Below are 57671 nucleotides of genomic sequence, written 5' to 3' on the forward strand. Positions count from 1 at the left end.
GGCCCCTATCGGGACACGCCCCATCGCTCCGGCGGTAGCAAGCACCGCTCCGGACAGCAGTCGACAGATCAAACTCAAGGCACGGAGCCAGTCGGGCTTCGGGTCAAACTGCGGTCCGAGGCGGCACCCGTTGATTCTCACAGTCGGTCTTGGCCCGGCCCGGCAGGTTCTTCACATCCCGCGGATTGACCAGCCACACCTCGAACTCCTCGGCCTCCAGCAGGTAGTAGACGCCCTTCCAGTACGACGAGGTCGCCTCCATCACCACCCGGGCGACTGCGTGCTCACGCAACCACTCGATCATCGACCGCAGCTGCGCGGTCGTGCTCTCATACGAGCGGACCTCCTGCAACCGCCGTCCGGCCCGCGACGGGTGCGGAATCCGCACACACGCCTCCAGCATGCTCTTGCCCAGGTCCAGCGCCGCGATCCGTTCCACGTGCAGCTCGACCTCGTCGACTTCCTCCACGCCAGCTTCTCCTCCGGCTCAAGGGGGACGGGGACGGTCGCCCGCAGGAGCCGACGGGGACGGGTAAGAATCGGACCCTCGGGCTCATGGCACCAATGCGCAGCCCCAAGACACGGCTCCCAGCGATCAAACTGACCTACGGACTCACCTGCGCCAAAGAGCAATCGACGTCGGCGGGCAACCAGCCCCGATTTTCCCGCATGCGCCGCGGCCCCGCAGGGGCCCCACGAAACTGACCTGGGATGCAAGGGATCGCTAAGCCGCGCGCCGATACTGATTGATCAAGCCTCCGACAGCACTGGTCCGTTGAACCGGCACCCTCATATCGATCACTTGGCCGGGTACGCCCAATGGCGGCATCTGATCTCGAGACTGATATGGACGATGATCGTTATAGTGCCGCTCAAATTCGGCGAGCACCCCGCGCAGATGCCGCTCACCATAGACCAGCACGTGGTCCAGACAGTCACGCCGTAGCGTCCCGGCAAATCGCTCCGCATAGCAATTCGCTTGAGGGGCCGGGGGCGGAATCTTGAGGATCCGTACGCCGGAGCTGGTGAACACCCGGTCGAAGACCCGGGAGAACTTGCCATCGCGGTCTCTGATGAGGAACTTGAACCGGCCGACACGCTCCCCCAGACCCATCAGCAGATTCCGAGTCTGCTGAGCGGTCCACGCCCCCGTCGGATAAGCGGTCACGCCCAGGATGTGGATACGCCGTGTTTCGATCTCCATCACGAAGAAGATGTACAACCGCTTGAGGAACACGGTGTCGGCATGGATGAAGTCACAGGCCAGCAGGCCAGCGGCCTGGGAGCTCAGGAATTGCCGCCAACTCGGTGACACTTTACGTGGCACCGGGCCGAGCCCGGGGTGTTGGATCAAACGACCGTAGCCTCAGTCGGCCTGCCAGCCTGGTGCATAGGAATCAGAGACTCACGCCTCAGCATGGCATCGAGAGGGGAGCATGCAGTGGATCCTGGGCCGACGTCCAGAACCCACCGCAGTTCGATGTCGTAGAGATCAGAAGTCGAATTCGCCCTTTTTGGCGCCGTCAATGAACGCGCACCAGACCGAAGACGATACGACGTATGCGGGCAGGTCGGGGCGTTCTGAGTCGCGCAGGCCCACGCGCCCGTCAGGCAAGGGCGCCACTTCGATGCAGTCGCCGCTGTCGCCAGAGCGGGTCGCCTTGCGCCATTCGGCGTTCTTGAGGAGCTCTTTGGTCAGTTCGTCCATTTCTCTGCCATCTCCCTAATCAGCTGCAGCGAGGCACGACGAGGTAGGGCCTCGTTGTGCAACATCTCGTACTTCAACCTGATTTCCCGGACCCGCCCACTGTCAGCGGTTATCTGGCCCATGGTGATCGACTCCAGATAGGCCATATCCGGCATCCCCGGCCCACCAGCGAGGATGAATGCTCCCTGCAGGCCGGTAGTCAGCCAGGAGTTTCGCGGGAGCACGCGGACGTTGATACGGGGATGTTCGTCCAGTGCGGCCAGCTGTGCCATCTGTTCGGCCATCACCGCCTCACTGCCGGTCGGTCGAGTTAGGACGCCCTCGTCCAGTATTGCCCATAGCGTAGGCCCAACTTCCCGATGCAGAACATGCTGGCGCTCCATGCGTGCAGCGACGTTCTGCTCGACCTCCTCCTCCGTGATGGCGGGCTTGCCGCGGAAGATGGCTTGCGCGTATGCCGGGGTCTGAAGCAAACCGGGAACGATCAGCGGCTGCCAGGTGCGCAGGATGTCAGCTTGCTGTTCGATCTCCGCTAGCTGAGCCAGCCAGACCGGCCAATGCGAGGCATGTTCGACGGTCTCGCGCCAGCGCGCCAGCAGTCCCCCGTCCGCCCCCAGCGCGGTGTCGGCGGCGTGGGCGAAGTCTTCGTCGGCCGGGCGTTCTCCGCGTTCGACCATGCTGATCTTCGAGACTGACCAGCCGAGCATGGCGGCGAGTTCTTTTTGCCGCTTGCCTGCCGCTATGCGGTATTCGCGAAGATATACGCCGAATTCTGCTCTGGGCGCTTTTAGCGCGGATTCTGGCTCCGTGTCTTCCAACGCAGAATGCCTCCCTCCCATTGGCACACGAGAAACGCACGCGACATGTGTATTAGCACACTTGGTTCGTGCCTGGGAAGTGCTTTGCAATACATCCCGTAGACAGGGGTTTTCTGGGATGGTCTCTTCAGGCCAGCTCGACGTATCGCAGCCAGCCACACAAAGAGATGATCGTGCGTGTACGCGCCATTCTCATTCTTCCCGTATACGGCATGGCTGATGATCTAGATAAGCGAGGCGGATGCAATGATCTACGACATTTCCCCCTCCGAACTTCAGACCATCGGGACCATCCGGCTAGCGCGCAGCGGCCGGGCCCCATATCGGGCTCGGCAAACTGTCAGCGTTTGGCTGGAGTCTGAGCATCCCGCCCGGGAGATCGCGGTCTTGGCAGCGTCGGAGCTGGTGACCAACGCGGTGAGGTACGCCGACGCCTCCAGTTCCAGCGCCGGTCCTGGTGGCAGTCCGGGGGCGATCACGCTCGAGCTGTATCAGGGGCGCGACTACCTGCGACTAGCGGTGACCGATCCCGGATCGTCCTGCTCCAAGCCGTCGCGTATCCCGCTCCAGGCGCCGAGCCTGGACGCCGAGCGGGGCCGGGGACTGGCGATCGTGGAGGCCCTGTCACGCAACCGGTGGGGTAGCTACCGAGTGCCCCCGGACGGGCTGCGCCTGGTGTGGTGCCACCTCGACCTCAACCCGACACCAGCGCAGGTCGAGGAGTTGTTCCGCTCCCCCATATAGCGATCACGGTACTCATTGGCAGGCCGAGCCCTCATCTCTGTCTAGCTCGGGCACTGCGAGCGGGTCCGCTGTCGGGTTGCTCATGGCCGGCGCCAGCTCGTCCGGGCCCCCCGAGCTTTCCTCGGTTCTGTCTCCCTCGTGAATGGAGTCTCTGGTCATGTCTCGCCAGAAGACGATCATCGTGTTGGCTGTGTTGCTGACCGCCGGCGACATCGTCTTCGCCTTACTGGCCCCTGCCAGCATGACCAAGCCGGTGTCTCTGGTCCTGGTCATTGCCCTGCTGATCGGCTACCTCTCCGCCGCTCTGCGGTCGATCTACCGCGCCAGGCGAGCCGCTGGCCGCAACCAGGCCCAGCCGGAACACCCCCAGCCGCCGTACCCACCCGCCCCGTGAACAGCAGGCCATCCCTCTCCCCACCACCTGTCCATCCCTTGGAGCCAGCCATGCCCGAGCCTGTTACCCCCGCCATAGCCGCGCAAGCCCTCACCCACCTCACCAACCTGCAGGAACTCCTGCACGACCTCGGCTTGCACGCCCGCCTGCTCACCCCGGACGAACGGCTACCGTGCCTACGGGTGATCAACCCTCAAGCCACCACCCTGTCGGAGATCATCTCCGCCGCACCGATGGACGACCAATGGCTGTTTTGGTGGTCATGGCCCGAACCCATCAACGACGTCACCGACCCCGCCACAGCCGCCAAACGCATCTGCCACGTCCTGGCCACAACACCGGCGGGCGCCGCATAACCACGGTCAGCGCCACACAACCAACCCTCACATCGACGCCCGATGCCGACCGCCCGGCGTCCCAAGGAAGCCCGTCAGTAACGGGGTCCTTTCGGGTCGTCTACGTGCCCGTCGCGATGGCCCCCGGCACCCCACGGTCATCCCTACAAGGGGGTCGAACGCATGTGGGTGGCAGCACCCCGTGACGTTTTTCGCGCTAACGCTGAGCGGTAGCGCAGTCGCGCTCACCGCATTCTTAAGACGAGTGGCAGACCCGTTCCTCAAAGGCCCCGGTCAGTCACCCCCTCGGCGACGATCATCGCGACCCGCCGTTCGCAGGAACGTCACCGGAAGGCGATTCCTCGTCTTCTGAGATCGCCGCCGCCGTACCCCTGCGACGCGACGCAACGCGATGGGCCGTCCAAAAAACGTCCGGCAGCAACGCCCCCTCTTTTGCGTGTGCTGCTGTCGGGCTCAGGCCCTGCGGGTAAGACGCGGATGCACCACATCCCTGGGGTCGCATCATCCCTCCCTTATCCGCAGGGCCCCTACCTGTGAGGAGGCCAGGTGCGGAAGATCACGGAAGCAGATCGACCGAACCAACCACGGCCGACCTGTCTCCCCGACCACGTCTACTTTCCGAGGGTCAACGTGCCTCTCCCGGACGTCACTGTGGCCGCCTTGCCGGTGGCAGGTGGATCACCGAGCCGCCAACCTTCCCAGACGTGTCGTTCGCCCTCGGCTTGTGGTCTGTTCCGGGCCGGGCGGTGCGGCGTCCCGTCGAGGCCGACGGTGGTGCCGGGGAAGGTTGCGCGGCGAGCAGTGCGGCGGTCGCTTCTGCTGCCGCGGCGGCGGCTTCGGGGTAGACGCTGGTGTAGGTGTCGCGGGTGAACGCCGACGAGGTGTGCCCGAGCGTCTCCTGCACAATCTTGATGTCCACCCCGGCGGCGAGCATGGCGGTGGCCGCTCCGTGGCGCAGGTCATGCAACCGGATCGGCGGCAGACCAGCTTCGTAGCACAGCCAGTAGAAGCGGTCGGTCACGTGCTGTGGGTGCAGCGGCCGGCCCAGCTCATCGGTGAACACGAATCCGGACTCGGCCCAGTCTCCGCCGGCCGCCAGCCGTTCCCGGGCCTGACGCTTCTTGTGCTCTTTCAGGATGGCCATCGTCTCGGCATCCACCGCGATCTCACGGTCACTGGCATCGGTCTTCGGGGTGCCCTGGATCGGGGCCCAGCCGAGCTGGGTGATCTGCCAGTGCACGCCGATCCGTGCCTTCTCGAAGATGACGTCCGGCCAGCGCACCCCGACCCCCTCACCACGCCGCAGGCCGCGTACCGCGATCAGCCGATACAACGCGAACAGCCGATCCCGGCGGGCGTATGCCAGAAACGCCGACGTCTGTTCGGGGGTCCACACCATCACCGGCGATGGACGCGGAGCACCGATGTAGGCGGCGATCGGGTCGACCCGCTTGCCTTCGCGAGCTCGCTTGAGCCGGTCGGCGTGCTTGGCGTGGTGCTCACGCCAGCCCGCCCGCCGGGCTGACTGGCAGCTGCAAGCTTGCCCATGTGCTCCCTACATCTCCAACATGAGGGCCTTTCGCTCACCTCTCGCATGACGTGCAGGGATCGGAGCTCGGCAGCCCCTGGACCGTCTGATCAGAACACGAAGTGGTCCGAGACACCGTGCGCTCGCGGCATCATTTGTTGTACGGGGGTTTAGCGGGTTACAACGGGGCTACTGCCATGGATGGGAGCATAGCGACAGATGCTTCTCAAGCGAGTTACGGTGAGTGGATTTCGGGCAAGCGCCACGAGCCCCATCGAGTGTGAATTCCCCGGGCGGTTCAGCGTCCTCGCGGGCCCCAACAACGCGGGGAAGAGCACGGTCAGCGAGGCCATCTACCTCGCGCATCGCGAGGTCTTTCCCTGGATCGGCCGGTTCCCGGGGTCTCTGCTTGGGGCCACACCCCGCCAGGTTTCCGTCACGTACGAGCAGGCGGGGTCCTCCAGCCCAGGCGCAGGTCCTCTTGACGCACTGCTGGGCGCCCAGGGCGTGGGGACGAGCGGCGCCTCGATCACCTGGTCTCGGCGACTCTTTCGTCGCATGGGACAGGTCGGCAGAGAGTTTGATCATGTTCTTCCGCAAGGAGAGAACTACATCCGGTTGGTTTACCTGCCCGCCGATCGCAACCCCGTCGACGAACTAGCGAGGCGCGAAGCGCGAGTGCTCATCGAACTCCTCCGCGCTCACCAGCAGCGAATCAGCGGACGACGCAGTCTCTACGGCTTGAGGCGCCGGGCTGAGTACCTGCTGGAGGAGCTCTCAAAGGACCCTTTGATCCAAGAAGTTGAGGACAGGATCGGGGAGTATCTCGCGGATCTGTCTGATGGGATCAACCCGCACGTTCCCTTCGTGCGTGGCCAGCAGATAGATGATGCGTACCTGGCTCGCGTGCTGGAGTTGCTGCTCGCCGCCACGGACGATCGTATGGAAGCCCACCGGCTGGAGATCAGCAGTCTGGGCTATGTGAACCTGCTCCATATCGCGGTGACGCTGGCAGCCATCCCCGATCTCACTGCTCCGTCAGGCCAGTTGGCAGCATGTGCCGGCGAGGACGGCGATCGCAAAGACACGCCCGAGGATCGAGAGGCGGAACTGGACCCCGAAGCGGAACTTCGGATCGTGGACGAAGAGCGCGAACTGGAGGAGGACGCCTTCTTCCCAACGCCCGCTTTTCACGCGACTGTGGTAATCGAGGAACCTGAGGCACATTTGCACCCCCAACTGCAACACGGGCTTGTCCGCTACCTACGCGGCATGGTTAAGACTCGTCCTGAGCTCCAGGTTATCCTGACGACCAGCGCGTCCGACATCATCTCCGCCTGTGCACCCACAGAGCTGATCATTATGCGCCAGCTCCGGAACGGCGGACGAGCAACGCGTACTGTGGCCAGTTTGCCCATCGTGGATCGCAACACGGTATTGACGAAGGCGCGCCTCCATATGGACGCGATGCGGTCATCGGCTCTATTTGCCGAGCGCCTCGTCCTTGTTGAGGGCGTCACAGATGTCACGATCCTGCGCCAGTTCGGCAGGTCATGGGCGGGCATGGATCGAAAGAAGCAGTCGTTCGTTAATGCCCTAGGAATCATTCCAATGGGTCACAAAGTCGGCTCATGGGCCGTTCGACTACTGGCGGCCCAAGGCCAGGAAATCTGCGACCGTCTCGCGATCATGCGGGACAGCGATCAGCCCATGGGGCAGGTACCCACACGCCCTAAGTGGCTCGCAGATCACTCTCCCGACGTTGTTGGATACTTCCCAAGCCATCCAACACTGGAACCCGCCATCGTCAAGGGAAACGAGATGGCCGTGGCTGAGGCACTGACCGCCATCGGTGTCCCCCACCCGGACCCCATCTCCCCCATCACGATTCACGAGCTTTTTCGCAGCGGTGTGGCAGCGAGTAGGAATAACGGAGCTGCCCTCCCACCAGGTGCCGCCGCGAAAGACAAAGGGGAGTTCGCTCTTCACCTTGCGGCAGAACTTGAGGATCGCATCAACCATGCTCCCCAATCAGTTCAAGTGCCGAAACACATGGCCGACCTCTTCGACTTCCTCTATGACCCGAATGTCGCACCAGCGACTGCGGCCAACCCTGAGCAGGACGGCGGTATCCCGCCGGAAGAGTTCGATCAGCAGCCCCTTGACGACTTCATCTGGACTGGCCTTGTCCAGGATTAGCAACACGCACCTGACTCGTGAGCAGCTCTCCGCCGTAACATCCAGGAACTCACGTCTTTACATCGAGGCGTCGCCGGGATCAGGTAAGACAGCGGTCGCTGCGGAACGCTTCGGCACGCTGCGCTACACGACACAACCCGATACGCGCGCGGTGGTCGCCCTTAGCTTCACGCGGGCAGCGGTCGCCGAGCTCAAGCAACGCATCAAGCACCGGTGGGGTGGGACCGCACTAGCCTGGCCCCACCGCGTCGACACGTTCGACGCCTTCCTGCGCGACCTAGTCACGCACCTACTTCGGCGCGGGCTCCTCCAGTGGCCTGGCGGACACCAAGTTCTAACAGTCAGCGACAAGTGGGAGATCTGGGGTATCAAGATCAATCCAAAGAAACCCATCTATCCATATCTCACGATCACCAATGGCCGGGTCAGCTACCGAGAGACCAGTATCTTCGCCGAGGCCCTTGCAGATGGACACTGCACACATGAGGAGGTTCGAGCACTTATAACCGCGATCCTTGAAGAGGGAGCGTTATCCAGGGCGATCGCGGACTACATGCTCGACGCCGTTCGGGCGCTCGTAGTCGATGAGGTCTTCGACGGTAACGAACTCGACCTTCAGATCATCCGTCTCGCCTGCAATCTGGGGATCCCAGTGACGCTCATCGGCGACCCGTGGCAGGCTCTGTATGCCTTCCGCGGCGCAACGCCTGCAGAAGTACCAAAGCTAATCGCAGACTTTGGGTTCCTCTCCCACTCGCTGACGAGATCGTTCCGCTTCCGCAGTGCCGCCACCCAAAGCTTGTCCGCCGCAATGCGGTCCGGTATACCGGCGAACGTTTCCTTTATGGAACCAGAACAGCAGGTCGATGTGATATTGGCCAGCCGGTGGGACGACCTATGGGAGACCGGGCCACACGTGCTGCCGCTTTCCTTCGGCCAACCCACGACCAATGGGATGGCCGCCGCGACATTGCTGCTAAACCACATCACACGGAAGGTCCTCAATACGTCAGCGGTCTATGTGCACGAGGCTCTAAACCGTCTCGGGCTAGCGCCAGAAACGAATCTGTCTGATGCGATGGACCAAGCGCTAAGTGTGCTGCAACGACCGAATGAAGCAACCGAGGCTGCGTCAGAAGAGATGATTGCCATACTTCGACGCAGCAACGCCCGCCTTCGTTTGCAACGCCCTCATCTTGCGGCGTACATCGAACGTATCCGGCTCCGTACGGCTGCAGATGCTCTCAGCTACATCCCAGGGCTGACGGTCCACCAAGCCAAGGGACAAGAGTGGAATGTCGTCGGCTACAAGGCGGCTGAGGACGACCATCGAGCACTCGCCAACGGCCTCCGAAACAACGTCAACGCGCACCGTCGCCTCTACGTCGCGCTCACCAGGGCAAGGTATGCAACGGTGCTAGTGCCGTGATCCTCTGGAACGAGATCTGCATCGCGATGCCGCCGATGGGAGTCCACGCGGTCCGGAGTAAGGCGAGTACTGACCGGCTTCCGAGCCCGACCAGGCCGACGGACTGACCCGGTTGTGGGGTTGACCGGAGCATCGATTCGCGCGGAGCCTGACCGGAAGGCTGGACGGCAACTGGCCGGAGAGCCTGAAGGGCAGGTGGTCGCCGCCGTGGCATGGCCGTCGAACACGGCGCCGAGCGCCACTTCGAGGCACCGGTCCGACGCCTCCGCGACCTCGCCATCCAGTAGCTGAGCGGCGAGCATCGCTTGCAAACGGCTGCTCGGTGGTTGCTCGTAGGCATTCGATCTGCTGGGAACGCGAGCTCATCACGCAAGCCCAGCCCTACGCAGCCAGGCCGAGATAGCGGACAAACAGCACATAATGCCGATGGTCAAGAACACACGGTTGCTCGGTGGTTGCTCGCGTGTACGCAATACAGCACGGCATCCATCATCACTTTCCGACACGACGGCGAGGAGAATTCCGTCTACAACGACACAAAATGTCACTCCGCGACACTGAGCAACACCGAGGGAACCGACTCATAATCCGTGGGTCGTGGGTTCAAGTCCCACCCGCCCTACTCTTCAATACCGCGTTCAACCTGGGGTTTCTCGGTTCTCGCCGGCCTTCGATCGCGTTGTTGATCATGATTGGTTGCTCGGTGGTTGCTCTTGTGTACGGACCGAGTATCGCGGTAGATCGTTTAGGCGGCCACCGTCAGACCCCAGAGATGGGCATCAGAAGATCAAGCCATAAGGCCTGCACGGCGTCGCTGGTCAGCGGTCCCCGAATGGGCGGTCAAGTCTTGTCCAAGTCGAACTCGTCTTACCCTCTGGCCGCTGGTGATCAGCAGATAAAAGATCCGCTGCTTCTCGCGGCGATCCTCTCGGCCCCTTTCACAGGACGGGCTAGGGATCGATCGGCTGCATCCCCTGCACGTCAGCGCTGAGGACAAGGACGCACCGCCGAAGAAAGCTTGGGCAGCATCCGCCGGTAGTAGCTCGAATACGAGCTCTTCAGCACCATGCGGACCCGGGCCTTTAGGCCTTGGCGTCCGCCTTGGCCTCGGCGACCAGCGCCCAAAGCGTGCTCTCCCCGCCCGGCACCGCGGGGAACACCACCTGCCGCACCGCGCTGGCACATCCCCGACCTGGGCCGGCTGAAGGCCCCCGACAACCTGCGGACGCTGCACGCCGAGGTCGCCGCCCGCTGGGGTGTCATCGACCTGCTGAACTTCCTGAAGGAGACGCATACCGCCGTTCGCCGCCGCCCCAGGCGCCCACTGAATGGCGGGCCTCCTCAGGGAGTGTGCAGCGCCAAGTTCGAGGCCGGCGGTGCCCAATGAAACACCCCCGCCCCGCATGGAGCTCTGGATGCTGCGCCTGGCACTCTGCGAGCTCTGGCTCCAGTCCCGCCAAATCATCTCAAGTAGGATAAATGGTCAGCTTTAGGGTAATCGTCGTGCTCGCCGATTGGCAGGCGTAGGCCTCGGGCGCCCGCAGTGGCTGCCGAACCGATCCATCCGCCCGCGGGGCCAGGATAGCCAGGCAAACTAGAATGGCGCCGCTGAGCAGCCACCACCTGTGGCGATGACTGGTTGTTGCCGCAGGGCGTTGACAGCGCCGGGTCTCCGCTCATAGAAGGTGCCGGCCCCGATGCGGTCGTGCCCGCTCTGGCCTTCGTGACCACGAGGAGGTACTTCTCCGGCGCTGATTCTCCGTGTCAGTGGGCCGTGCGGGCCGGCAGGATGATGGCGGAGGGATGGTCGGGTCCGTGGTGCACCTGCTGGTCCGCGATACGCATCTCGGTGGCGGTCAGGCGAGGTTTCCCGGCGCCGAGGTTGCGGTTGTAGAGCGGGAAGGCGCCGCTGGAGACCTGGATGCGGATCCGGTGACTGCGCCGGAAAAGGTAGGCGGTCGGTGTCAGGGTGACGTTGACGCAGGTGAGGTCGTCGGCATGGGTGAGTCCGGCAATGCCGTCGCAGATGTTGGTCGACCGGCCGCGGGGGTCGACATCGCACAGTCGCACGAACACATCGGCGTGGGCCAGGCTGGAGCGGAACCAGATCTGCGCGCCAACCTCTCCGATGATCTCCAGGTCCTCGGTGAGGGGTTCGCTGCTGTAGGTCAGCACGTCGGGGCGGGCTTCGAGGCGAGTGTTGTCGACGGGGCCTGCCTTGATGCCGGGGAGCAGCCGCGCTCCGCCGACGATGGGAGTGGGGTCGGCGGGATCGTAGCGGTAGCCATCCGAAGCGGGCGAGATGGGCGGGTCGATCACCAGGCAGCCACCGGGGGCCAGGTGGTAGCGGCGGGTCTGGTATCCGGGGGGCGGCCAGGAGGGCAGGTCTCGCCACTGGCCGGCGCCCATGACGAACACCCGCACCGGTGCCCGGTCTGCGGGTGTACGGCTGTGCGCGTGGGCCAGGCCGAAGTCGAGGGCTTCGTGCAGCATGGCCGAGATGACCCCGGAGGAGCTGTGCGACCAGGGGCCGACGGTGAGTCGTGGCCGGCGGCCGGCCGCTTGCAGGAGGGCATAGTCGCGCAGTTGGCCGGGCAGGAACACGTCGTACCAGCCGGCGACCAGGCTCGCTGGGACCTCGACGTGCTGGAGGTGCCCGCCACGGTCGACTCCGGACCAGAACGGGGACTCGTCGTCGTGGACGAGGAAGTTGTGAATGACATCCGAGTGGCGGCCGAGCGCGACGCGGCCGGCCTCGGCCAGCGGCAGAGTGGCCTCGGCGCGACGGCGGCGGCGCGCTGCCAGCAGGAACCGGATCGACGAGGCGGGCCGTCGCTGAAGGTCGACGAGCATGCCCCAGCCCAAGGCAGACTCCAGATTGAAGGCGTCCCTGCGCATCCAGGCCATCGCGATCGCGGACTCGGTCACCGCCGGGATGATCGCTTTGACTTGAGTGGGCAACTGGTCGGCGATCGCCCACTGGGTGTAGCCGAGGTAGCTGGGGCCGTACAGGACCAGCGCGTCGCCGAACCACGGCTGCTTGCACACCCACTCGACGGTGTCGATCCCGTCGAGCCGTTCATTGTGCGGCGGCTCGAAGGCCCCGCTCGATCCGCCGGTGCCGCGCGCGCTCTGCAGCAGCACCTGGAACCCGCGCTCGGCGAGCGGCCGTACCAACTGCGTCGCGACCGGCCCGCCCCGGCCGTACGGGCCACGCATCAGCACGGTCGGCAGCCCTTCCCCGCCGACGCGTGGCGCCCACCGGTCGGCCAGCAGCACGGCGCCGTCGCGCATCGGCACTTCCAGGTCACGGTCGATGCGCAGATCGCGGGTCGCCGGGGGCGGCAACCTCAGCATGCGCTGGATCAGCCGGCTAGCCACGGACGGTCGTCTCATGATGTCCCTCCGCTTGGGTGGTGTCGGCGGGTGCGCCAGTGAGAACGGATTGAATGCGATGCAAGCGCTCGGCGAACTCCTCCGGATCCAGCTGCGCCGGGCCGTCGACCAGCCAGCCGGTCACGGCCGTCACCGTGGCTCCGGTGAAGTAGTCCGCCACCTCGGTGGCGGCCTGGTCGTCGAGGTCACCGAAGAGTTCCCGGGCGCTGGCCATGCTGAAAGGGCGGAACAGCCCGCTCATGGTCTTGGTCGCGGCGTAGGCACACGATCCGGTCAGCAGCGCGCGATAGAACGGCCGGTGATCGGCGATGTGACTGACGATCTCCACGGTGGCGGCCTCGGTCTGCAAGGGTTGCGGAAGTCTGGGGAGCAGCTCCCGTGTCACCAGGTCTATTGCGGCCGCGATCAGCAATCCGTCGCGGTCACCGAAGTGCTGGTACAGAACCCGGCGGCTCACGTCCGCCGCTTCGGCGAGCTCTGTCACCGAGACCTCGCTCGTTCCACGTTCGGTGAGCAGGTGTACTGCTGCCAACAGCAACGCCGACCGTGATCGGCGCATCCTTCGATCCAGCACCTCGGGCACTTTGGGCAACTCGATGTCCACAAGCGCGATAGTAGTCATATGTTCCTAAATATACGAGTGTTACTTTTCTGTGCTCCTCATGATCGGCAGCAAATGGGCGGCCTGTGCGAACCTCGCCGCCCTGAGCTGCGGTTAAGCCGCGTGGTGGTATTCGCTGATCGCGCCTGCCACGACGTGTTTTCGGCGGATGGATCGCAGGTCGTTGAGGTCGGTCACGTCCCGGGTGGACTGCCTTGCGATGTCCGGGGGACGTTGGTGCGGCCGGTGCCCGTTCTAGTGGATCAGATACTCCTGGAGCACGCGGGCCAGGTGGTGTTCACTGAGGATCAGGATCCGGTCCAGGAGTTCGCGGCGCAGGGTGCCGATGACCCGCTCGCAGATGGCGTTCATCCCTGGTGTCCGCGGCAGGGTGGTGATGATCCGCAGCCCTGCAGCTTTGAAGACCTCCCGGAAGGCGGAGGTGAAGAGCGAATCGCGATCGTGGATCACGAACCGTAGCCCGGCGATGCGCCCCAGGTCCATCACCAGGATGCGGGCCTGCTGCACCATCCACGCCCCGGTCGGATGCGCGGTCACTCCGGCCAGGTGCAGTCGCCGGGCGCCGTGCTCGAAGACCAGGACGTACAGCCGTTTGAGCGACATCGTCTCAACCGCCCAGAAACTGCCGCCAGGTCGGCCCGGCCCGGCGGGGCGCCGGATCGATACCGGCGGCGTGCGGAATCTCCCACATTGTGGAGGCTGCGGTCCTGTAGCCCAGGCGGGCCGACTCGCCTTGGATCCGCCGATGGCCCCAGGTCGGATTCTTCCGCGCCATCCGCACGATCAGTGCCTTGACCGGCCGGCGGGTGCCGGGCCGTCCTGGGCCGCCTGTCAGTGAAGGTCCACTTACGTGCTGCAGCCCATTGTGCCAGCGCAAGATCGTCGCCGGGGTGCCCGGGAACACCTCCTTGGACAGATCACTGCGGACCATCCAGCACCATCAGCAGGCGGAACAAGCCCCTCACCACCCAGTGGACAACTGACAACACCACCTCGCGATGGTCGCAGCCACAGCCCTGATCACGCGGCAAAACCCCAGCTCACAGCACGAAACCGAATTTCCGAGCGGGACAGGATCTACGGCTTCGACGGCCTGACGCTCATGTACGTGACCTGGTCGAACACGGCGGTGGCCAGGACGTCCTGGCTCCCGGACGTCACGGCGAGGCCCGCGTAGTACGGGGCGTCGCCGAAGCCCGCCAAGCTGCCCTGCCCCACCGTCGTCCAGGTCTCGCCGTCGCCCGACACGGAGGCGGTGAAGACCAGGCCGGCGCGCCGCAGCCGCAGCCACAGCGGAGCTCCGGAGAACGAGGGGCCGCTCAGCGCTGCCGCGCCGCCGGCCACCTTGGCCCGCCGGATCAACTGGCACACGCCACTCCCCCCGGTGTTCACCACTGTGCCGGCCATCAGATCGAAGGGATTGAGGGACTTCGCCATCACCACCCCGACGCGCCCGGGTGCGCCGGTCGGCCGGGTCAGCCGGGCCGTGATCTCCGCGTCCCCGGTGAGCGGCACGTACGCCAGCTGGGCGCTCGCGCCCTGCCCGTTGACGTTGAGGTCGGCGCCCGCGCCGCGCACGGTGAAGACCCCGTTGTCGTGGTGGGTGATCCCTGGTGTGCGGACGGTCACCACGCCGAACGCGCCGAGGAGCCGCTCGTCGTGGACCACGTCGCCGAGATCGCGGTACGCCCAGGGGTCGGGCGGGGCGGCGGCGACGGTCAGCGCGAGTGCCGCCGTGCCCGAGCCTTTCGCGTTCTCCGCCGTCAGCCGGACGGAGTACTCCCCCGCCGTGGCCGGGGTCCCGGAGAGAAGACCGGTTCGGAGATCGAGGCTCAGCCCGTCGGGCAGCCCCGTCGCCGTGAACCGTACGGGGTCGCCCGTAGCGCGCACGACGAGGCGGAACGGCCGTGCGACGTTGCCGTACGCGGAGTTCGGGACGGACAACGTGGGCAGCACGGACGGCTGGGGCATCTGGGCGCTGACCGGGCGCGAACGCGGCCCCGTCCCTGCCACGTTCGTGCGCGCGACGACGTAGTGGTACGTGTTCCCCGGCACGCCGGTGGCGTCCCTGAACCGGGTCCTGGCTCCGAAGCCGACCGGCGCGACGCCGGTGGCCAGCACCCGGTACGGGCCGCGTTCGGTGTCGCCGCGCCACACCGTGTACCGCCCGGACAGGTCGTCGTCCCGCCACCCGAGCCGGACCGCGGAGTCGTCCCCCACCGCCTGTACATCGCGCACGCCGCTCTGCGGCTCCGAGACCGACCAGCTGGTGCCGGGGGCCTCCACCGTGACGTCGTCGAAGCACGCCGTACCGGTCTCCGCGTAGTCCTCCGCGGCCCCCAGGCACGAGGTGAAGGCGAGGCCCACCAGGGCGTGCACGCCCAGCGGCAGTTCGTCCGAACCCACCTTCGTCCACTCGTGCCCGTCCGGTGAGATCTCTCCCGTGAGGATCGCTCCCTTGCGGGTTATCCGCACCCAGTAGGGCATGCGAAGCCGGTAGCCGTCGCCCGCGGCCTCCACGTACGGGCATTCCAACGGCGTCGCCGACTCGGGCAGCGGCCCGAGCTCGGAGATCGGGAAGGCGGCGTTGACGGTGATCGACGGGCTTTGTGACGGCGGAACGGGTGTGGAGCCGGTGGCCCGCGTGGTGTCGCCGCGCTTGGCCCGTACGGTCCACACCCCGCTCCAGGCATGCAGCGGCAGCCCTTGCAACAGCATTGCCGCGTGCGGTGCGCCGGCCTCCAGCGAGCCGCGCACCATGACTCCCACCTGGGAGTACTGCGAGCTGAGCGGGAACACGACCCGGGCCGTGACGACACCGTCCCCCGGCAGCGGCAACCAGGCGAAGCGGAAGGAGTCGGCGTCCCCAGCGATTCCGGTGCCGCCCGCCTCCATGGTGATGCGTTCACCGTCGTAATCGGTCGAGCCTTTCGGCCGGGCCTCGCCGATGTCGTCGGTGCGCCATGGAGCGGGCAGCCCACGGGCGGCGACGACGGGCAGGGACCGAGGCCCGGCGCCTTGTCCGCCCGCGGCCGCGACCGTGTAAGCGTACGCACGGCCGACGGTCGTGGTGCGGTCGGTGTACGAGGTCGCGGTGAGCCCGTCCACGAGCCGTTTGTACGCGTCGTCGCCCGGCTCCTTCCGCCACACGGTGTAGGCCTGTGCCCCGACGACCGGCGGCCACACCAGGTCGATGCCCGATTTCCCGGACGCCGCCGTCACACCCACGGGAGCAGTGGGTGCCCCCGCCGGCACGCCGGAGCCGCGCTCCGTACGGGCGAAGGTGAGGGTGCCCCACGACGGGTGGTCGTCGTCGTAGCCCTCCACCATGCGTGGCCCGCCCGCACCCCGGAAGATCACCTTCTCGGTGTAGGGGGCGGGCTTGCCGAGGCGTCCCACGTAGTGCGCGTACGCCATCTCCCACAGGGGCCGGAACACCCCGCGCTGCCGGTCGGAGACGGCCGTCTTGATGTATTTGCCGGTGCGGTCGAGGTCGGCTGTGAACGGCACGGAGTCGTCGCCGAGGTTGTAGCGGGCGAAGTACTCGAAATTGGCGAGGATCCGGTCGCCGGCGAAGCCGAAGAGGTCCACGCCGTGCTGCCAGGCGACCTGGGCCGCGTCCGCGAGCAGGCCGACCGCGAGCTGCTCGTGGGGCTGGTCGCGACCGGACTCCTGGCCCTGGCCGGCGGCGGTGACGATGCGGTGGAGCACGGAGCCGTTGCCGGCCCCGGCCGTCGCGAACCGCATGGCGTCCTCGAACATCACCCGGTCGTCGCAGAACACCGCGATGGCGAGGATCGTGCGGAGCGCGGCGAGGTCCCAGTTGCCGTTGGCGTACAGGCAGTAGCCGGACACCGACGGGTACCAGACGTCGGTGAAGGAGTGGACGCAGCGCCGCACCGACGCCTCGGGCCAGCCGTCGTAGCCGCTGTGCCGGAGGATCTCGGCGGCGTTGACGAGCTTGAAGCCCTGGAGTCCGGCGCCGAGCTACCCGTCGGCGCCGGTGATCCCGGTGAGGGAGGCGGCCCAGGCATCGAGGATGTCCCTGGCCTTGTCGGCGTGGCGCACGTCTCCGATGATCGCCCACATCAGGGCGTTCTGGTACGCGGCGGCCGCGTCGGCGGCGGCCTGGTTCGCGAAGTTCGTGGGACCGCGGCCCCAGGTCGTGATCTGTCCGGTGTTCTGGACGGTGTAGGTGTGCTGGGAGCGGGCGTGAGCGGCCATCGTGGCGAAGCCCGCGGCGATCGGATCGCGTCCGGCCGCGACCGCGGACTTCATCCGGTCCAGGTCTTCGCGGGAGTGGAGCAGACCTGGGTGGGCGAAGGCGAACGCCTCGTCCGCGTCCAGGGCCCACGCGGGCGTGGCGGAAGCGGGCAACAGGCCGCTTGCCGCCACGCCCGCGAGCCCCGCCGTGCCGAGGAACGACCGTCGGCTGAGGGGATGCACGGGTGACTCCTTGCTCAGGCGGGGTGCCCGACGGTGACGGTGAGGGACTTCGTCGCCGTGCCTACGCTGTTGGTGGCCGAGACGGTCACCGTGTACGTGCCGGGGACCTGAGGCGTTCCGGAGATCAGACCGGTGTTCTGGTCGACCGTGAGGCCCTTCGGCAGGCCGTCGGCGTTGAACGACGTCGGCAGCCCCGCGGCGGTGATGAGGTGGTTGAAGACCTGACGCGCGGTGGCCGTGGCCTCGCCCGCGCTGGTGATCTCCGGCGCGACGGTGGACGCGGGCGCGGCGGAGTCCAGGAAGCGCAGGTCCTTGACGTGCTCGTTGACGAACATCGGCACGAAGTCCGTCTCCAGGAACCAGCCGGGCTTCTTCATGGTCTTCGCGATGACCGTGCCGTTGATCGTCAGGTTCTGGAAGGTGACGTTCTTGATGGCGTGGTCCGCGTCGTAGCCGACGATCAGTGACATGTTGGCGTGGGTGCCGTCGTACTTCAGGTTCCGGACGTACACGTCCTCGATGCCCCGGCCGACCGACGTGTTGTACTTGGTGTTGTACATCACCTTCATGTTGATGAGCTGGCCCCAGCGGAAGTCCTCCACGCGCACGTCCTGGATGCGGACGTTGCGGAGCAGGTTGCTGTCGCCCGGGTTGAGGGAGAAGCAGCCCTGGTAACCGATCTGCGGCTCGCGGTGGTCGAGGACGTCGATGTTGCTGAAGACCAGATTCTCGAGGACCTCCGGCTTGTCGGTGTTGCCGTGCGTGGCGATGTTCACCGGATGCGCGACATCCGCCCAGAGCGTGGAGTTGCGGACGACGACGTTCCGCACGTCGCCGTAAAAGTTCGAGCGGTGGCCGTAGATGGCGATGCAGTCGTCGGACGTCCGCAGGTAGACGCCCTCGATCAGCACGTCCTCGCTGCAGAATATGTCAATGCCGTCGCCCCACTGGCCGGCGCTGTAGTGGTGAAGGTTGCGGATGACGACCTGCTTGGACTGGCCGACCGTGACTGAGTAGCCCGCGCGCGGATTGAGCACCATGATGCCGTCGATCTCGATGTTGTGGGAGAACGCCACCAGAACGCCGGCGTAGTCCGAGTTCCACAGCACGCCCCGGCCGAGCAGCCGGGCGTTCTCGACCCCGTCGAACTCCACCCGGGCCTTCAGCACCGCGCCGCCGGCCAGGTACACCGTCTTGCCGCTGGGCACCGTCACCACGCCGCCATTGACGGTGTGGAGGCCGGGGCCGAAGTAGATGACATCGGGGTCATCGGGTTCGGGCCGCCGCCACTCGATCGGGTTGGCGTGCAGCTGCAGGTTGTCGAAGATGTCGCCGTCGATCTCGATGGAGAGGTTGCGCGATTCGGTGAGGGTGAAGGTGACGGTGTCGCCGTCCACCGTGCACTGGGTGCCGTACGACAGCGGGCGAATCCGCGCCTTGCCGATGGCGCCCTTGGCCGAGGTGACCGCGACCTCCACGGTGCCGTTGAAGTCGAAGGTGGCGACCGAGGAGTTCTTGACGACGCCGCCGCCCGTCGTCTCGTTGATGATCTTCGCCTGGGCGCGGTAGACCGGTACCGGTGTCCACTGGCCGTTCGGCGTACGGGCCTTGACGGAGAAACTCGCGTTGGTCGGCACCCCGGCCGGGATGGGGTACACCACCAGCCGGTCGGCGGCCTCCAGCCTGTCGTCCGCACTCGCGGTGCCGGTCATCGTGCCGATCAACGAGTACGCGGCGGCGGTGGCGCCCGCGGCCTGGAATAACGTGCGCCGGGTCAGTCCGGTGCCTTGTGGGTCGGTCATGGAGAGGCTCCTTCGGGGGGTGGGTCGGTCACTTGAGGCCAGGGGTGAAGCGCCCCTCGGGGTTGTCGAGCCGCTCAGGCGCGGGCCGTGTAACGACGCTTGAGCGTGCCGTTCCATGACAGGCGGAGGCGTCCGGGAATCGCTCCGCCGGCCGCGGCAAGAGGCACTCTGGTGCCGTTTTCGTCGACGAGGTTCAGGGGCGGGGTGTCGCCGGGTATCTCGATCACCACTTGTCCGGGCCGGCCGACCGTGATGTCCGCGCTCACCAATGTTCCCGCTCGCCAGGTGAGGTCGATCTGGTGCCCGCCGCGGCAGCGGACGCCTCGTACGGATCCGTTGCGCCAGCCAGAAGGAAGGGCTTTGAGCAGGCTGATGGCGCCCTCGTGGCTCTGTACGAGCAGCTCGGTCATTCCGGCGACCGCGCCCAGATTGCCGTCTATCTGGAAGATGTTGCCGCCCGGCCAGTCGTCGTGCGGGTGCAGATCGAGCAGGGACTGCGAGCTCAGCTCGCCGAGCAGGACCGCGATCGCCTGCTCGGCGAGCTCGGCGTCACGCAGGCGCGCGGCCAGGCAGAGGATCCACGCCTGGCTCCATCCGGTGTAGCCGCTGCCGTGCTCCAGCCGGTGACGCAGCGCCCGGCGTGCCGCCTCGAAGTAGGCGGGCGTGGCGGCTTCGGTGATGCGGGTGCCCGGATACAGGCCGTACAGGTGGGACAGGTGGCGATGGCCGGGCTCGCGCGGTGGCCGCTCGTCGTACCATTCGAGCAGCTCGCCGGTTGATCCGATGGCGACGTTGCGCAGGTTCGCCAGCGCTGCCCGCGCCCGCACGGCCAGCTCGGCGTCGTCCTCCTCCGAGGCGTATCGCTGAGCCAGGCTGACGTACCGCGACAGCGTCTCCCAGGCCAGCTCCTGATCCATCGCCGACCCCTCGGACACGGCCGCGTGGCCCGACGCGCCGACGAGGAAGTGGTGCTCGGGTGAGGTCGAGGGGCTCATCACGAGCTCGCCTTGCTCGTCCGGAACGAGCATGTCCAGCGCGAATCGCGCCATTGACCCGAAGACGGGCAGAGCGAACTCGACGGCGAACGCGTCGCCGGCCCCGTAGTCGAGGTGGTCCCAGAGGTGAGCCGACAACCACAGGAGCCCCGACGGCCAGTTGGCCCACTGGGGATCGCCGTGCACCGGCGTCGAGAACCGCCAGATGTCGGTGTTGTGGTGAACCACCGAACCGCCGGCCGCATAGTGCCGGGTGGCCGTCAGCGCTCCGCTCTCGACGAGCTCGCGCGTCAGCTCGAACAGCGGCTCGTGCAGTTCGGGGAGGCCGGAGGACTCCGCCGCCCAGTAGTTCATCTGAAGGTTGATGTTGGTGGTGTAGTTGCAGCTCCAGCCGGGACGGACGTCGAGGTTCCAGATGCCCTGGAGGTTGGCCGCCTGGGTGCCCGGACGGGAGCTCGAGATCAGCAGGTACCGGCCGAGGTGGAAGAAGAGCTCGGCCCCGGCCGCCTCGAGCCCCGAGGCCGACAGGTCCAGATCGGCCCGGTCGAAGTAGTCGCGGTAATCCTCGCGATGCCGCGCCCGCAGCTTCGACGTCTCGGTGGACAGGGCTCGCGCGACGTGCTCTTCGGCTTCGGCGGCGATCGACCGGCGGTCCGCGCTCGGCTGCCGGTGGAAGCCGCGGAACCCGCTTGCCGCGGCCGCGATGAGCCGAACCTCGCCGGGAGCGGCTCGGTGCACCGCTACGACGACGGCGAATCCCATGCCGGCCGGAACGCTGCCCGTCGCGCCGGGTTCATCGGCCGCGTGGACGACGGCGGGCTCCCGGTCCACGTAGTTCGGCAGCACGTGCGCGGGCGCGCGCCCGGTGGCCACCAGCCACTGGACGCCATCCGCCTCCCGCTGCGCGACCTCCACGGCCGGATGCTCGGAACGGAACGTGGGCAGCCTGACCTCGTCGCCGCCCGTGACCGACATCACGAGAACCCCGTCGGGTGCCGAGACGAAGCTCTCCATCCGCACTGGCCCGTAGGCCGTGCTCGCGACCGCCCCGGCCAGATCGAGCTCGCGGATGTAGCCCTCGACCTGCTGGTCAGGGGCGTATGTCCACTCCAGCCACCCGATCGGCTGATAGGACTGGGTGTAGCCGGGACCCTGCAGCGAGCGGGCGAGTTCGTCCGCGCGCAGGTGATCGCGCTCGCGGATCGCCTTGCGCAGATCGGGGAGCAGCCGGGCGGCCGGAGGGCCGGTCTCCGGACTCGTCGGACCGCCCGACCAGACGGTGTCGAGGTTGAGGTCGACGCGCTCAGTCCCGGCTCGCCCGTACACCGTGGCTCCCAGGCTGCCGTTCCCCAGGAGGAAGGTGTCATGAAAGGCGGTGGCGGGGGTGGCCAGCCGGATGCGGTGGCGTTCGGTCATGTCGGATCTCACTGGGCGTCGTAGGCCTGCTGCTGGATCTGCAGGTATCGCTGGAGGCCGAGGCCGTTGAGGCCCTCCAGGTAGGCGGTCCAGTCCTGGTCGCTGTCGATGTTCTTCTTGCCGGTCACGAACTCCAGGTTGGACTGGGTCACGTAGTTCTGGAGGTTGGTCTGCAGCGTCGCCGTCTCGCCGGCCACGTCGGTGCCGAGCCACAGGTTCCAGTAGGGGAAGATCTGCTCTTTCGGCTCCTTGCCCTCATACAGCTTGGTGGCCTCGAACAGCCTGCGCTCGTAGCCTTCTGGTTCATAGATGTCGGTCGGCTGGACCTGCGCCTCACGGAACGCCCTGGTGCTGTTGTACTGCGCGAGCGCACCCCAGGCGGTGTTGGACGGCGGCGCGTCCGGGGCGGCGGGGATCACCTTGAAGAGGGGCTTCAGGTTCTTGTCGAGGGCCACGTCGCCCTTCTCGGGCTTCTTCCAGTTCACGCCCTCCTTACCGAACTCCCCCTGCAGGTGGCCCTCGTCGCTGAAGATGTAGTCGAGCATCTTGATGGCGGCGATCTGGTCCTGTTCGGCGGCCTTGTTCGTCAGGACGAACGTGGCGCCGGGGGTGCTGGCCGGACGGTAGGAGGTGTAGGCGACCCCGTCGGGGCCGGTGAGCGGCGACACCGCGTTGTAGTCCTCGTCCCGCCCATCCTTCTGGCCGAGGGTGACCAGGATCGCCGGGTGCAGCATGGTCGCCGCTCCGACGATCACCTCGTCGGCGTTGTCGCCCTTGGCCTTGAGCGCGTCCCGGTTCTGGGTGAAGGCGCCCGGGTCGATGAGCCCTTCCTTGTACAGCGAGGCGACGTAGCGCAGACCCTCACGCCACTTCTCCTGCATGGGCTGGAACTGGACCTTGCCGCTGTTCAACGCCAGCGTGGGGACGGTGGCCTCGCTGCTTTCCGGGTCGTAGATGAAGGAATTCATGAAGTACGGCAGAACCATGTCCACGGTGGAGGAACTGAGCGGGATCTCGTCAGCCTTGCCGTTCCCGTTGGGATCCTTGGTCTTGAAGGCCCGCAGGACTGCGCGCATCTCCTCGGTCGTCTTCGGCATGGACAGTCCGAGCTCCTTCAGCCAGGCCGAGTTTATCCACAGCTTGCCCTGGTAGGAGCAGTGGAAGCAGTCGTTCCACTGCGGAAGGCCGTAGATCTTGCCGTCAGGCGCGGTGGCCAGGGCCTTGTAGGCGGGGTTCGTCTCCAGCGCCTTCTGGATGTTGGGCGCGTACTTGGCGATCAGATCGTTGAGCGGCAGGATCACGCCCTGCTTGGAAAGCTTGAGCAGCTCCGCCCGATTGAACTGGTCCACCCACGAAATGAGCAGATACAGGTCGGGATAGTCGCCGCTGGCCAGCGAGATCTGCCGCTTCTCCGCGGCCGGACCGGCGTCGAAGCTCGTCGTCTGGAATTTGAAATCAATCTTGAACTTTTCGCTGAGCAGCTTGGTGAAGTCGGACGCCTGCAAATCCTGATTGGCGTTCTGCGGGGCGAAGACCGTGAGCTCGGTGGCTCCTCCCCGTCCCGCCGATGCGGCCGGCTTCTCATCGGACGAGCAGGCAGCGATGGACAGGACGGCCAGCGACAGCGCGGCCAGCAGCGCCGCTTGCTTCCTGGGAAGGGTGGACATGGGTGGTGCCTTTCGTGGGATTGGGGGGTGACAGGGGCCGGCCGACGGACTATCCCTTGATCGCGCCGACCATGATGCCCTTGGTGAAATAGCGGGCAACGAACGGATAGATCAGCAGCACGGGGACCGTGGAAATGACGATGAGGGAGTATTTGAGCAGGTCGGCGAGCTGCTGACGTTCCAGCACGCTGGTGATGTTCTGTGGGCCGCTCTGCGTGTTGAGGATGACCACGTTCCGCAGCACGAGCTGGAGCGGGTAGAGGTCATCGCTCTTGAGATAGAGCAGGGCGTCGAAGTACGAGTTCCACTGCTGGATCGCGTACATCAGGGCTATGACCGCGATCATGGGCTTGGCCAGAGGCAGCACCATCGACCACAGCACCCGCAGGCTGCCCGCCCCGTCGATCTCGGCAGCCTCGTAGAGCGACTCGGGAATGCTGTGCCGCAGGTAGGCGCGGGCGATGATGACCTGCCAGACGCCGATCGCCCCCGGCACGATCAGCGCCCAGCGCGTGTCGAGCAGGCCCAGTTTCTGCACCACCAGGTACGTGGGGATGAGCCCGCCCGCGAAGATCATCGTGAAGACGATGAACCCGGTGATGACGTTGCGTCCGAAGAAATCCTTACGGGAGAGCGGATAGGCGATGGCGATCGTGAGCACGACGTTGACGATCGTTCCCGCGACGGTGTAGAAGAGCGAATTGGCGAACCCCTTCACGATCTGCGGATTGCCCAGCGCCACCTCGTAGCCCCGGATCGAGAAATCGACCGGCCACAGCCACACCCGGCCGGACGAGACGGCGTTGGGGCTGCTGAAGGAGCTGGCCACGATGTAGATCAACGGCAGGAGCACGACCGCGAGGAAGGTGACGAGCAGAAGATAGACGCACACCATGAAGAGGCGGTCGACCCCGGAGTCCCTGACCCGCTTCGGACGGCGGCGGGCTCTGTGCGCCGGACCGCTCTTCTGCGCGATCTGCAACATCGTGTCGGTCACCACAGACCACTCCCGGAAACACGCTTGGCGACGAAGTTGACCCCGATGAGCAGCAGCAGATTGATCGCCGAGTTGAACAGGCCCACTGCGGTGGCCTGGCTGAAGTCGGCGTTCAGCAACCCGACCTTGTAGACGTAGGTGGCGATGATCTCGGACTTGCCGAGGTTGAGCGGGTTCTGCAGGAGAAACGCCTTTTCGAAGCCGATCGCCATGATGTTGCCGACACCGAGGATCAGGATGATGATCGCGGTCGGCATGATGCCGGGGATGTCGACGTGGATGATCTTCTGCAGGCGCGTCGCTCCGTCGACTCGGGCCGCCTCGTACAGGCTGGGGTCGATGCCTGACAGCGCGGCCATGTAGACGACGGCTGAATATCCCGCCGTCTGCCAGATGTCACTCCACACATAGATGTGCCGGAAGTAGTCGGCATCGCCCAGCAGGTTAGGCGCGTTGACGCCGAAGAATCCGAAGGCCTTGTCCATGAGCCCGATCCGTGGCGAGAGGATCAGGATCACCATGGAGACGACGACCACGGTGGAGATGAAGTAGGGCGCATAGGTGACCATCTGGACCGTGCGTTTGAAGGAACGCAGCCGGACCTCGTTGAGCGCAAGGGCCAGGATGATCGGGATGGGAAAGCCTGCCAGGAGGAAGTACACCGACAGCAGGAAGGTGTTCTCGACCAGCTTCCAGAAAACGGGATTGGAGAAAAACGCGGAGAAGTGCTTGAGGCCGACCCATTCGCTGCCCCAGATCCCGTCGACGACGTTGTAATCCTTGAACGCGATGACGGCGTTCGTCATGGGGATGTACTTGAAGATCACGAAGTAGGCCAACGGCACCACGAGCAGCAGGTAGAGCTGCCAATAGCGGCGGAAGCTCCGTCTGGCGGCACGCCATCCCATCGCGGTTCTCCTTTCGGGATTCGTGCGTCACCGCACCTGGGCAAGGCGGACCAGGAGGGAGCAGGTGTGGGGGTACAACCGGTGGGCCGGCCATGCGTCGGGGCCGCAGGACGCCGAGCCCAGCCCGTAGTGGGCGAGGTCGAGGTTGAGCCAGAGCCGTCCGTCCGGGACCAGGTCGGTGGTGTGCCGCGCCGCGTCCAGTGCTCCGCTGGTCCAGGGCCGCAGCGTCACGTCGACGCCCGAGGGTGCGGTGACGCGCAGCCGTTCGCCCGTCGACCAGGAGATCTCCGCGAATCGGACGGCACTGCGGTTGCCGTTCTCCTGGGGGCGCAGGTAGGGGGTTTGCAGCTCGGACACGGTGGCCCGGTGGCGGGCGAGCCGGGCCGACAGCCGGCTGTCGCGGTAGTTCTCGCCCGGGCCGAGGCCGTACCAGTCGAGAGTCGCATCGCCGCCCGGAAGCCCGAGGCGTATGCCCAGGCGCGGTACGGTGCCTCGCCTCACGCGGCGGGAATCGTGGATGAGGGCGGCGAGATCGGTGTCGAACCTGCCGACCGGGCTCAGGTGAACGCGCAGCTCGAGCTCGCCGTCCGGGCACGCGGACCAGATCATTTGCGTCCGCATCCCGGCTTCCCGCCCGGCGGCCATGCTGACCGTTTCGACGACGAGTTCGTCATCGATTGCCTGCACCCGCGCGGTGCGGTGCTCCAGCCGGTCCAGGCCGAGATCACGCCAGGCTTTCGCCTGTCCCAGCCCGGCCAGGTCGTTGTCCGTGGGCGCACGCCAGAGATCCAGAAGAGGGCTGAGCACAGGCAACTCGCCCAGCATGACAAGTCGCCCGTCGGAGCGGAATTCGGCGTTCCCGAGGCGGTACCCGTCCTGGGACACCGTGACCGGAGGGCCCTCGACTCGGCTGTGCGCGTGCTGCCGGGCACCGGCCAGGATCCGTTGCGCGAAGGCGATCTCGTGGCCTGCGGGCACCCCATCGCGCTCCTTGGCCTGCGACGCATGAACGGTGAGGACGATCTCGCCTGAAGCGTCGGCGGCCGGCTCGGCGATGGCGTCGTCGAGCCGGACCCGGATCGTGCCACGCGGAGGGACGGGAGGGACCTCGACGGTGCCGTGGACCAGCTCGGCGCCGTCCTCTTCGAGCAGCCACCGGAAGACCAGGCCGGAGGTGTCAATGTGATCGAACCTGCTCCGGACGGTCAGCGTGATCCCGTCGCTGTCATCGATGGACAGGACGACCGGCGCGATCGCCGCTTTGTACTCCACCAGCCCGGGAGACGGGGTCCGGTCGGGGAAGACGAGGCCGTCCGCGATGAAGTTGCCGTCGTGCACGACCTCCCCGAAATCCCCGCCGTAGGCGTGGAACAGCTGCCCGGCGTTTGGACCTTCTGCCGCGCGCTGCAGGATGCCGTGGTCGATCCACTCCCAGACGAATCCACCGTGCAGCCGCGGGTACCGGTCGAACAGCTCCTCGTACTCCGCCAGGCCACCGGGGCCGTTGCCCATGGCATGGGCGTACTCGCAGAGGATGACCGGAAGCGCGCGACGATGGGCATCGGCCCCGGCATCCACCGTGCGCTCGTCGGCACCCAAGCCGATCAGTTCGAGTTCATTCAGCTCCACATACATCCTGCTGTAGACGTCGGCGTAGGAGCTGTCGTAGTCGCCCTCGTAGTGAATGAGCCGAGTGCTGTCACGGCGGCGCGCCCATTCGGCCATCGCGCGGAGGTTGTCGCCGACGCCGCACTCGTTGCCCATCGACCACATGATCACGGAAGGGTGATTCTTGTCGCGCTCGACCATGCGCGCGACCCGGTCCAGGTAGGCAGATCGCCAACGTGGGTCCGCCGAAGGGTTGCGATCCCAGCCGACCTGACCGAACCCGTGGGTCTCGAGATCGCACTCGTCGATCACCCACAGGCCGTACTCGTCGCACAGGTCGAGGAAACGGCTGTCCGGCGGATAGTGGCTGGTCCGCACCGCGTTGACGTTGTGCTGCTTCATCAGCAGGACATCGGCCAGCATCGTCTCCGGGTCCAGCGTGCGGCCTGTCTCCGGGTGCCACTCGTGCCGGTTGACGCCGCGGAAGCGCACCGGCGAACCGTTGACGGTGACGAGCCCGTCCACGACCCGAACGGTCCGGAACCCGATCCGGAGCTCGATGGACTCCCCCTCGCTCCTGAGCACTCCCGTGTACAACCTCGGTGTCTCGGCGCTCCATGGGCTGACCCCGGGTATGCGGAGGCTCTCGCCCACCGGCAGGTCAGTGATGCCCAGCTCCGGGATGTCGACGACGGCCAGGACGTCGGTCTCGACCCGGAGGATGCCCTCGCCTGTCTCGTGATCGAAGTCGGCGTTCACGAAGTGGTCACCGATGGCGCCGGCCGGTCGTTCGGCCAGGGAGACCGAGCGAAAGATCCCGGAGATCCACCACATGTCCTGGTCTTCCAGGTAGCTCGCCGCCGACCACTGATGCACCCGGACGGCCAGGAGATTCGGTCCCTCCCGCAGGGCGTGCGTCACGTCGAATTCGGTCGGCAGCCTGCTGCCGGTGCCCCAGCCGAGCTCCACCCCGTTGAGCCACACCGTGAAGTGGGAGTCCACACCTTCGAACCGCAACACCCAGCTCGCGACTCCAAGCCTGTCCATTTTGAAGGCCCGGCGGTACTCCCCCGTCGGGTTGGCGTCCGGAGGGTGAGGCGGGTCGATCGGGAACGGGTAGATCTGATTGGTGTACGCGGGCCTTCCGAACCGCGCCTTCCCGTGCTCCAGCAGGGTGCCGTCGGGAGCACGGAGACCTTCCATCTGCCACGAGCCAGGCACTCGCAGCACCGCCCAGGCGCAATCGTCGAAGTCAGGGCTCTCGAAGCCGTCGCTCATTTCCCGAAGGCTGGGAGCCAGGTGAAACGTCCAATTACCGTCGAGGGAGATGGAGCGGGCGCTACTGGCCGAGCTGGCCCGGGGCTTAAGCCGGCCTGCGCCTGGCTCGAAGGATGAGACGTTACGGACTGCTTCGCTGAAAAACAATGTTCTACCGGCCCATGGAAGATGATGGATGGGATCCGCACGCTCGCCCGCTACCTGGTAAAACGACCCTTCAGACAGGGAGAGCTCTGGGGCGCAGTCTCGCCTTGATGCCGTGGCACAGGTTGCAGGGGCGGGGACCAGTGTCGTGAACGTTCACGGAGCAGGTACCGTGAACGTTCACGACACTGGCGTGAAACACAACCTAAACATCGGTGGTTTGGCTGTCAATAGTGGTGATTCAGGCAGACTCCGCAGGTCGTCATGAACGACGGCGGCTTGTGACCCTGCTCCGTCAGTACGATCGATTCAGGCAACAAACCTAGGACGGCGATGGCGAAACGTGTGACGATCAACGACGTGGCCCAGGCCGCCGGGGTCTCCCGGCAGACCGTGACCCGGGCCATCAACGACATGGGAGAGATCAACGAACAGACCAAGCAGCGCGTGCTGGAAGCCTGCCAGCGGCTCGGATACCGGCCGAGCCGGTTCGCCCGCAACCTGGTGGTGCGGAAGAAGACGCGCGCGATGGGCTATTTAGTGGCCTCCTTCCGGAACCCGTACTTCACCGAGATCGCCGGCGACCTGCTCAACACCGCGGCCGAGCGCGACTGGCACGTGGTGATGGCCTCGACCGAGACGGAGGACGAGGCCAGCGCGCTCGACATGCTGTCAGGTCAGGTGGACCTGTTCGTCGGGCACTTCGCCCAGGACGACGACGACCTCCTCAAGGCCAGCCGCGGCATCCCGCTCGTGATGTTGGAGCGGACCAGCAGGCTCCCTGGCATGCACTCCGTCGAAGTCGACATCCGCGAAGGCGTGCGCCAAGCGATCGAGGCCCTGCGCGGCAAGGGCGCGCGGCGCATCGGCATGATCGATTCCGCCTACTCCCTGCGCACCTTGCCCACCTACGTGCCGTCCCCGCGGCGTGGGTACTTCGAGGAGTTCGCCGGGACCGGGTCGGCGGAGATGGTCGTCGTGGGCGAGGAAACGATGGCGGGTGGCGGACGGGCGTTCGCCGAACTCGTCGGCGCTCATCCGGATATGGACGCGGTGCTGGTCTTCAACGACCTCATGGCGATCGGCGCGGTGCAGACCTCGCACGCGCTCGGCATCGACGTGCCCGGCCAGGTGAGGATCTGCGGCCTCGACGGTCTCACTCTGGGCGAGGCCGTGCATCCGAGGTTGACGACGGTATCCATCGATCGCCACGCGCTGGTGAGCAACGCGCTGGACATCGCCGACGCGCTGGCCGCAGCCGACTTCGGCGAACTGCCATCCATGCGGCGTACGGTGCGCCCGCACATGCTGTGGCGCGAATCCGCTTGACACACACTGATTGACACAAGAGCACCCGCTCTTTACGGTGAGGTTTCACAGAGCGCCGTGAACGTTCACGACCCATGGCGTGAACGTTCACGGCATCCTCAAATCCCTTCCCGAGAGCTGCTCATCGTGCCCTTGCCCTCCACCACAACGATGCGCGTGTCATGACCCGTCGCAAAGAGCTCATCAACAGGGCGTGGAAGTTCTCCTATGGCGACCCCGTCGGCGCGGTCGCCGAGGACTTCGACGACGGAGACTTCTACGACGTCGGCCTGCCACACTCCTTCGGCATCCCATATTTCCTGGAAACCGGCTTCTACGTCGGCCGCGGCGTCTACCGGCGTGTCCTCGACGTACGCCCCGAGGACCTCGGCAAGTATCTCGCGCTGGAGTTCCAGGGCGTGTTCCAGGACGCCGAGGTGTACGTCAACGGAAGGCGGGTCGGCCGGCACCTCGGCGGCTACACGGCCTTCCCGATCGACATCTCCACCGCCGTGCGCGCCGGGGCCAACCAGCTCGCCGTACGGGTCAGCAACGAATGGAATCCGCGGCTGGCGCCCCGCGCCGGAGAGCACACCTTCAACGGCGGCATCTACCGTGACGTCGCGCTGATCGTGGCCGAACGCGCCCGCATCGCCTGGTACGGCACCTTCGTCACCACCCGGCGGCTGCTGGACGGCGACGCCGTCATCGAGGTGACCACCGAGCTCGTCAACGACGGCGACGCGGACTTCGAGGGCGACCTGACCGCCGAGATCCGCCTGGCCGGGGAGCCGGTCCTGCGGTTGAGCCGGAGCGCGTCGGTGCGGGCCGGAGCCACGAGCACGTGCCATCAGGAGTTCACCCTGCCCCGGGCGCGGCTGTGGCATCCCGACACGCCACACCTCTACACGCTGCAGCAGCGCCTGGTCCAGGACGAGCACTGCCTGGACGAGGCCGTCACCACCTTCGGGGTGCGCACCGTCGAGTTCACCGCCGACCAGGGCTTCTTCCTGAACGGTGAGCACCTGCCCATCCACGGGGCCAACGTGCACCAGGATCGAGCCGGATGGTGCGACGCGGCCACCCACAGCGGCATCCGCCGCGATGTGGCGCTCATCCGCGAGAGCGGCATGAACTTCATCCGCGGAGCACACTACCCCCACCACGAGCAGTTCGCCGCAGAGTGTGACCGCCAGGGCGTGCTGTTCTGGTCGGAGCTGTGCTTCTGGGGCATCGGCGGGGAGAACGCCGAAGGCTTCTGGACCGCCAGCGCCTACCCACCGAACGAAGCCGACCGCGCGGAGTTCGAGGACAGCTGCCTTCGCGCGATGGCGGAGATGATCCGCGTCAACCGCAACCACCCGAGCATCATCACGTGGAGCACCGGCAACGAGGTCTTCTTCAGCGACGACGAGGTGATCCCGCAGGCCAAGGACCTGACCCGGCGCCTGGTCGAGCTGGTCCACGAGCTCGACCCCACCCGGCCGGCCGCGGTGGGCGGCGCGCAGCGCCGCGGCTTCGACGAGCTCGGGGATGTGGCCGGCTACAACGGCGACGGAGCGTCGCTCTACCACAAGCCGCCGTGGCCCAACCTGGTCTCCGAGTACGGCAGCGTCATCGAGGACCGTCCCGGCAGTTACGGCCCGCGGTACGCCTACGGCGTCGACACCCCGCACGCGTGGCGGTCAGGCATCGCCCTGTGGTGCGGCATCCACCACGGCAGCATCGTGCCCGACATGGGCCGCATGGGGTTCATCGACTACTTCCGCCTCCCCCTGAGGTCCTGGTACTGGTACCGCCGCGAGCTTCGGGGCATCGAACCGCCCCCGTGGCCCCTCCCGGGCACCGCGACCGCCCTGCGGCTGAGCGCGGACCGCATGACGATCACCACCGACGGCACCGACGACGCGCTGATCATGGTGGAACTGGTCGACGCGTCGGGCCACGTCGTCGCCGACGAGCGCCCCGTACGCATCGAGGTCGCCGAGGGCGGCGGCATCTTCCCCACGGGAACCTCGATCACGCTGTCCCCCGAGAACCACGGCCTGCTCGACGGGGTCGGCGCGATCGAGTTCCGCTCCTACTTCGCCGGCCCCAACACGCTGCGGGCCAGCGCGGACGAACTGACGCCGGCGGAGCTGACCATCGAGGCCCTCGGCGGGGAACGGTGGCGTGGCCGGCCTCGCCGCCTGCCCCCCGGGCCGCCCTCGCTCTCTTTCGCGCCCTCCTCCGACACCCCGCGCCTGCTGTCGGCCAAGCGGCCAGTCTTCAGCAGCGGCTCACCGGCCGACCGCCCGGCGCACCTGATCACGGACTACTCCACCGACGCGGGCTGGATCAGCGCCACGAACCAGCCGGGCGCCTGGATCCGCATCGACCTCGAGGGCCTGTGGCGAGTGGACACCGTCACGGTGCTCCTCGGCGAGCCGGACGCCGTGCCGTACCGGCTGGAGGTTTCCGACGGCCACGCCGACGAGGAGGTGGCCACCGGCACCACCGAGCGGCGGATGTCATTCGACCTGCAAGGACGCCCCCTCCACGCGGTGAAACTCGTGTTCCCGGAGATTCCAGCCGAGATCAAGGAGGTGCGAGTCCTCGGTCGCTGACATGAAAGGAGGTCAATCGCAGTCGTTCCGGCATCTCTCTGGTTCATACAGCCTCTGAAGAATTGAGGGGAATTTCTGCATGAAGAGAAACTTAGACCTGACAAGCCGCCGAGGATTCCTCAAGACGGCGGGCGCGCTCACTGCCGCTGGAGCGACAGGCGCGCTCGGGCTCGCGTCGATCCCCGGGCGGGCGAACGCGGCACCGGCCACGTTCAGCCACCCGGGCGGCCTGCACAACGCCGGTGACATCAACCGTGCGAAGGTCAAGGTGGCCGCGGGCGAAGATCCGTGGCGGTCCGGCTGGAACCGGCTGATCGCCAACTCGCACTCGCAACCCTCGTGGACGCCCAGACCACAGGCGACGGTCTACCGCGGCGGCAGCGACCCCCAGAACTACGGCATCCTCTACAACGACATCGCGGCCGCGTACCAGAACGCGCTGCGCTGGCACATCCAGGGCGTCGCCGCGCACGGCGACTGCGCCCGCGACATCCTCAACGCCTGGTCGTCCACACTCACCAGTATCAAGGGCAACGCCGACCGGTTCCTGGCCGTGGGCATCTACGGCTGGCAGTTCGCCAACGTCGGTGAGCTGATGCGCGGGTACCCGGGCTTCGACCTGGGGCGCTTCCAGAACATGATGCGCACGGTCTTCTACCCGATGAACGACGACTTCCTGTACGGCGGCGACGACGGGGTCAGCCACAACGGCGCCTGCATCACCAACTACTGGGCGAACTGGGACCTGTGCAACATGGCGTCCGTCATGGCCATCGGGATCCTGTGCGACGACGGCCCCATGTTCGACCGGGCCGTGAACTACTTCCGCAACGGAGCCGGCAACGGTTCCATTCGTAACGCGGTTCCATTCGTCTACGACTCCCAGGGGCTCGCCCAATGGCAGGAGTCCGGTCGCGACCAGGGCCACACCATGATGGGCATGGGCCAGATGGGCGCGATCTGCGAGATGGCCTGGAACCAGGGTGTCGACCTCTACGGCGCCGACAGCAACCGGTTCATGAAGGCAGCGCAGTACGTCGCCAAGTACAACCTCGGCGAGGACGTGCCGTTCACGAAGTACACCTGGGGCAGCGGCACGAACTGCGCCTACAACGAGCAAACCACCATCTCCTCCAGCTCGCGCGGGCAACTCCGGCCGGTGTGGGCCATGCTCGACTCCCACTACCGGCGGCGCCGCAACCTGTCCGTCCCGTACATCCAGCGCATGGCCCAGGCAGTCCACCCGGAGGGCGGCGGCGGTGACTACGGCTCCACCAGCGGCGGCTTCGACCAGCTCGGCTTCGGCACCTTGATGTACTCGAAGTGAGCTGACGCCTTGTTCCACCAGCGGTGCGGCCGACTTCAACGGTCGCATCGCCGGACGGCCCGGCCGCCGTGTCCTACGGCTTCTTCGCCCTGGCCATGGGGCGACCGTCGCCGCAGGCTACGTAGCGCACCCGCCGAGCGCAGCGCAGGCGGCCGAAAGCAGGACCGTGGAGTTGCCCCGGTTCGATGGACACATCAGGGCTTGCGACTACGCGGCAGCATGGTCGAGGTCTTGGGTGTTCTTGAGCGCGTGTCGGCGTTCGTATTCGGCGGGGCTGAGCTGGCCGTTGGCAGTGGCGGCGGCGCGGGTTATAGAAGCCCTCGATGTAGCCGGGGTTCGAGGCGCAGCTGGACTACGGGCTGCTGGGCTCACCGACAGGCCCACCTTGAAGTATCGCGGGAGCTGCTGTCCCCACGCCGGCAGGTCCACGCCCACGCCGTTCACGTGCAACGCCGTCGACGTCAAGTCGGGACGTCCTCCGTCCCTTTCCAGCGACGGCGACACCGCCAGCCGCTGGTGGGCCGCGGCCGACTACGGCGACTTCGGTGAGAGCTCGGGCAGCTTCCTGTCCGACTCGGCGCTGTTCCCGACGAGCGCCGGGTCGGGGGCCGGCTCCGGCGGGGTGCCTGTGTCGGTGCCAGCGCCTCGGCCAGGATCCACCTGACGGCGGCGACGGACGGCGTGACCGACAACACGCACTTCTCCGCTTACGGGGCGAACGAGATGGCCGAGCTCGTCCTGCAGAGCATGCGTGAACTGAACCTCTATCTGAGATACGGCAGAACTCATACGCCGTCGCAAGGCCTTGACGGGGAATTGTTAACGTTCATAGCCTTCGATCGATTAGATCGTTTCAACCACAACCTCGCCCCCGAGGAGCATCGCCATGCGCCACATGCGGTTAGCCCTCCTGATCCTGGCCACCCTCGTGTGCGCCCTCCCGGCCACTCCCGCCGTCGCGGACGTCCGCATCAAAATGGAGCGTCTCGATCGCGGTCTGGTCGCCGCCACCGCCCCCAACGGTGTCTTCCTGAGCTGGCGTCTTCTCGGCACCGAGGTGACTGGAAGCGGCAGCGGCGGCATGGTCGGCGCGAATTTCCGCGTCTATCGCGAGGGCCGCCCGATCGCCACGGTCACCGACAGCACGAATTACCTCGATCCCACGGGAACCGCCACTTCCCGCTACAGCGTGGCGCCGATAGTACGCGGCCGGGAAGGCCGTCCGAGTGCCGCAGTCCGGCCTTGGGGTGAATCGTTTTATAACGTACCGCTCCGCAAACCCGCCGGTGGCGTCACACCGGTGGGCGAGGCCTACACCTATGCCGCCAACGATATGAGCGTCGGCGACGTGGACGGCGACGGCCGGTACGAGCTCGTTGTCAAGTGGGAGCCCTCCAACGCCAAGGACGTCTCCCAGCGCGGCTACACCGGAGCCACCTACCTGGACACCTACACGCTCGAGGGCAGGCTGCTGTGGCGGCTGGACCTGGGCGTCAACATCAGGTCGGGCGCTCACTACACGCAGTTCCTCGTCTACGACTTCGACGGTGACGGCCGTTCGGAACTGATGGTCAAGACGGCGCCGGGCACCAGGCAGATCCGCTACGACGCCGCCGGGAACGTGGTCAGCGAGCGCTACATCACCATGCCGGAGCAGGACGTCAAGGCGGGCTACTCGCACACCGACGACTACCGGCTGAGCGCCGCCGGCTATTTCGAGCATGTCGTCGAGATGTTCATGAAGTGGCACGAGCACCCCGAGGTGGTCGCCGGGCGCTGGCCCGCCACGCTGGAGCAGGCCTTCGGCATCGCGCCCACGCACAGCTATCCGCTCTCCCGCGAGTCCGCGATCGAGCTCGCCACCTACTTCATCGACGTCTACGCGCCCGCCCGCAGCGGCAACAACCGCCTGCGGGAGTTCGCCGGGTTCGTCCTAACCGGCCCCGAGTACCTGTCGGTGTTCGACGGCGCCACCGGCAGGGAGCTCCAGACGATCCCCTACAAGCCGGGACGCGGCGACGACGGCCTCCTGTGGGGCGACTACGCCATGGCCCGCATCGAGCCGGGCAACCGGGTCGACCGGTTCCTGTCCTCGGTGGCCTACCTGGACGGCAAACACCCGTCAGCGGTCTTCGCCCGCGGCTACTACACCCGCACCACCCTGGCCGCCTACACCTGGAACGGCCACAAGCTGAAGCAGGTCTGGTACGTCGACAGCGGCCACGCCCCGATGGCCAACCCCTTCAACGCCGGCCCGCACGGCGTCGACGGCAGCAACCCCGCCTACGCCACCCTCACCACCCAGGGCTTCCACTCGATGAGTGTCGCCGACGTGGACGGCGACGGCAAGCAGGAGATCGTGTACGGCGGGGCCACCATCGACGACGACGGCAGCCTGCTGTACTCCTCCTTCGACGTGGCCCCACCGGAGAGCAGCGTCCCGGGCCAGAACGTCCGGCTCGGCCACGGCGACGCCATACACGTCGGCGACCTCGACCCCGACCGGCCCGGCCTGGAGATCTGGACCGTGCACGAGGGCGGAGCCTGGGCGCCGTACGGCTGGGCCATGCGGGACGCCGCCACCGGCAAGGTGCTCTTCGGCGGCTACAGCGGCCGGGACACCGGGCGCGGGATGGTCGGCGACATCGACCCCGCGATCCGCGGCCTTGAGGCATGGTCCTCGATGCCCCCCAACCAGGAGATCGTCTCCGGCCTCTGGTCGGTCCGCGGCGACCATCTGGGCCGCATCACACCCGGCACGAACCAGAGCATCCGCTGGGCGGCCGACATGACCACCCAGCTCATCAACGGCACAGCCACCACCGAGCTCCAGACCCCCACCATCGACGACTGGAAGCGCGGCACGCTACTCACCGCCACCGGCACACTCACCAACAACTGGACCAAGGGCAACCCCGGCCTGGTCGCCGACCTCTTCGGCGACTGGCGCGAAGAGTTGATCGTCCGCACCGCCGACAGCGGCGCGGCCCGCATCTACCTCAGCACCGAGGTGACCGACCGCAAGCTCTACACCCTGATGCACGATCCGCAATACCGCGTCGAGGTGGCCAGGCAGCAGACCGGCTACAACCAGCCCGCCTACCCCGGCTTCTACCTCGCCTCCGACCTCGACTGGTCCAAGGTCCCGATCCCCAAGATCCGCTGACCTGGACGGTTCCCCACCCTTGTCACCGGCCCGAAGCGGGCATGGGCGTCGAACAGGAAACCCGAGTTCGGATCTACCGAGCTCGGGTTTCTCGCTGGCGCCGCCAGCGGCTCGAACCTGCGCCTGCCGATAATCACATCCGCCCAGGTCATGACCATGTGAGGGCTTCGCGTGGCGGCGCGAACTCCAGCCACCCAGGAGACGAACCAAGTGCGGCGCGATAATCGGCCGTGCTCCTTCGTCTGGCCTACCTCACGGTCACGAACACGTTCGCCGCACTGCGGTTACTGCCCATGGGCGATCGGGACAAGGACGTGGAGATACTTGCTCTGCGTCACCAGATCACCCTCCTTGAACGCCAACTCGGTGCCGACACCAGAGTGAGATGCGCACCCGAGGACCGAGCCTTTCTTGCCGCCCTCCTCACCTCGCTGCCGCGCGAGGTCCTGCGCCGACTGCGACTCCTCGCCCGCCCGGACACCGTCCTGCGCTGGCACCGCGATCTGATGAAACGACGTCACCCGCGTACCTGCCGGCCGAAGCGGCCCGGGGGCCCACCCACCGTCCACTCCATCCGCGCCCTCATCCTGCGCCTGGTCCGAGAGAAACCGGCGGATCCACGGGGAGCTCACCACGCTCGGCATCAAGGTCGCACCGTCCACGGTATGGGAGATCCTCAACCAGGCGGGTCTTGATCCGGCACCAGATCGAACGTCCACCACCTGGGCCGACTTCCTGCGCTCCCAAGCCGACGTCCTGCTGGCCTGTGACTTCATCGAAACCGTCACCTCGAACGGGCAACGCCAATACATCCTGGCCGTCATCGAGCACGCCACCAGGCGCATCCGCGTGCTCGGCACCACCGCGCACCCCACCGCGAACTGGGTCACCCAGGCGATCAAGAATCTGGTCATGGACCTGGACGAGGCAGGCTGCCGGACGCGCTTTCTCCTCCGAGATCGGGATGGAAGGTTCCCTGCCCTCATGGACGAAGTCCTCACCGAGGCCGGCATCAAGACGGTACTCACCGGTATCCGGATACCACGGATGAACTCGATCATGGAGCGGTGGGTGCAGTCGTGCCGTCACGAGCTTCTCGACCGCTGCCTCCTGTGGAACGAACACCACCTGCGGTACGCCCTGCGCGAGTACGAACACTTCTACAACCAGCACCGCGCCCACCAAGGTCTGAACCAAGCCGCCCCGCTGCGCCCCGTACCGGACCCGATCACAGATCCTAAGCGCATCACCGACCTGAACATACGCCGACGAGACCGACTCGGCGGCGTCCTCCACGAGTACTCACATGCCGCTTGACCTGCATGGATGTAATTTTCGGCAGGCGCACCTGCCAGTGTGGCATCCCAACTGAGCTTTCCTGCGGCCTGCCAAGCCGCTTCCCTGACAGGCCCGAACACCACGGTGGGGTGGCCCGGAGGTGAGGGCCTTCGGGCCACCCGGTTCGGGCTCAGGAGGTGGGATCGTCGGGTGCCTCTTCGACCGAAGGCGCCTCGGCCGAGGGCTCCAGGGTCTCAGTGCCGTCCGGCGCTATGGCGACCCGGGGTGAGCCGGTGAGGTTCCAGACGTAGTCGCCCTTGCCGTCGTTGTTGATGTTGTAGATGATCCTCCCGTCGGCGGTCCACCCGCCGTTGAGAGACGAGTTGTAGTACGCATAGCAGTCCCACATCACGCCCTCGGAGTCGGAGATGCTGTTGAGATCGCTCGTCCAGTCGCACTGCTCGTTCCCGTAGATGATGTCGTTGCGCTCGACGCGTGCCTCCGCGATGAACTTGTCGAACCGCTTGCCGCCCAGGAACGACCCTGACCAGTTGATGCTGAGCATGGCCGTTTTCTGATTGTTGCCCGTACCCCTGGTGTAGATGCACATTTCGGCGCCCACCCACACGTCCGGCTTTCCGGGCAGCGAGAAGGTCTTCTCCTGCGGCGAGGAGCAGGCGGACGCCGCCCACGCGCCGGTCGTGGGTGTGATGGTGAGGCTGGCGATGAAGAGTGTGCCGATAGCGGCAATCCGCGCAATCGTCCGGACCATGGAGCCCTACCCTTCTCGCGGGTCGCGCGTCGGGCGACCACGTTGATCATTTGCCCGAAAGGTAGATCACAAAGAGAAACCACGCCAGACCCTATTCTTTAGTGGAACGAACTATTTCCAGATGGACTTCTTGGGAACGGTGCAGAGGCCCGAACGGCGCTCCGGTGCCGCTGTTGCCGTGGTTCCGCGGGGGTGGCCCACAGCGCGGGGAGACCGGGGCTCACTGAACCGCTCCGACGTTCATGGAGACCGGTCGAGCCGGTACAAGGCCCGTTCTGGGTCGGTTCGGCGAGTTTGCGGGGCTTCGGGGGTGCGGCGCACCGTCGGCAGGCGCAATCTTCCAGGAAGCTCATGAGTCGCCATGGCAGTTGAAGCTTGACGGCGAGCACGGCAAGCACGATGGCGCTGACCAGCCAGGCATGGTGCTTCCCAGCGCCGAACCCGCGGAGGAAGTCGGCGACCTTGCCCGGCATGTCGAGGGTGACTGGCAGCTCCGGGGACGGGCTGTCCTCGTCGGCGGGGGATGTGCCCCGGGCATGAGGTCGGCGAGGGCGGTGCGGATGGTGCCGCGGCTGACGCCGTGTTCGCGGATGAGGACGGCGATGGAGCGGTCTTCCAGGTACGCGGTGCGGACGGCGTCGGCCTTCCCGGCCGCCCTTGCGGCCCTCGGCCTGGGCGGCGGGCCCGGACCAGGCGATCCTCGCGGACGGCTTCTCCTGCCGCACCCAGATCGCCGCCTCCCGCACCGGCCGCCAGGCCCGCCACCTGGCCGAGCTCCTCGCCACGTCGCTGTCCCGCCCCGGCCCCGGCCCCGGCCGAGTAAAATAACAGAGCGCGTGCTCCAAAACTGTGTATCTTTGTCAACGTGTCTCGACTGTTCAGATCCTTACGCCGGGCGCCAGTCCGTACCAGAACGCTGGCGGCGCTGGCTCTGCTCACCGTCCTGGGCTCGCTGCTCACCGCGCCCGCCGCGTCCGCCACCGCGGCGGGCTCGCCGATGCTGCCCCTGTTCGTACGCAGGGCGAGCGACGGCCACCTGCTCGCCTACGAGCCCAAGGGCACCGGCGGCCTCCAGACCCCCGTCGACCTCGGCGGCGGCTACTCCGCGGCGACCGCGATCCTGCGCGCCACCACCTCAGCGAACGGCACCGGCAACGACCTGTTCTTTCGCCTGGGCGGCGAGCTCTACTACACCGCCGAACGCGGCACCTCGACCATGCCGGTCGCCTCGACCATGGACCAGTACAACCTGATCATGACCCCGGGCAACATGGGCAGCAGCGCCTCGCCCGAGATCATCGCACGCGACACCACCGGCGCCCTGTGGCTCTACCCGGGCCGCTCCGACGGAGGTCTCGCGGCCCGGGTCCAGGCCGGGACCGCCGGCTGGAACGGCATGGACGCCCTGGCCGGATACGGCGACTACACCGGCGACGGCAAGAACGACCTGCTGGCCAGGACCACCGCCGGCACCCTCTACATCTATCCGGGAACGGGTGGCATCACCGCCAACCAAATCCTGGGCGCCCGCGTCAGCGCGGGCACCGGCTGGGACGCCTACATCGCCCTGGTCTCGACCGGCGACAACAACGGGGACGGCAAGGCCGACCTGATCGCCCGCGACTCCGCCGGCGCGCTCTGGCTCTTCAAGGGCACCAGTGTCTCCTCGGCGCCCTTCGCCGCCAAGGAGAAGATCGGCAACGCTGGCTGGAACGCCTTCAACGCCTTCTTCTGAGCGCCCTTCCCCAAACGACGGCTGAAAGCTGACCATGCTCACCAACGCCTCTTCCTCGCGCCGTGCCCGGCGCCCTCTTTTAGGACGGCTGCGCGCCACCGCCGCGGCCTTCACCTCCACCGCCGTCGTGATCGCCGGCGTGCAGTTCGCGCCTCTGCCCGGCGCCGGCCCGTCGGCCGCCCACGCCGCCGACTACGACCTCGCGCACGCGGCGTCGGTCCGCGCGGCCCAGTGCCTGCTCACCACCGTGCAGCGCAAGGGCGGCCAGGACCTGAGGGCCGTCGCCCGCGCCGGGCTGGGCGGCAGCGACGACGTCCTGCTGCGCAACGCCGCCGACGAGTACTGGGCCGACCCACCCCGGCTCTGGGCCGGGTGTACGTGGCCGCGCGGGCCGCCCAGTCGGCGCAGCGGCACGCCACCGCCGCCGTGACCGAGCAGCAGGCCGCGTACGCGATCGCCGACGCCGCCGGGCTGCCCCGGGGGCGCGGCCTGCTCTACGGACAGCAGGCGGTGCAGGTAGCCCGCGCCTCGGCCGCGGCCACGCAGGCCGTTTCCAAGGCGACCGAGACGGCGGGCAATGCCACCCGGGCGTCGGCCGCTGACAGCAAGACGCTGATGGCCCTGGCCGAGACCCAGGCGCACGCCTCACGGGCGGAGTTCCGGCGGATGGCCGCCGAGGAGGCCGCCGCGCAGGCCAAGGCCGCCGCCGACGGCGCCGCTGCGCAAGCGGCTCTCGCGGCCGAGAACGCGACCAAGGCCAAGAACGCCCAGGCCAGGGTCGAGGCCGCCGAGCAGACGGCGAAGGCGGCCGCGGCCGACGCCCGCGCCAAGCGGCAGATCGCCGAGTCCGAGCGCGACAACGCGGAGCGGCAGAAGAACATCGCCGCCGAGCAGCGCGCCAACGCCGCCGCCGCGGAACAGCGAGCCCAGTCCGAACGGCAGACGGCCGCCACCGCGCTCAGCGACGCCCAGGCGGCGGGCAACGCCGCGGCCGGGAAGAAGAACGAGGCGCTGGAGGCCGAACGCAAGGCCGTTACGGCGCGCAACGACGCCCTTCAGGCCGAGGACCAGCGCGACGCCGCGCTGGCCGAGGCTGCGGCGGCGGAGGCGCACGCCGCGGCCGCGGAGGGCACCGACGCCGCCGAGGGCGCCAGGACCGAGGCAACCCAGGCCCGCTCGGCCGCCGATCGGGCTACGGCCGCCGCGATCAATGCCCGCCGCGCCGCCGCCGAGGCGACCGCCGCCGCGACCGCGGCCCGCGAGGCGGCGACCAAGGCGGAAGCCTCCGCGGCCCGGGCACGCTCGGCCTCCGACGCGGCCCAGCGGGACGTGGCGATCACCAACGCGGCGGTCGCGAAGGCCCACGCCGCGGCAGCCGACGCCATCCAGGCCTCGTGGGACGCCTTCATCAACGTCCGCGACGCCGAGGAGTACGTGAAGACCGCCAAGGCCAACGCGGTCCAGGCCAAGATCGACGCGGTCATCGCGCGCAAGGAGGCCGACGCCGCGCACGTCAGCGCGGTCAAGACCGCCGGGTTCGCCTACGCCACCGCCCAGGCGGCGCTCGCCGCCCGCGACTCCGCCTCCCAGGTCATCAAACCGGCCAACGACGCCATCGAGCTCGGCTCCCCGTACAAGGAGACCGACGCCTCGGCGGGCCTGGCCGTACTGACCGCCCAGGCGTCCAAGACGCTCGCCGCCCAGCAGGCCGCCGTCGCCCAGGCCAAGGCCACCCAGGCGGACAAGGCAGCCAAGGAGGCCGCGGCACTGGCCGACCAGGCCGACGCCGACGCCAAGGCGGCTGCCACCGCATCCGCGCAGGCCGCGCAGTCCGCAGCCAGAGCCGTGGCCTCCCTCGCCCAGGCGCGGGCCTCGGCGGCCAAGGCGGCAGCGGCGGCCAAGGCGGCGGTGAAGGCCGAAGCCAACACGGTCGAGTACGACCGCCAGGCCACCGCCGACGCCGACGCCGACGCCGCAGCCTCCGCGGCCGACGCCGCCGAGGACTACGCCAGCGATGCCCGCGACTCGGCCGACGAGGCCGAACGGGACGCCGCCTCAGCGCGGGAGGCCGCCACCGCGGCCGAGCACGACGCCGCCAAGGCCCGCGACGTGGCCACCCAGGCCGAGAAGGACGCGACGACCGCCGAGGCCGCGGCCGCCCGCGCACGCGAGGCCGCGCAAGAGGCCCAGGAAACCGCCCGGCGCGCGGAAGAGGCGGCGGACCGGCAACGCGAGTCCGAACGGGCCTCCGAGCAGGGTCCCACGGGCCTGGCCGGCGTGATCGCCACGGCGTACGAGCCCTGGTACGAGATCAATCCCAAGAGCGACTGCGAGAGCAGCGGGTGGTCGGGCGGCTGTGACATCGACCTCGAGCACCACATGTGGGGAACGCAGAAATACTACCTGCTGACCTGCACCTCGCCCGGCCACGGGATCGCCGACTGCCCCGGGCCCCTGGAGCTCGACTATCTCGGCAGCGGACCGTTCGACGTGCGTTTCACCAAGCGCGAGCACATCGACGGCAAGGAGCTGAGCCAGGCCGTCATCCAGGGCTTCTTCAACGCGTTGGTTCACGACTACGTGGGCTGCTGGCGCAAGGTGAGCGGCACGGGCGGATCGGCCGCCAACTGCGCCTGGGCCATCGGCGGAATCGTCGTCCCGCCGATGATCTCGGCCGGATACCGGTATGCGGTGGACGTGCGCAACGCCCTGCGCGGCGGCGCGTCGATCGGCGCGGCCCTGTACCAGCTGCGGTACTCGTCGGGGCTGTCCGCGCAGGCGATCTCCGGCCTTGAGCAGTCCGTGGGCAGGGCCCTGGCCTTCGGCCAGTGCTTCCCGGCCGGGACGCTGGTGGACACCGAGGACGGCCCGCGCAGGATCGAGGACATACGCGTCGGGGACCGGGTGTGGTCGGCCGATCCGGCGACCGGCGGGCGGACCCTGCGCAAGGTCGCCCGGTTGTTCCACCGGTCGGTGGACTCGCTGGTGCGGATCACCACGGCCGGCGAGACACTGTCGGCGACCGACGGTCACCGGTTCTGGGTTCAGGGCAGGGGATGGACCCCGGCGAAGGACCTCCGTCCAGGGGACGCGCTCCAGAACCCGTCCGGCGCGGCCGAGCGCGTCCTGGCCGTGTCGGCGGCCGGCGGGCCGGTGGACGTGTACAACTTCGAGGTCGAGACCGACCACACGTACTACGTGTACGCGGGCTCGACGCCGGTCCTGGTGCACAACGACTGCCTCACCAACATCGTCAAGGCAGGTGACCACGTGGTGCTGGGCATCAACCCGTACTCCGACGACCTGGCCAAGGGAATGTCGGGTGCTTTCACCTTCAACAACCGGGCGCTGGGGACGGCGTTCGCGAACGGGGATGGCAGACCAACCTGGATGGTCGCAGCCACCGAGGCGGTGAGTAATCCCAACGTCCGGCTGTCGGTCAGTCTGGACGGCGTCCCCGGCGCGTCGAACGCCGACGAGGCACTGACGGCCCTGCTGGCGCGGGGCGACACGGTGCCAGCCGGGAACTGGCAGATGGTGGCCGAGGTGAACAGCGGTCTCGGCACCGCTTGGGAGATGACGGAGCTGCGGCGGGCGTACCGGCTGGAGAAGCGCACGTGGAACTCGGTCGAGTTCTACATGACCCAGGGCGGGAAGGTCACCAGGGTATACCCCAAGCCGCCGCCGCCTCCGGAGTCGTGAGATGGAGTTCACCAGAGAAGAACGCCTCTTCCGGGTCGTCCGCTTCGATCCCTCACACCGGCAGTTGCTGCTACGCAGCGAGGCCGTGGCGGTTGACTCGACCACCACAGTGGTCGAGGTCCACATCGGCCACGTGGAGCTGATGCTGCTCAAGCCCATCTACCGGGACGGGCTGCACATCCGACGCACTTCCCCCGCCGAGTTCGCCGAGCTGCGTGAACGGCATGGGCTCAAGGCCGACGCCGCGAGATGGACCTGGATGATCGAACGGCACGGCGGCAGCTTCGTCGTCGGCTCCAAGCCAGCGTGGCGCGAAACGGAGTATCCGCCGGCCGACCGCGAGTGGCTGTTCGACTTCACCAAGCCTTGGCCGCCGGACTATCCGGCGGAATGGGGCATCGTCGAGTGATCGCTGCCGGGTCCGGATCGCACCGGGCCCGGCACCGTCCAAGCACTGCGCCCAACTGGTACGGCGACCAGGCCTCCCACAACGGCCTGCTCGAGGCGCTCACCCAAGGGACTAGATCATCCACTACCCCCTTGACCTGCACGGATGAATATTCGGCACCCGCAGGCTGGCCGTGGTCCACGAGGCGAACCTGACCGGCGGCTTCGGTGCGGAGGTCATCGCGCGGGTGGTGGAGCGTGGCGTGCCGTTGTCGGCGCCGCCGCTCCGGATCGCCACCGATGACCTGCGGATCCCCGCTGCTCCAGGGTTGCAACAGGCCGCGATTCCCGGCCGTGACGCGGTGGTCCGGCAACTGCTGTCGGTGTGTGCGCCCGGGGTCGCCGCATGACCGGCGGCGCCCGGTGGCCGTCGTCACCGGCGGCGCCAACGGCATCGGGCTGGCGTGCGTGCGACGGCTCTCCGATGACGGGTTCACCGTCGTCGTGGCCGACACGGACGCCGAGGCCGGGGTCAGGGTGGCGGCGGAGATCCCGCGTGCCGAGTTCGTCGCCTGTGACGTGCGCGTACGCCAGGACATCGATCGAGTCGCCGGCACAGCCCTGGAGATCGGCAGGGGACGGCTCCACGCTCTGGTGAACAACGCCGGCCAGACCGCCCGGGTACGGTTCGCCGACAGCGACGAGACGACCTGGCGGCGGCTCCACGACGTCAACCTGCACAGCGTCTTCTCCTTCACGCACGCCTGCCTGGCCGGGCTCACGGCCGGGCGTGGCTCGGTGGTGAGCGTGGCCTCCGTGGCCGGTCTCGTCGGGGCCGAGGACCTGTCGGCCTACAGCTCGACCAAGGCCGGAATCATCGCTTTGACCAGGTCGCTCGCCCTGGAGCACGGCGAGGTGATCCGCTTCAATGCCGTGTGCCCCGGACAGATCGCCACCCGGATGATGTCGAGGGTGCAGACCGACGACGACCTGCGCGCGGCCGTCACGGCGCAGATTCCCGCGGGGCGGCTCGGCCGGCCGGAAGAGGTCGCCGACGTGGTCGCCTGGCTGCTGAGTGACGGGGCCGGCTACGTCAACGGCGTGGCCATCGCGGTGGACGGCGGAGAAAGCGCCGGTTTCCGCCGGCTGAAGCCGGGCGTGGCCGTACATGACCATACGCCGGCGCGGTAGCCGATCAGTCGCGGCCGGGCACGGCGGGGTGATGACCGCGCAGGAGGTTCGTCGCGATGGCGGCGGCCTCCTGTACCGCGGCGATCAGCTCACGTTGAGTGGTTCTGAACCGCGTGACGGGCACCGACACCGTGTACGAGCCCGCCGGGGCACCATCATGATCGAAATAGGCCGCGGAGGCGCAGCAGATTCCTTCGCTGAACTCCTCCAGGTCCAGTGCGAAGCCCTGCCGACGGATGTTGCTGAGCTCGACGGTCAGGCTGTCGACGTCGCCGTGGGTGTGCGCGGTCAACCGCCGGAGTTCGACCCCGCGGAACATGATGTCGATCTGCTCGCGCGGCAGGTGCGCCAGCACCGCCTTGCAGGAGGCGCGGGCGTGCAGGTCGCCGGTGTAGCCGACGTCGAGGCCGCCCACGCCGAGCGCCTGCTCACCGGCGATGAACTGCAACAGGGTGATGACGCCGTGATGCCAGCCACTGACGTAGGAGGTCTCCCGCGTCCGGGCGTGCAGCCTGGCCAGGACGGCGAACAACTCGGGAAGTGGCTCGAACCTGGCACCGAGTTGCCGGCCGAGGGAGGCGCCGTGCGGGCCGACGTCGACTCGCCCACCGGGCAGTCGCACGATGTAACCGCCCGCCTTGAGCGTGCGCAGGATGTGGTAGCAGCGGCCGAGGCTGAGGTCGAGCTGTCGGCTGAGGCTCTTGGCCGTGGCCTGGCCGCCCAGGTGGGCGACGGCCTGCAACACGTCCAGACCGCGCAGCAAGGTCTGCAGGCTGCCGTCCTCGTTGTCCTCGATCGCGGGCCGGGGTGGGGCTGTGTGGGTCATGCTGGGCTCCCAGGACTGGTGACGCGGAGGGCGCCAGGAGGCCCCTGTCGACGGGTCCTCGCGGTCGGCGCCCATGACCGTACGCTATGCAGCGAATCGGCAGGTCACGGGACTATCCGAAGCAAGTTTTCGACTATAGCGAAAAGTGCGAGCGTTTCCCTGAGCCGATGCGCTCGGCGGGGGTCATGCTGCCGACCACCGACACATCTGCCGAGGAAGGATCACATGCTCAGCTCCGAGCAGTTCCGGTCACACTTCCCCGCTTTGCAACGCCACGTCTGGCTCGACACGCCGGCGAGTCCGCCCGCCGCTCTCGGCGTCGCGCACGCGCTGCAGACGGCCCTGGACTCGTGGCTCTACGGCGAGCTCGACTGGCGGGAATGGGATCACGCCCCCGTCGCGAGCAAGACGGCTGTGGCCCGGTTGCTGGGCATCGCCGAGGAACAGGCCGGGGAACGGATCGCCGTGATGGGCTCGACCGCCGAGGCCGCCGCGACCGTCGCCGGGTCGTTGCCGCCCGGACGGATCGTGGTGCCCGCCCAGGAGTTCCGGAGCAACCTCTTCCCCTGGTTGCAACTGGAGGCCGCGGGGCACGAGGTGGTGCTGGTGCCGCCCAGGGACGGCCACACCCGTACCGAGGACCTCGTGGCCGCGCTCGACACGCGCACCGTCCTGCTCGCCATCAGCGACGTGCTGTCGATCGACGGCCACCGCGCCGACCTGCCGGCGCTGCGCCAGGCCACCGACGGCGTGGGCGCCCGCCTGTTCGTCGACGCGACCCAGTCGCTCGGCGCGCTCCACCTCGACATGGAGCGGGTACGTCCGGACTACCTCGCCGTGCACGGCTACAAGTGGATGTTGTGCCCGCGCGGGGCCGCCTGGCTGGTTACGGCGCCCGAGCGCATCGACGAACTGGTGCCCCTGCTACCGAACTGGAAGTCCACCGCGCCACCCCACGCGTTCTTCGGCGGGCCGTACGTCCGCGCCGACAGTGCGGCACGCTGCGACACCTCGCCCGCCTGGCTTTCCTGGGTCGGCGCGCTGCCCGCGCTGAACCTCCTGCTCGACCTCGACGCCGAGCAGGTCGAGCGCCATTGCCTAAGGCTGGCCGCCGACTTCCGGGCTCACGTGGCCGAGACGAAGGCCGGCATCCCCCTGCCCAGTTCCCAGAGCCATATCGCGGTGGTTCGCGTCACCGATCCGGACGCGGTCCGGGTCCGCCTGGCACGAGACGGCGTCCGCGCGACCCTGCTCGGTGACCGGCTGCGGGTGGGTTTCCACTATTTCAACAACAGCTCCGACGTCGAACGAGCCGCGAACGCGCTGGAAGGTGCGAGGACCCCATGACAGAAGACCTCATGACAGCGGCCTTCACCCCCGGAACCATTGACGACACCGCGGTGGTGGCGAGCACCGCCAGACGCACCCAACTGCGGGAGCACCTCCTTCGGCTGGATGTCCAGGGGGCGCTCGTGTACTCCCGCAGACGGTCGGCCGTCACCTGGCTGACCGGCTACGCGCCGGGCTTCATCTCCAACAGCGCCGCCCTGTGGCTGCCCGTGGACGGCCCGCCCGCCCTGGGCGTGGAGTTCCCCTTCGAGGTCGAGCGCACCCGCCGGTACGGCCTGAACACCTTGCCGATGTCGTCCCCGCTCGACCTGGTGCCCGACGGGATCGACCGGATCGGCCTGCTGGCCGGCGACCTCGTCATCGACGAGCGGACCCCCGCCCTCCTGGACGGGCTGGCGAGCAGGCTGATCCGGCATGTCGACCTGGCGGCGTGGGCGATGGAGACCCGCGAGCGCAAGACCGAGCCGGAGCTGCGGCTGCTCACCCACGCCGCCCGTATCGGAGACCTGGCGCTGCGCGCCGCAGGAGACACGGCGGTCGTCGGCGAACGGGACTACGAGATCGCCGCGCGAGTCGAGGCGGCGGCCCGCGCCGCGGGAGCGCTGCGCTGCCTGTGCCTGGTCGGCATCGGCGACGGTGCTGTCATCACCGAGGCGTCCAGTGTCACGGTCGGCCGGGACCAGCAGGTCGGCCTGGAGGTCAGTCTGTATGCCTCCGGCGCGTTCATGCACGTCAACACCACCCTCCTGCCTGCCATGCCGCGCCCCGTGGACCTCCGGGCGGTCGGCGCCGTACGTGCGGCACGCGCGGCACTGATCGACGCGCTGCGTCCCGGCCGCGCCGTCACGGCGGTGGTCGCGGCGGGCGACGCCGTCCTCGACGAGCACGGGCTGCTCGAGTTCAAGGAGTACGACTTCGGCCACGGCCTGGGCTGCGACACCCCCGAGCATCCGCGCCTGCTCCACGAGACGGACCGCACCATCGCCGCGGGCGCCGTCGTCGCCGTCCACGTGGCGGTCCGCCGACCCGGCGGCGAGTCGGCGATGATCGGCGGCCCGGTCGTCATCGCCGAGGACGGAGCGCACGAGCTCGTCCCCGACGCGGTGTGGGCATGAACCTGAGCACAGATCAAATGAGGTGAGTGAAATGCCCAAGCGCTGGAACCCTGCCGGAGTGCCGGCACCCATCGGCAGCTATAGCCACGTGGCCACGGTGCCCGCGAACACCACGCTGGTGTTCGTCTCAGGGCAGGTGGGGAATCTGCGGGACGGCTCGCTCGCGGGCCCGGACGCCCTGTCGCAGACCCGGCAGGTGTTCGCCAACCTGCGGTCCGTACTCGACGAGTTCGGGGCGACGCCGGACGATGTGGTGAAACTGCTGACCTTCGTATCGGGCACCGAGCATCTGCCCGGCTTCCGCGCCGCCAGGGACGAGGTTTTCGCCGAGTGGTATCCCGGCGGCGACGTCCCGGCGCACTCCCTGGCCGTCGTCGCCGCGCTCGCCGCCCCGGACCTCACCGTGGAGATCGAGGCCGTCATCGCTGTACGTGACATGCCCGGGGCACGCCGGGATCCTTGAGACGCCGCGGAGGACAGCTCAGGAGCTCGCGGGCCAGCACGTCGCCCCACCACTGCTCGACCCGGTCGGGTGACCAGCCGCGTTCGGTGGTGAGGGTGGTGTAGACGTCGATGTTGCACAGACCCGCGTAGATGTCGCCGGCGGTGGGCACGTCCAGGCCCCGGCGCAGGGTGCCCGGCGGCCAGGAGGAGAACACCGCGACTCGGGTCCCGTCGGCGCGGGCGCGGGCCTCACGATAGAGGGACGCCAGCTCGGGGTTCGTACGGCCGGCTTCGCGCAGTGGCACGATGACGTCTCCGGCATGTTCGAACAGCCGCCGGTCGAAGGCCGCCATGGCCGCGAGCTGCCGCCGGGGCGTCGCGTCCGCCGCCTCCAGTTCGGACAGTTGCCGCGCGGGGTCGGCCGACAAGCCTGCGGCATCGGCCAGGGCACGGGTCAGGCCGACCTTGTTGCCGTACACCGAGTAGACCGTCGGCACGGAAACGCCCGCCTCACGTGCCACATCGCGTACGGTCGTCGCCGCTCACCCCTGGGCGACGACGAGGCGGCGCGCGGCCTGGGCGATCTCGGCCCGGGTCTCCATCGCCTGCGCCGTACGGCGCAGCGAGTCGTAGCGGCGCCGGCTCCCCTCTGCACTCATGCCCCGTACCGTATCTACAGGAGCAGCAGGGTGACGCTGTAGGTCGCGATCCAGGTGATCCAGCCGAGCCAGCCGATCAGGCCGACCGGTCCGAGGCGGTTGGCGCCTTCCGCGTTGTAGGGGCTGACCAGGGACGAGACGAACAGCAGCGCGGCGCTCACGTACCCGAGCCACGCGTGCCAGGCGGGGATGAGACCCGCGCCGGCGCCGGCGGCGGAGAAGCCGAGCAGCGCCATCGCCAGGTAGACCGGGTTGAACCCGAACAGCACGTTGCTCAGGCTCCACAGGCCCGCCACCGAGCCGGGGTCGTGGCGGGCGGCGGTGCCCATGCCGAACCGGAGCGCCTCGACGCAGGTGAACGTGGCGTTCTGCAGGAGCACCCCCGCGAAGCCCACCAGGGCCCACGCCCCCTGATCGGTGCCGCCCCTCCCAGCGCCGCCAGAACGGTGAACCCCATGCTTGCCCCATCCATTTGAGTTTACGCATCTTATATTTAATATACAGATGGATAGGCCGCGCGGGAACACGGGGATCGGCCCGGAGTCAGAACCGATAGCGGAGAATGCGCGCCCCTTGCCGCGACAAGGCCGCACTGGGGGCGGTGAGACGCGTCAGCGCGCGAAGCGGTTGCGGGAACTGTGCCACTTCCGGCGCGTGGGTGAGGATCTGCTCCTCAACCAGTTCGAGGCCGGCACCCCAGGACTCCGGCTCGTGCGGATCGTCGAACCCCTGGGCGGCCTTGATGCCGAGTGCCTTGATGGTCGGGTGATACTTCATGGCCCAGGCGGCGAATCGCGTGTAGCCGTTGAGCGCGAGCTCACCCGAAGGGAATCGGCCGGCCAGTTCGCGGGTCATCCGCTGGAAGGAGTCCCCGGGCATGAACGGGAGCAGCCCCTCGGCGACGATCATCGCGGGCCGGTCGCCGGGGACGGCCTTCAGCCAGCCGGCGGTGGTGAGGTCGGCTCCGACCAGGCGGGAGCCGTCGGGCAGGCATTCGGACCGCAGCTTCACCACTTCCGGGAAGTCGACGTCGTACCAGTCGACGCCCGGCGGAAGGTCGCAGCGAAGCATCCTGGTGTCCAGGCCGCAGCCCAGGTCGAGCACCACGCAGCCGGGATGAGCGGCGGTGAAGGCCCGGACGACGTCGTCCAGCTTCTTGGCGCGCAATGCCGTGGTGAGGACGAGGTTGGGCTTGAGCTTCAGCTTGCCGAAGTCGTAGTCGATCCTGTCGGCCAGGTCGGCGGAGAGCGTGTCACCCAGAATCGGGCTGGGCAGCCTGGCGTCCAGAGCTCTGGCGTAGAGGGTGAGTAGCAGCGTTTCCTGGATCAGCCCGAGACGGGGTTGCCAACGGGACATGGAGTCTTCCTTAGTGGCGTAGCGGATGGCGGGCTGCGAGGTCCTGCAGCCACGCAAGGGAGTCGTGGGCGGCCTTGATGCGTTCGGCGCGGTGCCCCTCGCCGCCCGCGATGTCGAGCCCTTCGTCGGCGATCTCGCCGAACGCGCTCAGGCTTTCGAGCTTGCGCTGGATGACCTTCTGCCAGGCGTCGTCCTCGATGCGGTAGTACCCGGTGCGGTCACCGGGCCTTCTCACCTTCCTGACCAGGCCGATGGTCGTGAGGAACCGCATGTTCGAGGTGAGCGAGGCCCGGCTGGCCTGGATCGACTCCGCGATCTGGCCGGCGGACTGCTCGGCCGGATCGCAGATCATGAGCCACCCGAGGATGCGTCCGGTGATGGGAGGCAGCCCCCACTCCTCGACGCAGAAGGCGGCCACCCGCTCCACCCATCGAAGCAGGCGGTCCCGCTGCTCCTCAGTGCTCATCGTCGTGTCCTTCCGTGGTTGATCGTGCGCCGGTTCACTGTGTCATGGCGGCGACCGACTCGTAGGTGGGGGGCGGGGTGACGTCCGCGAGCCGGGTCTCCCGCAGGTGGAGGTCGAACCAGTCGATCGCGAGCGCCATCGCCTCTTCCAGGCCTGGGCCGGTGTAGAGGCCGAGCACGTCGTAGGGCAGCACCGCGAGCCGCTTGGGCTCGCCCGCCTTGGCGAAGGCGCTCTGCGCCTCCTCAAGCATGTGGTACGGGTCCCAGCCGCCGTTGGCGATCATCAGCAGCGGCGTCGGGGCGAGCCGGTGGATGATGTCTTCCGGCGCGAAGGTGAGCAGGTGCTCGGCCGAGTCAAGGGTCTTCTCGTTGCGGTAAGTGGGAAACAGGCGGGTCGACATGTCCGGGGTGTCCTTCACGGTGTCGTGGTCCAGCGTCAGATGCGGTACGCGGGCGCTCTGCCCACCTTCGTAACGCTGCTGCCAGTCCTGCTGGAGCCGCTCGCGGAGCGCGTGGACAGCGGCGCGGCCCTGGAGCCGCTCCAGGTAGCGCCATCCGTTCCACACGCTGGGACTCTGCACCACCACGCACTTGATGCGCCGGTCGAGCACGGCGGCCTGGGCGGCCACCGAGCCGCCGATGCTGACGCCCCACACCCCGATGCGATCGGGCTGGATCTCGGGGCGGGTCTGCAGATAGGACACGGCGCTGCGGAAGTCCTCCGCCTGCCGCTCCGGGTAGTCCTGGCCGCGCGGCTCGCCCTCGCTGGAGCCGACCGTGCGGTAGTCGATGGCCAGCACCGCGAACCCGGCTTCGACGAAGTACGGCGCGAAGAACGCCAGCGCTTCCTTGACCATCACCCCGCTGTGCCCGAGCACCAGCCCGGGAACGGGCTCGCTCGTTTCGGGGAGGTACAGATCGCCCGCGCAGCGGGTGCCGAGGCTGTTGAAGGTCACGTGTTCCATGGTTCACTCCATGGCTAGATGGCTAGTTATTTCAATCATGACTGAAACAACTGGCAGCGTCAATTCTGGACACCACGCCAAGGAGGGGGAGGCGGAAGCGCGATGACGTTCGCGGCTGGGGCAGCTACTCGGCGAGTCCCAGCTTCCGCAGTTCTTCCAGGTCCTCGAAAATGTTGGAAAACAATGCCGCCCGCTTGGGCGCGACCGCCACCATCGAGTCGAACAGGCTTTCGGCCAGCGCCGCCAGAAAACCCCGCGCGTGCACGCCGAAGCGCTCCGGGTTCAAGCCGTCGAGCGCCTCTTTCCGCAGCAGGAACTGCGTCTCCGGGTCCCGCCTGACGAGATGGCCGGGCACATGACGGAGATCGACGTCGAGGAACTCGGCGCCGGAGACGTCGAGCGCCCAATCGACCTCTTGGTACGCGTCCGCGATCGTCTCATTCAGCCGGGCCTGGCGCTCGGCATCCCACCACCTGCCGGGCGGGAAGACACACAGCGTCCCGGGGATCTTGCCACTGAGCGTGACATGGCGGAGCACGCACGCGAAGAGCCGGCCCCAACCGCGGATCTTGAGGTTGCTGATGGCGACCTCATCGAAGTAGACGCCCTTCACGTCACATCCGTTGAAGACGCACCGGGATACGGTGACGTTGCGGACGACCCGGCTGAGGTCCGGATCATCCATCCCCAGCTCGCACATGACGAACGAGCAGCGGTCGAGGTGCAGGTCCTCGACGACCATCCCCTGGCCGTCGACCTTCACCTCGACGAATTCCTGACGTGTCACTTGAGTGGTGTGCACGCGTCGCCTCCAGCAGATCATGGTTCGAGGCGGGCACACTACACCCCCACGATCATCGGCAGGCGTCGTCGTCGCGTCGGGTGATCGGCTCGGTCTCGATGGTGACCGGCCGCTCGAAGAGGGTGCGCAGGACGACCGTGGAGCTGGTGTGTGAGATGGCCGGGATCGCGCGGATGCGGTCGAGCGCGTCGGCCAGCTCGACGGTGGTACCCACCCTGACCTTGATCAGGTAGCAGTCCTCGCCCGCCACCTCGTGCACCTCCAGAACGCACGGCTCCCGCTCCAAGGCCGCGTTGACCTCCGCCTTGGCTCCGGGCTCGGAGCTGAAGCGGAGGGCGACGAACGCGGCCGTGCCCGCGCGGACCTCCGCCGGCTCGACGATCGCGCGGTAGCCGGTGATCACCCCATCCCGGGAGAGCTTGTCCAGCCGGTCGCGTACGGAAGGCTCGGACAGCCCGACGAGCGCGGCGAGCGCGCGGACCGTCTTGCGTCCATCGCGCGACAGCTCCGCCAGCAGGACGCGGTTGATGGCGTCCAGGGACTGCACAGACATAGAATCCCCCGCTAGCCTTTGCATATAAGAAATCTCTCTAAAAAGACCTTATTTATTAAGGAGCTCTGTGTGCAACCACCTCCAGCTGATCTTCCGTACCAGCCCCGCAGCGTGCGTTTCCTGCGTTTGGCCGAGCTGGGCGACTGGCTGGTCAAGCTGTACACGATCGCGCCGCACGGTCGCCCCGCCCGCGCGGAAGTCGCCGAAGCCGCGTTGAGCGCCGCCGGCGAGGCGCTACCCGCACCCGCCGTCGCGCCCGGCCGGTACGGGGTCGGGTTCGTCATCGCCCACGACGCACCCCGGCTCAGCTATGCGCTGGCCTGCTGGTGGGCCGAGAGAAACGAGGTCCACCAGCAGGTCCTGTCCGCACCGGCCGACCAGCCCGAGCGCCTGGCGCCACACCCGAGTCAAGCGGCCGGGTGCGTATGGGAGCTGGGCATCACCGACTTCGAGCGCCGCGCCTGGATCACGCATGTCCTCGCCAACCCCGGCGGCCCGGACCTGGACGCCTACCTCGCACAGGAGTACAACGACGATGTCTGAGACGAGCCCGCGTGAATGCCTGGAACTCTTCGCCGACGCCTGGGCCAGGCGCGACGTCGGCGGACTGCTGGAACTGATGACCGAGGACGCGGTCTACGCCGCGTCGGTCGGTCCCGAGCCGGGCCACACCTTCCGCGGCCATGGCGAGTTGGCCGACGGCTTCCGCGCCATGTTCGAGCACGATGCCGGCGCGGTCATCGAGCAGGGCGAGCCGCTCGTCAACGGCGAATGGGCGGTGTGCACCTGGACCTACCACCTCGTCTCCGACAGCGGCTCGCCGTACTGCGAGTACGGAATCGACCTGTGGCGCTTCCGCGACGGGAAGATATGCCTCAAGGACGCCTACAGAAAGACCCGGTAGCGCGCCGAAACTCGGATCAGGTGGTGACGGTCGCGGGTGGGAACGAGTCGCGGGCCGGCTCGAACTCGGCGCTGCGGTACCGCTCGACCTCCGACCACGCCGCTGACATACCCGCGAGGCATCGGTCGAACGCCTGCCCTTGCCGTACGTATGCCTGCCTGGCGGGTCCTGGCCATACGCACAGGTCATCGCTAGCGCCCACACCGCCCGCTGACCCCAGGTTCACCCCACCATCGGACTCACCGACAACCCCGCTAGGAGAAGAAGATGCTCAACCCCGACGTACGCCGCGTCCTCGACGGCACTTCGCTGGCCCACCTCGCCACCGTCCTGCCTGACGGCTCGCCTCACAGCGTCCCGCTCTGGGTCGGCACCCACGGCGACCACGTCGTCTTCCTCACCGGCCCCAACTCACGCAAGGCCCGCAACCTGCGCCGCGACCCGCGGGTGGCGCTCTCCATTACGCCCGCCGACAACCCATTCGAGCCCGTCATCATCCGCGGCCGGGTCATCGAATGGCTCGAAGGCGACACGGCCTGGGAGATCATCGACCAGATCTCAAGGAAGTACATCGGCAGGCCCTATACCCGAGAAGAGGAACGCGTCGTCGCCGTCATCGAGCCCGAGCGGCAGACCGTCGGCCTCGGCTGAGCCCGTCTGATCAGGTGAATGAGCAGGGCGACCTGCAGCACCCGCCGCTCGCCCCGCGCCCGAGGCGGCGTCGACCACCTCGAACTGAGCGGCCCCACCGGAGTGGTGCGCTTCGAATCCGCATCCCCTCAGTCCCTCAACGTCCGGCCCTCGCGATGCGGTGGGCGGGCGCCCTGCGAGGACACCGTTGCCGCCGCCCGGATCGGACCGGCCGACGACCGTCGGCGGCCTGCCCAACAGCTCCTCGCCCGAAGACGCCGCGCTGCGTCGCCGTTACCGCAGTCACCTCGTGGACATGGCACACAGGACGCTCCGCCCCGCCGGCCTGCGAAAGGCCGGGGTGTTCTCCGCCGTGCGGTCGCGGACCACGGCCTCGAGGCTCAGTCCCCGACCTGCCCGGTCAGAGTCGTGCCGTCCAGTCCGGTGAGCAGTTCGCGCAGCAGGTCGGCGAGCTGGTCGCGGCGCTCGGGCGCGAGGTGGCCGATGAGGCGGTCCTCGGTCGCGAGCAGGTCGGCGACGACGCGGTCGAGCAGGGCGTTGCCCGCGTCGGTGAGGGTGACCGCGCGCGCGTGGTAGCCCGACCCGGCGGTGGTCCGTTCGACCAGCCCGGCCCTAGCCGCCCGCTCCACGCGCTGGGTGATCGCGCCGCGCGTCACCATGCACGCCTCGGCCAGCTCCCCCGGGCTCATCCGGTACGGCGGGCCGAAGCGCCGCAGCGTGGACAGCAGATCCAGCGTCGCGACGTCCACGCCCAGCTTCGCCAGGAGGCGGCGGCGCTCGTCGCCGAAGACCTTGGCGGCCCACCAGATCCGGGTGATGACCCCGATCGACTCCACCGGGGCGCCCGGCAGCTCGCGCCGCCAGGCGTCCTGGATGGCGTCGGCGCCGTCGCGCGGGGGGTCAGCGGCCACGTTCGGCGCCGCCGTTCACCTGGATGATCTGCGCGGTGACGTGCGCGGCGTCGGGTGAGGCGAGCCAGTGCACGGTGTCGGCGATGTCCCGCGGCGTGCCGGCGCGGCCGGTGTGGGTCTGCGCGACGAGCGTCGCGCGGCGTTCGTCGTCCAGGGTGCCGCTGAAGAACTCGGTGTCCTCGATGAACCCCGGGGCGACCACGTTCACCGTGATGCCGCGCGGTCCGAGGGCGGCGGCCAGGTCGAACGCGTACGGGTGCAGGGCCGCCTTCATCGGGCCGTACGAGCTGCCGCCCGAGCCCCGCAAGGCCGCGATCGAGCTGATGAACACGATCCGCCCGGACGGGTTCAGCAGATCGCGGAACGCCTCGGTCGGCAGCACCGACGTCAGCACGTTGGCCCGGAAGTTGCCCGTCCACCGCTCCGCGAGGCCGCCGGAACCGCCGTGCGTCTCGACGTTGCCGCCCGCGTTGTTGACCAGCACGTCGATCGTGCCGAAGCGGTCGGCCAGGTCGGCGCGCAGGCGCTCGACCTCCGTCGCCTCGCTCAGGTCGGCCGGCAGTGCGGTGCCGCCGATCTCCTTGGCCGCCTGCTCCAGCGTGTCGGCGCGGCGGCCGATGATCACGACTCGGTCTCCGCCGGCCGCGAAGCGCGCTGCCACCGCCTTGCCGATGCCGGTGCCGCCGCCGGTGACCACTGTCGTGCGCGTCATGCTCATCCCTCCTTGGAGTTTAGACCTAAAG

51 protein-coding genes and 1 pseudogene are annotated in these 57671 nt (G+C 67.7%); 24 read left to right on the forward strand and 28 right to left on the reverse strand.

The features are described from left to right. Window positions 1-103: 103 nt before the first annotated feature. From ACIBI9_RS38880 to ACIBI9_RS38895, 4 genes are all read right to left on the reverse strand, one after another. Window positions 104-469, reverse strand: coding sequence for a transposase (locus tag ACIBI9_RS38880; RefSeq protein ID WP_397229902.1), 366 nt, complete (start codon window positions 467-469; stop codon window positions 104-106). A gap of 255 nt (window positions 470-724) precedes the next feature. Next, entirely contained in the window at window positions 725-1354 is a 630-nt protein-coding gene (locus tag ACIBI9_RS38885; protein ID WP_397229904.1) for an integrase core domain-containing protein, read from the reverse strand. 138 nt (window positions 1355-1492) lie between these two features. Beyond that, complete coding sequence (locus ACIBI9_RS38890) at window positions 1493-1708, reverse strand: DUF397 domain-containing protein (protein ID WP_397229906.1); 216 nt, start codon at window positions 1706-1708, stop codon at window positions 1493-1495. Beyond that, window positions 1696-2526, reverse strand: coding sequence for a helix-turn-helix domain-containing protein (locus ACIBI9_RS38895; RefSeq protein WP_397229908.1), 831 nt, complete (start codon window positions 2524-2526; stop codon window positions 1696-1698). Before ACIBI9_RS38895 ends, ACIBI9_RS38890 begins: the two co-directional genes overlap by 13 nt. Window positions 2527-2772: 246 nt before the next feature. On the opposite strand from ACIBI9_RS38895, the gene ACIBI9_RS38900 reads away from it, so the two are divergent. The 3 genes from ACIBI9_RS38900 (at window position 2773) to ACIBI9_RS38910 (ending at window position 4020) form a co-directional block, all read left to right on the forward strand. Beyond that, the gene (locus ACIBI9_RS38900) at window positions 2773-3270 is read left to right on the forward strand and encodes an ATP-binding protein (RefSeq protein ID WP_397229910.1); all 498 of its coding nucleotides are present in this window, start codon (window positions 2773-2775) and stop codon (window positions 3268-3270) included. Between the two features lie 157 nt (window positions 3271-3427). Continuing rightward, entirely contained in the window at window positions 3428-3664 is a 237-nt protein-coding gene (locus tag ACIBI9_RS38905; protein WP_397229912.1) for a hypothetical protein, read from the forward strand. Between the two features lie 50 nt (window positions 3665-3714). Then, entirely contained in the window at window positions 3715-4020 is a 306-nt protein-coding gene (locus tag ACIBI9_RS38910) for a hypothetical protein (RefSeq protein ID WP_397229914.1), read from the forward strand. Between the two features lie 646 nt (window positions 4021-4666). Here the strand turns inward: ACIBI9_RS38910 and ACIBI9_RS38915 are convergent. Next, window positions 4667-5419, reverse strand: coding sequence for a site-specific integrase (locus ACIBI9_RS38915; protein ID WP_397229916.1), 753 nt, complete (start codon window positions 5417-5419; stop codon window positions 4667-4669). Between the two features lie 687 nt (window positions 5420-6106). On the opposite strand from ACIBI9_RS38915, the gene ACIBI9_RS38920 reads away from it, so the two are divergent. Next, a complete protein-coding gene (locus ACIBI9_RS38920; protein WP_285776484.1) occupies window positions 6107-7747 on the forward strand; it encodes an ATP-dependent endonuclease in 1641 nt (546 codons plus the stop codon). Next, complete coding sequence (locus tag ACIBI9_RS38925) at window positions 7710-9176, forward strand: UvrD-helicase domain-containing protein (protein ID WP_397229918.1); 1467 nt, start codon at window positions 7710-7712, stop codon at window positions 9174-9176. Before ACIBI9_RS38920 ends, ACIBI9_RS38925 begins: the two co-directional genes overlap by 38 nt. 1764 nt (window positions 9177-10940) lie before the next feature. Here ACIBI9_RS38925 and ACIBI9_RS38930 read toward each other — a convergent pair. The 11 genes from ACIBI9_RS38930 to ACIBI9_RS38980 form a co-directional block, all read right to left on the reverse strand. After that, the gene (locus tag ACIBI9_RS38930) at window positions 10941-12557 is read right to left on the reverse strand and encodes a CocE/NonD family hydrolase (protein ID WP_397229920.1); all 1617 of its coding nucleotides are present in this window, start codon (window positions 12555-12557) and stop codon (window positions 10941-10943) included. Then, the gene (locus ACIBI9_RS38935; RefSeq protein WP_397229922.1) at window positions 12550-13176 is read right to left on the reverse strand and encodes a TetR/AcrR family transcriptional regulator; all 627 of its coding nucleotides are present in this window, start codon (window positions 13174-13176) and stop codon (window positions 12550-12552) included. The genes ACIBI9_RS38930 and ACIBI9_RS38935 overlap by 8 nt, the downstream gene beginning before the upstream one ends. A 252-nt stretch (window positions 13177-13428) precedes the next feature. After that, window positions 13429-13797 (reverse strand): hypothetical protein, encoded by a 369-nt coding sequence (locus ACIBI9_RS38940; RefSeq protein WP_397229924.1) that lies wholly within the window; start codon window positions 13795-13797, stop codon window positions 13429-13431. A 474-nt stretch (window positions 13798-14271) separates the two neighbouring features. Continuing rightward, the gene (locus tag ACIBI9_RS38945) at window positions 14272-17094 is read right to left on the reverse strand and encodes a putative Ig domain-containing protein (protein ID WP_397229926.1); all 2823 of its coding nucleotides are present in this window, start codon (window positions 17092-17094) and stop codon (window positions 14272-14274) included. 87 nt (window positions 17095-17181) lie between these two features. Continuing rightward, a complete protein-coding gene (locus ACIBI9_RS38950; protein ID WP_397229928.1) occupies window positions 17182-17640 on the reverse strand; it encodes a twin-arginine translocation signal domain-containing protein in 459 nt (152 codons plus the stop codon). A 14-nt stretch (window positions 17641-17654) separates the two neighbouring features. Further along, on the reverse strand, window positions 17655-19442 hold the full coding sequence (locus ACIBI9_RS38955; RefSeq protein WP_397229930.1) for a putative Ig domain-containing protein: 1788 nt from the start codon (window positions 19440-19442) through the stop codon (window positions 17655-17657). 74 nt (window positions 19443-19516) lie between these two features. After that, the gene (locus tag ACIBI9_RS38960; protein ID WP_397229932.1) at window positions 19517-21853 is read right to left on the reverse strand and encodes a glycosyl hydrolase family 95 catalytic domain-containing protein; all 2337 of its coding nucleotides are present in this window, start codon (window positions 21851-21853) and stop codon (window positions 19517-19519) included. Window positions 21854-21861: 8 nt separating this feature from the next. Continuing rightward, on the reverse strand, window positions 21862-23520 hold the full coding sequence (locus ACIBI9_RS38965; RefSeq protein WP_397229934.1) for a hypothetical protein: 1659 nt from the start codon (window positions 23518-23520) through the stop codon (window positions 21862-21864). Between the two features lie 49 nt (window positions 23521-23569). After that, window positions 23570-24520, reverse strand: coding sequence for a carbohydrate ABC transporter permease (locus ACIBI9_RS38970; RefSeq protein WP_397229936.1), 951 nt, complete (start codon window positions 24518-24520; stop codon window positions 23570-23572). Continuing rightward, window positions 24514-25425 carry an ABC transporter permease gene (locus ACIBI9_RS38975; RefSeq protein WP_397229938.1) on the reverse strand — a complete coding sequence of 304 codons (912 nt, stop codon included), beginning with the start codon at window positions 25423-25425 and terminating at the stop codon, window positions 24514-24516. The genes ACIBI9_RS38970 and ACIBI9_RS38975 overlap by 7 nt, the downstream gene beginning before the upstream one ends. A gap of 27 nt (window positions 25426-25452) precedes the next feature. After that, complete coding sequence (locus tag ACIBI9_RS38980) at window positions 25453-28458, reverse strand: glycoside hydrolase family 2 TIM barrel-domain containing protein (protein ID WP_397229940.1); 3006 nt, start codon at window positions 28456-28458, stop codon at window positions 25453-25455. A 330-nt stretch (window positions 28459-28788) separates the two neighbouring features. On the opposite strand from ACIBI9_RS38980, the gene ACIBI9_RS38985 reads away from it, so the two are divergent. The 5 genes from ACIBI9_RS38985 (at window position 28789) to ACIBI9_RS39005 (ending at window position 36862) form a co-directional block, all read left to right on the forward strand. Further along, entirely contained in the window at window positions 28789-29784 is a 996-nt protein-coding gene (locus tag ACIBI9_RS38985; RefSeq protein WP_397229941.1) for a LacI family DNA-binding transcriptional regulator, read from the forward strand. 161 nt (window positions 29785-29945) lie between these two features. Beyond that, the gene (locus ACIBI9_RS38990) at window positions 29946-32369 is read left to right on the forward strand and encodes a glycoside hydrolase family 2 TIM barrel-domain containing protein (RefSeq protein WP_397229943.1); all 2424 of its coding nucleotides are present in this window, start codon (window positions 29946-29948) and stop codon (window positions 32367-32369) included. A gap of 79 nt (window positions 32370-32448) precedes the next feature. Next, window positions 32449-33696, forward strand: a complete 1248-nt coding sequence (locus ACIBI9_RS38995) for an alginate lyase family protein (RefSeq protein WP_397229945.1) — start codon at window positions 32449-32451, stop codon at window positions 33694-33696. Window positions 33697-34081: 385 nt separating this feature from the next. Next, the gene (locus ACIBI9_RS39000) at window positions 34082-34360 is read left to right on the forward strand and encodes a hypothetical protein (protein WP_397229947.1); all 279 of its coding nucleotides are present in this window, start codon (window positions 34082-34084) and stop codon (window positions 34358-34360) included. A gap of 312 nt (window positions 34361-34672) precedes the next feature. Then, on the forward strand, window positions 34673-36862 hold the full coding sequence (locus tag ACIBI9_RS39005) for a rhamnogalacturonan lyase (protein WP_397230265.1): 2190 nt from the start codon (window positions 34673-34675) through the stop codon (window positions 36860-36862). Window positions 36863-37146: 284 nt separating this feature from the next. On the opposite strand, the gene ACIBI9_RS39010 is transcribed toward ACIBI9_RS39005, so the two are convergent. Beyond that, a complete protein-coding gene (locus tag ACIBI9_RS39010; RefSeq protein WP_397229949.1) occupies window positions 37147-37383 on the reverse strand; it encodes a hypothetical protein in 237 nt (78 codons plus the stop codon). Window positions 37384-37921: 538 nt separating this feature from the next. Between ACIBI9_RS39010 and ACIBI9_RS39015 the strand changes: the two genes are divergently transcribed. After that, the gene (locus ACIBI9_RS39015) at window positions 37922-38179 is read left to right on the forward strand and encodes a hypothetical protein (protein WP_397230267.1); all 258 of its coding nucleotides are present in this window, start codon (window positions 37922-37924) and stop codon (window positions 38177-38179) included. 151 nt (window positions 38180-38330) lie between these two features. On the opposite strand, the gene ACIBI9_RS39020 is transcribed toward ACIBI9_RS39015, so the two are convergent. Then, the gene (locus tag ACIBI9_RS39020; protein ID WP_397229951.1) at window positions 38331-38912 is read right to left on the reverse strand and encodes a hypothetical protein; all 582 of its coding nucleotides are present in this window, start codon (window positions 38910-38912) and stop codon (window positions 38331-38333) included. Between the two features lie 657 nt (window positions 38913-39569). Between ACIBI9_RS39020 and ACIBI9_RS39025 the strand changes: the two genes are divergently transcribed. The 7 genes from ACIBI9_RS39025 (at window position 39570) to ACIBI9_RS39055 (ending at window position 45927) form a co-directional block, all read left to right on the forward strand. Beyond that, window positions 39570-39740: a hypothetical protein gene (locus tag ACIBI9_RS39025; protein WP_397229953.1), complete on the forward strand. Its 171-nt coding sequence runs from the start codon at window positions 39570-39572 to the stop codon at window positions 39738-39740. Between the two features lie 37 nt (window positions 39741-39777). After that, the gene (locus tag ACIBI9_RS39030) at window positions 39778-40647 is read left to right on the forward strand and encodes an FG-GAP-like repeat-containing protein (RefSeq protein ID WP_397229955.1); all 870 of its coding nucleotides are present in this window, start codon (window positions 39778-39780) and stop codon (window positions 40645-40647) included. Window positions 40648-40681: 34 nt separating this feature from the next. Beyond that, complete coding sequence (locus ACIBI9_RS39035) at window positions 40682-41077, forward strand: hypothetical protein (RefSeq protein WP_397229957.1); 396 nt, start codon at window positions 40682-40684, stop codon at window positions 41075-41077. After that, window positions 41020-44349, forward strand: a complete 3330-nt coding sequence (locus ACIBI9_RS39040) for a polymorphic toxin type 27 domain-containing protein (protein ID WP_397229959.1) — start codon at window positions 41020-41022, stop codon at window positions 44347-44349. Before ACIBI9_RS39035 ends, ACIBI9_RS39040 begins: the two co-directional genes overlap by 58 nt. Window position 44350: 1 nt before the next feature. Continuing rightward, window positions 44351-44758, forward strand: a complete 408-nt coding sequence (locus tag ACIBI9_RS39045; RefSeq protein ID WP_397229961.1) for a hypothetical protein — start codon at window positions 44351-44353, stop codon at window positions 44756-44758. Window positions 44759-44924: 166 nt separating this feature from the next. Beyond that, window positions 44925-45146, forward strand: coding sequence for a hypothetical protein (locus tag ACIBI9_RS39050; RefSeq protein WP_397230269.1), 222 nt, complete (start codon window positions 44925-44927; stop codon window positions 45144-45146). A gap of 13 nt (window positions 45147-45159) precedes the next feature. Then, a complete protein-coding gene (locus ACIBI9_RS39055; RefSeq protein ID WP_397229963.1) occupies window positions 45160-45927 on the forward strand; it encodes an SDR family NAD(P)-dependent oxidoreductase in 768 nt (255 codons plus the stop codon). Window positions 45928-45931: 4 nt separating this feature from the next. Here the strand turns inward: ACIBI9_RS39055 and ACIBI9_RS39060 are convergent, their stop codons facing one another. Then, window positions 45932-46753, reverse strand: a complete 822-nt coding sequence (locus ACIBI9_RS39060) for an IclR family transcriptional regulator (protein ID WP_397229965.1) — start codon at window positions 46751-46753, stop codon at window positions 45932-45934. A 225-nt stretch (window positions 46754-46978) separates the two neighbouring features. Between ACIBI9_RS39060 and ACIBI9_RS39065 the strand changes: the two genes are divergently transcribed. From ACIBI9_RS39065 to ACIBI9_RS39075, 3 genes are read left to right on the forward strand one after another with little or no spacing between them, the layout of a single operon-like run. Further along, window positions 46979-48100, forward strand: a complete 1122-nt coding sequence (locus ACIBI9_RS39065) for an aminotransferase class V-fold PLP-dependent enzyme (protein ID WP_397229967.1) — start codon at window positions 46979-46981, stop codon at window positions 48098-48100. Further along, window positions 48097-49218: a M24 family metallopeptidase gene (locus tag ACIBI9_RS39070; RefSeq protein WP_397229969.1), complete on the forward strand. Its 1122-nt coding sequence runs from the start codon at window positions 48097-48099 to the stop codon at window positions 49216-49218. Before ACIBI9_RS39065 ends, ACIBI9_RS39070 begins: the two co-directional genes overlap by 4 nt. Before the next feature lie 31 nt (window positions 49219-49249). Further along, complete coding sequence (locus tag ACIBI9_RS39075; protein WP_397229971.1) at window positions 49250-49681, forward strand: RidA family protein; 432 nt, start codon at window positions 49250-49252, stop codon at window positions 49679-49681. Here the strand turns inward: ACIBI9_RS39075 and ACIBI9_RS39080 are convergent. The 7 genes and pseudogenes from ACIBI9_RS39080 to ACIBI9_RS39110 form a co-directional block, all read right to left on the reverse strand. Then, window positions 49638-50189, reverse strand: a pseudogene (locus tag ACIBI9_RS39080) (TetR/AcrR family transcriptional regulator); the annotation flags it as partial. The gene ACIBI9_RS39075 and the pseudogene ACIBI9_RS39080 overlap by 44 nt on opposite strands. 146 nt (window positions 50190-50335) lie before the next feature. Then, window positions 50336-50716 (reverse strand): hypothetical protein, encoded by a 381-nt coding sequence (locus ACIBI9_RS39085; protein WP_397229973.1) that lies wholly within the window; start codon window positions 50714-50716, stop codon window positions 50336-50338. A gap of 148 nt (window positions 50717-50864) precedes the next feature. Continuing rightward, on the reverse strand, window positions 50865-51677 hold the full coding sequence (locus ACIBI9_RS39090) for a class I SAM-dependent methyltransferase (protein WP_397229975.1): 813 nt from the start codon (window positions 51675-51677) through the stop codon (window positions 50865-50867). 10 nt (window positions 51678-51687) lie between these two features. Further along, a complete protein-coding gene (locus ACIBI9_RS39095) occupies window positions 51688-52143 on the reverse strand; it encodes a transcriptional regulator (RefSeq protein WP_319708190.1) in 456 nt (151 codons plus the stop codon). 34 nt (window positions 52144-52177) lie between these two features. Further along, the gene (locus ACIBI9_RS39100) at window positions 52178-53107 is read right to left on the reverse strand and encodes an alpha/beta hydrolase (protein WP_397229976.1); all 930 of its coding nucleotides are present in this window, start codon (window positions 53105-53107) and stop codon (window positions 52178-52180) included. Window positions 53108-53231: 124 nt separating this feature from the next. Next, window positions 53232-53849, reverse strand: coding sequence for a hypothetical protein (locus ACIBI9_RS39105; RefSeq protein WP_397229977.1), 618 nt, complete (start codon window positions 53847-53849; stop codon window positions 53232-53234). A 112-nt stretch (window positions 53850-53961) separates the two neighbouring features. Then, window positions 53962-54462 (reverse strand): Lrp/AsnC family transcriptional regulator, encoded by a 501-nt coding sequence (locus tag ACIBI9_RS39110; RefSeq protein WP_397229979.1) that lies wholly within the window; start codon window positions 54460-54462, stop codon window positions 53962-53964. 111 nt (window positions 54463-54573) lie between these two features. Here ACIBI9_RS39110 and ACIBI9_RS39115 point away from each other — a divergent pair, with 111 nt between their 5' ends. The 3 genes from ACIBI9_RS39115 to ACIBI9_RS39125 all read left to right on the forward strand — a co-directional run bounded on the left by ACIBI9_RS39115 (window position 54574) and on the right by ACIBI9_RS39125 (window position 56017). Next, the gene (locus ACIBI9_RS39115; protein WP_397229981.1) at window positions 54574-55005 is read left to right on the forward strand and encodes a hypothetical protein; all 432 of its coding nucleotides are present in this window, start codon (window positions 54574-54576) and stop codon (window positions 55003-55005) included. After that, entirely contained in the window at window positions 54998-55366 is a 369-nt protein-coding gene (locus ACIBI9_RS39120; RefSeq protein WP_397229982.1) for a nuclear transport factor 2 family protein, read from the forward strand. The genes ACIBI9_RS39115 and ACIBI9_RS39120 overlap by 8 nt, the downstream gene beginning before the upstream one ends. 267 nt (window positions 55367-55633) lie before the next feature. Then, complete coding sequence (locus ACIBI9_RS39125; protein WP_397229983.1) at window positions 55634-56017, forward strand: PPOX class F420-dependent oxidoreductase; 384 nt, start codon at window positions 55634-55636, stop codon at window positions 56015-56017. A 380-nt stretch (window positions 56018-56397) separates the two neighbouring features. Here ACIBI9_RS39125 and ACIBI9_RS39130 read toward each other — a convergent pair whose 3' ends face one another. Together ACIBI9_RS39130 and ACIBI9_RS39135 are read right to left on the reverse strand one after the other, a co-directional pair. Further along, on the reverse strand, window positions 56398-56928 hold the full coding sequence (locus ACIBI9_RS39130; RefSeq protein WP_397229985.1) for a MarR family winged helix-turn-helix transcriptional regulator: 531 nt from the start codon (window positions 56926-56928) through the stop codon (window positions 56398-56400). Further along, window positions 56918-57640 (reverse strand): SDR family NAD(P)-dependent oxidoreductase, encoded by a 723-nt coding sequence (locus tag ACIBI9_RS39135; protein ID WP_397229987.1) that lies wholly within the window; start codon window positions 57638-57640, stop codon window positions 56918-56920. The genes ACIBI9_RS39130 and ACIBI9_RS39135 overlap by 11 nt, the downstream gene beginning before the upstream one ends. Window positions 57641-57671 lie beyond the last annotated feature (31 nt).

The organism is Nonomuraea sp. NPDC050451 (assembly GCF_044458585.1).

Excerpts from the sequence above, each read along its gene's own strand:
- ACIBI9_RS38890 (WP_397229906.1), bottom strand. The coding sequence starts at position 1,708 with ATGGACGAACTGACCAAAGAGCTCCTCAAGAACGCCGAATGGCGCAAG.
- ACIBI9_RS38900 (WP_397229910.1), top strand. The coding sequence starts at position 2,773 with ATGATCTACGACATTTCCCCCTCCGAACTTCAGACCATCGGGACCATC.
- ACIBI9_RS38905 (WP_397229912.1), top strand. The coding sequence starts at position 3,428 with ATGTCTCGCCAGAAGACGATCATCGTGTTGGCTGTGTTGCTGACCGCC.
- ACIBI9_RS38910 (WP_397229914.1), top strand. The coding sequence starts at position 3,715 with ATGCCCGAGCCTGTTACCCCCGCCATAGCCGCGCAAGCCCTCACCCAC.
- ACIBI9_RS38915 (WP_397229916.1), bottom strand. The coding sequence starts at position 5,419 with ATGGTGTGGACCCCCGAACAGACGTCGGCGTTTCTGGCATACGCCCGC.
- ACIBI9_RS38920 (WP_285776484.1), top strand. The coding sequence starts at position 6,107 with ATGGGACAGGTCGGCAGAGAGTTTGATCATGTTCTTCCGCAAGGAGAG.
- ACIBI9_RS38940 (WP_397229924.1), bottom strand. The coding sequence starts at position 13,797 with ATGTCGCTCAAACGGCTGTACGTCCTGGTCTTCGAGCACGGCGCCCGG.
- ACIBI9_RS38955 (WP_397229930.1), bottom strand. The coding sequence starts at position 19,442 with ATGACCGACCCACAAGGCACCGGACTGACCCGGCGCACGTTATTCCAG.
- ACIBI9_RS38960 (WP_397229932.1), bottom strand. The coding sequence starts at position 21,853 with ATGACCGAACGCCACCGCATCCGGCTGGCCACCCCCGCCACCGCCTTT.
- ACIBI9_RS38965 (WP_397229934.1), bottom strand. The coding sequence starts at position 23,520 with ATGTCCACCCTTCCCAGGAAGCAAGCGGCGCTGCTGGCCGCGCTGTCG.
- ACIBI9_RS38975 (WP_397229938.1), bottom strand. The coding sequence starts at position 25,425 with ATGGGATGGCGTGCCGCCAGACGGAGCTTCCGCCGCTATTGGCAGCTC.
- ACIBI9_RS38985 (WP_397229941.1), top strand. The coding sequence starts at position 28,789 with ATGGCGAAACGTGTGACGATCAACGACGTGGCCCAGGCCGCCGGGGTC.
- ACIBI9_RS38990 (WP_397229943.1), top strand. The coding sequence starts at position 29,946 with ATGACCCGTCGCAAAGAGCTCATCAACAGGGCGTGGAAGTTCTCCTAT.
- ACIBI9_RS38995 (WP_397229945.1), top strand. The coding sequence starts at position 32,449 with ATGAAGAGAAACTTAGACCTGACAAGCCGCCGAGGATTCCTCAAGACG.
- ACIBI9_RS39005 (WP_397230265.1), top strand. The coding sequence starts at position 34,673 with ATGGAGCGTCTCGATCGCGGTCTGGTCGCCGCCACCGCCCCCAACGGT.
- ACIBI9_RS39015 (WP_397230267.1), top strand. The coding sequence starts at position 37,922 with ATGGAGCGGTGGGTGCAGTCGTGCCGTCACGAGCTTCTCGACCGCTGC.
- ACIBI9_RS39020 (WP_397229951.1), bottom strand. The coding sequence starts at position 38,912 with ATGGTCCGGACGATTGCGCGGATTGCCGCTATCGGCACACTCTTCATC.
- ACIBI9_RS39035 (WP_397229957.1), top strand. The coding sequence starts at position 40,682 with ATGCTCACCAACGCCTCTTCCTCGCGCCGTGCCCGGCGCCCTCTTTTA.
- ACIBI9_RS39045 (WP_397229961.1), top strand. The coding sequence starts at position 44,351 with ATGGAGTTCACCAGAGAAGAACGCCTCTTCCGGGTCGTCCGCTTCGAT.
- ACIBI9_RS39060 (WP_397229965.1), bottom strand. The coding sequence starts at position 46,753 with ATGACCCACACAGCCCCACCCCGGCCCGCGATCGAGGACAACGAGGAC.
- ACIBI9_RS39065 (WP_397229967.1), top strand. The coding sequence starts at position 46,979 with ATGCTCAGCTCCGAGCAGTTCCGGTCACACTTCCCCGCTTTGCAACGC.
- ACIBI9_RS39070 (WP_397229969.1), top strand. The coding sequence starts at position 48,097 with ATGACAGAAGACCTCATGACAGCGGCCTTCACCCCCGGAACCATTGAC.
- ACIBI9_RS39075 (WP_397229971.1), top strand. The coding sequence starts at position 49,250 with ATGCCCAAGCGCTGGAACCCTGCCGGAGTGCCGGCACCCATCGGCAGC.
- ACIBI9_RS39090 (WP_397229975.1), bottom strand. The coding sequence starts at position 51,677 with ATGTCCCGTTGGCAACCCCGTCTCGGGCTGATCCAGGAAACGCTGCTA.
- ACIBI9_RS39095 (WP_319708190.1), bottom strand. The coding sequence starts at position 52,143 with ATGAGCACTGAGGAGCAGCGGGACCGCCTGCTTCGATGGGTGGAGCGG.
- ACIBI9_RS39100 (WP_397229976.1), bottom strand. The coding sequence starts at position 53,107 with ATGGAACACGTGACCTTCAACAGCCTCGGCACCCGCTGCGCGGGCGAT.
- ACIBI9_RS39105 (WP_397229977.1), bottom strand. The coding sequence starts at position 53,849 with ATGGTCGTCGAGGACCTGCACCTCGACCGCTGCTCGTTCGTCATGTGC.
- ACIBI9_RS39110 (WP_397229979.1), bottom strand. The coding sequence starts at position 54,462 with ATGTCTGTGCAGTCCCTGGACGCCATCAACCGCGTCCTGCTGGCGGAG.
- ACIBI9_RS39120 (WP_397229982.1), top strand. The coding sequence starts at position 54,998 with ATGTCTGAGACGAGCCCGCGTGAATGCCTGGAACTCTTCGCCGACGCC.
- ACIBI9_RS39125 (WP_397229983.1), top strand. The coding sequence starts at position 55,634 with ATGCTCAACCCCGACGTACGCCGCGTCCTCGACGGCACTTCGCTGGCC.
- ACIBI9_RS39135 (WP_397229987.1), bottom strand. The coding sequence starts at position 57,640 with ATGACGCGCACGACAGTGGTCACCGGCGGCGGCACCGGCATCGGCAAG.